At 41.7% G+C, this 57,671-nt stretch carries 41 protein-coding genes, 1 tRNA gene and 2 pseudogenes (2 of these 44 cut by a window edge); 26 read left to right on the forward strand and 18 right to left on the reverse strand.

Translation table 11 applies throughout. The annotated features are described in order from the left end of the window. A protein-coding gene (locus tag K6V21_RS15500) for a sensor histidine kinase (RefSeq protein WP_217713386.1) crosses the window boundary here: on the reverse strand, window positions 1-1,687 show its 5' portion. 125 nt of this gene lie to the left of the window's left edge; the window shows 1,687 of its 1,812 coding nt (coding positions 1-1,687); it begins with the start codon at window positions 1,685-1,687; the stop codon falls past the left edge of the window. 175 nt (window positions 1,688-1,862) lie between these two features. Continuing rightward, entirely contained in the window at window positions 1,863-3,902 is a 2,040-nt protein-coding gene (gene rho / locus K6V21_RS15505) for a transcription termination factor Rho (protein ID WP_224319173.1), read from the reverse strand. A gap of 290 nt (window positions 3,903-4,192) precedes the next feature. Between rho and K6V21_RS15510 the strand changes: the two genes are divergently transcribed. The 5 genes and pseudogenes from K6V21_RS15510 to K6V21_RS15525 all read left to right on the forward strand — a co-directional run bounded on the left by K6V21_RS15510 (window position 4,193) and on the right by K6V21_RS15525 (window position 6,468). Continuing rightward, complete coding sequence (locus K6V21_RS15510; RefSeq protein WP_224319174.1) at window positions 4,193-5,023, forward strand: 4Fe-4S binding protein; 831 nt, start codon at window positions 4,193-4,195, stop codon at window positions 5,021-5,023. An 89-nt stretch (window positions 5,024-5,112) separates the two neighbouring features. Further along, window positions 5,113-5,436 (forward strand): annotated as a pseudogene (locus tag K6V21_RS15515) (response regulator transcription factor); the annotation flags it as partial. Next, window positions 5,420-5,635 carry an ATP-binding protein gene (locus K6V21_RS26760; RefSeq protein ID WP_309493831.1) on the forward strand — a complete coding sequence of 72 codons (216 nt, stop codon included), beginning with the start codon at window positions 5,420-5,422 and terminating at the stop codon, window positions 5,633-5,635. The pseudogene K6V21_RS15515 and the gene K6V21_RS26760, both read left to right, overlap by 17 nt. Before the next feature lie 437 nt (window positions 5,636-6,072). Then, entirely contained in the window at window positions 6,073-6,213 is a 141-nt protein-coding gene (locus K6V21_RS15520; protein WP_217713400.1) for a hypothetical protein, read from the forward strand. Continuing rightward, window positions 6,214-6,468, forward strand: a complete 255-nt coding sequence (locus K6V21_RS15525; RefSeq protein WP_408912610.1) for a phosphatase PAP2 family protein — start codon at window positions 6,214-6,216, stop codon at window positions 6,466-6,468. A gap of 16 nt (window positions 6,469-6,484) precedes the next feature. Here the strand turns inward: K6V21_RS15525 and tilS are convergent, their stop codons facing one another. Further along, window positions 6,485-7,795 carry a tRNA lysidine(34) synthetase TilS gene (gene tilS, locus K6V21_RS15530; RefSeq protein ID WP_224319175.1) on the reverse strand — a complete coding sequence of 437 codons (1,311 nt, stop codon included), beginning with the start codon at window positions 7,793-7,795 and terminating at the stop codon, window positions 6,485-6,487. A 162-nt stretch (window positions 7,796-7,957) separates the two neighbouring features. Between tilS and feoB the strand changes: the two genes are divergently transcribed. The 5 genes from feoB (at window position 7,958) to K6V21_RS15555 (ending at window position 12,481) form a co-directional block, all read left to right on the forward strand. Further along, window positions 7,958-10,429: a ferrous iron transport protein B gene (feoB, locus tag K6V21_RS15535; RefSeq protein WP_217713241.1), complete on the forward strand. Its 2,472-nt coding sequence runs from the start codon at window positions 7,958-7,960 to the stop codon at window positions 10,427-10,429. Then, window positions 10,426-10,641, forward strand: coding sequence for a hypothetical protein (locus tag K6V21_RS15540; protein WP_044270937.1), 216 nt, complete (start codon window positions 10,426-10,428; stop codon window positions 10,639-10,641). Before feoB ends, K6V21_RS15540 begins: the two co-directional genes overlap by 4 nt. Window positions 10,642-10,693: 52 nt before the next feature. Then, window positions 10,694-10,765: transfer RNA gene (locus K6V21_RS15545), tRNA-Cys, on the forward strand. Between the two features lie 124 nt (window positions 10,766-10,889). Continuing rightward, window positions 10,890-11,630, forward strand: coding sequence for a Fic family protein (locus tag K6V21_RS15550; RefSeq protein ID WP_224319176.1), 741 nt, complete (start codon window positions 10,890-10,892; stop codon window positions 11,628-11,630). Window positions 11,631-11,947: 317 nt separating this feature from the next. After that, window positions 11,948-12,481, forward strand: coding sequence for a hypothetical protein (locus K6V21_RS15555; RefSeq protein WP_224319177.1), 534 nt, complete (start codon window positions 11,948-11,950; stop codon window positions 12,479-12,481). A gap of 54 nt (window positions 12,482-12,535) precedes the next feature. Here the strand turns inward: K6V21_RS15555 and K6V21_RS15560 are convergent, their stop codons facing one another. Beyond that, complete coding sequence (locus K6V21_RS15560; protein ID WP_224319178.1) at window positions 12,536-18,328, reverse strand: DUF3320 domain-containing protein; 5,793 nt, start codon at window positions 18,326-18,328, stop codon at window positions 12,536-12,538. 241 nt (window positions 18,329-18,569) lie between these two features. On the opposite strand from K6V21_RS15560, the gene K6V21_RS15565 reads away from it, so the two are divergent. After that, window positions 18,570-20,435: an SLC13 family permease gene (locus tag K6V21_RS15565; protein WP_149925722.1), complete on the forward strand. Its 1,866-nt coding sequence runs from the start codon at window positions 18,570-18,572 to the stop codon at window positions 20,433-20,435. Between the two features lie 21 nt (window positions 20,436-20,456). After that, window positions 20,457-20,996, forward strand: coding sequence for a TlpA family protein disulfide reductase (locus K6V21_RS15570; RefSeq protein ID WP_217713246.1), 540 nt, complete (start codon window positions 20,457-20,459; stop codon window positions 20,994-20,996). A 23-nt stretch (window positions 20,997-21,019) separates the two neighbouring features. Here the strand turns inward: K6V21_RS15570 and K6V21_RS15575 are convergent, their stop codons facing one another. Next, window positions 21,020-21,751: a class I SAM-dependent methyltransferase gene (locus tag K6V21_RS15575; RefSeq protein WP_217713247.1), complete on the reverse strand. Its 732-nt coding sequence runs from the start codon at window positions 21,749-21,751 to the stop codon at window positions 21,020-21,022. Between the two features lie 135 nt (window positions 21,752-21,886). On the opposite strand from K6V21_RS15575, the gene K6V21_RS15580 reads away from it, so the two are divergent. From K6V21_RS15580 to K6V21_RS15590, 3 genes are all read left to right on the forward strand, one after another. Then, window positions 21,887-22,969, forward strand: a complete 1,083-nt coding sequence (locus K6V21_RS15580; protein WP_217713248.1) for a sensor histidine kinase — start codon at window positions 21,887-21,889, stop codon at window positions 22,967-22,969. Then, on the forward strand, window positions 22,966-24,894 hold the full coding sequence (locus K6V21_RS15585; protein WP_217713249.1) for a histidine kinase dimerization/phospho-acceptor domain-containing protein: 1,929 nt from the start codon (window positions 22,966-22,968) through the stop codon (window positions 24,892-24,894). Before K6V21_RS15580 ends, K6V21_RS15585 begins: the two co-directional genes overlap by 4 nt. A gap of 95 nt (window positions 24,895-24,989) precedes the next feature. Further along, window positions 24,990-25,172, forward strand: coding sequence for a hypothetical protein (locus K6V21_RS15590; protein WP_044270930.1), 183 nt, complete (start codon window positions 24,990-24,992; stop codon window positions 25,170-25,172). 92 nt (window positions 25,173-25,264) lie between these two features. On the opposite strand, the gene K6V21_RS15595 is transcribed toward K6V21_RS15590, so the two are convergent. From K6V21_RS15595 to K6V21_RS15615, 5 genes are all read right to left on the reverse strand, one after another. Further along, entirely contained in the window at window positions 25,265-25,642 is a 378-nt protein-coding gene (locus K6V21_RS15595) for a VOC family protein (RefSeq protein WP_224319179.1), read from the reverse strand. Window positions 25,643-25,667: 25 nt separating this feature from the next. Further along, a complete protein-coding gene (locus K6V21_RS15600; protein WP_224319180.1) occupies window positions 25,668-26,798 on the reverse strand; it encodes a DUF4468 domain-containing protein in 1,131 nt (376 codons plus the stop codon). A 12-nt stretch (window positions 26,799-26,810) separates the two neighbouring features. After that, a complete protein-coding gene (locus K6V21_RS15605; RefSeq protein ID WP_224319181.1) occupies window positions 26,811-27,542 on the reverse strand; it encodes an MBL fold metallo-hydrolase in 732 nt (243 codons plus the stop codon). 81 nt (window positions 27,543-27,623) lie between these two features. Continuing rightward, window positions 27,624-28,328: a pirin family protein gene (locus K6V21_RS15610; RefSeq protein WP_007213364.1), complete on the reverse strand. Its 705-nt coding sequence runs from the start codon at window positions 28,326-28,328 to the stop codon at window positions 27,624-27,626. A gap of 185 nt (window positions 28,329-28,513) precedes the next feature. Further along, window positions 28,514-29,512 carry a 2-hydroxyacid dehydrogenase gene (locus tag K6V21_RS15615; RefSeq protein ID WP_217713253.1) on the reverse strand — a complete coding sequence of 333 codons (999 nt, stop codon included), beginning with the start codon at window positions 29,510-29,512 and terminating at the stop codon, window positions 28,514-28,516. 566 nt (window positions 29,513-30,078) lie between these two features. Between K6V21_RS15615 and K6V21_RS15620 the strand changes: the two genes are divergently transcribed. The 3 genes from K6V21_RS15620 (at window position 30,079) to K6V21_RS15630 (ending at window position 32,205) form a co-directional block, all read left to right on the forward strand. Further along, on the forward strand, window positions 30,079-31,410 hold the full coding sequence (locus tag K6V21_RS15620; protein ID WP_224319182.1) for an OmpP1/FadL family transporter: 1,332 nt from the start codon (window positions 30,079-30,081) through the stop codon (window positions 31,408-31,410). A 172-nt stretch (window positions 31,411-31,582) separates the two neighbouring features. Then, a complete protein-coding gene (locus K6V21_RS15625; RefSeq protein WP_224319183.1) occupies window positions 31,583-31,900 on the forward strand; it encodes a hypothetical protein in 318 nt (105 codons plus the stop codon). Beyond that, entirely contained in the window at window positions 31,900-32,205 is a 306-nt protein-coding gene (locus tag K6V21_RS15630) for a type II toxin-antitoxin system RelE/ParE family toxin (RefSeq protein WP_224319184.1), read from the forward strand. Before K6V21_RS15625 ends, K6V21_RS15630 begins: the two co-directional genes overlap by 1 nt. A gap of 107 nt (window positions 32,206-32,312) precedes the next feature. On the opposite strand, the gene K6V21_RS15635 is transcribed toward K6V21_RS15630, so the two are convergent. After that, window positions 32,313-33,593 carry a DcaP family trimeric outer membrane transporter gene (locus K6V21_RS15635; RefSeq protein ID WP_224319185.1) on the reverse strand — a complete coding sequence of 427 codons (1,281 nt, stop codon included), beginning with the start codon at window positions 33,591-33,593 and terminating at the stop codon, window positions 32,313-32,315. Between the two features lie 159 nt (window positions 33,594-33,752). On the opposite strand from K6V21_RS15635, the gene K6V21_RS15640 reads away from it, so the two are divergent. From K6V21_RS15640 to queF, 3 genes are all read left to right on the forward strand, one after another. Then, entirely contained in the window at window positions 33,753-34,433 is a 681-nt protein-coding gene (locus tag K6V21_RS15640; RefSeq protein ID WP_217713263.1) for a queuosine precursor transporter, read from the forward strand. Window positions 34,434-34,519: 86 nt separating this feature from the next. Beyond that, the gene (queC, locus tag K6V21_RS15645; RefSeq protein WP_224319186.1) at window positions 34,520-35,176 is read left to right on the forward strand and encodes a 7-cyano-7-deazaguanine synthase QueC; all 657 of its coding nucleotides are present in this window, start codon (window positions 34,520-34,522) and stop codon (window positions 35,174-35,176) included. 7 nt (window positions 35,177-35,183) lie between these two features. Then, window positions 35,184-35,639 carry a preQ(1) synthase gene (gene queF / locus K6V21_RS15650; protein ID WP_007216146.1) on the forward strand — a complete coding sequence of 152 codons (456 nt, stop codon included), beginning with the start codon at window positions 35,184-35,186 and terminating at the stop codon, window positions 35,637-35,639. 46 nt (window positions 35,640-35,685) lie between these two features. On the opposite strand, the gene K6V21_RS15655 is transcribed toward queF, so the two are convergent. Beyond that, window positions 35,686-35,979 (reverse strand): hypothetical protein, encoded by a 294-nt coding sequence (locus tag K6V21_RS15655; RefSeq protein WP_224319187.1) that lies wholly within the window; start codon window positions 35,977-35,979, stop codon window positions 35,686-35,688. 141 nt (window positions 35,980-36,120) lie between these two features. Between K6V21_RS15655 and K6V21_RS15660 the strand changes: the two genes are divergently transcribed. Continuing rightward, a complete protein-coding gene (locus K6V21_RS15660) occupies window positions 36,121-38,445 on the forward strand; it encodes a PAS domain-containing protein (protein WP_224319188.1) in 2,325 nt (774 codons plus the stop codon). An 18-nt stretch (window positions 38,446-38,463) separates the two neighbouring features. On the opposite strand, the gene K6V21_RS15665 is transcribed toward K6V21_RS15660, so the two are convergent. From K6V21_RS15665 to K6V21_RS15695, 6 genes and pseudogenes are all read right to left on the reverse strand, one after another. Beyond that, window positions 38,464-39,687 (reverse strand): glycoside hydrolase family 88 protein, encoded by a 1,224-nt coding sequence (locus tag K6V21_RS15665; protein WP_224319189.1) that lies wholly within the window; start codon window positions 39,685-39,687, stop codon window positions 38,464-38,466. A 13-nt stretch (window positions 39,688-39,700) separates the two neighbouring features. Continuing rightward, a complete protein-coding gene (locus K6V21_RS15670; protein ID WP_224319190.1) occupies window positions 39,701-41,350 on the reverse strand; it encodes a glycoside hydrolase 43 family protein in 1,650 nt (549 codons plus the stop codon). A 145-nt stretch (window positions 41,351-41,495) separates the two neighbouring features. After that, window positions 41,496-43,439: a glycoside hydrolase family 97 protein gene (locus tag K6V21_RS15675; protein ID WP_224319191.1), complete on the reverse strand. Its 1,944-nt coding sequence runs from the start codon at window positions 43,437-43,439 to the stop codon at window positions 41,496-41,498. Window positions 43,440-43,515: 76 nt separating this feature from the next. Then, window positions 43,516-46,461 (reverse strand): annotated as a pseudogene (locus K6V21_RS26765) (beta-L-arabinofuranosidase domain-containing protein); the annotation flags it as partial. A gap of 379 nt (window positions 46,462-46,840) precedes the next feature. After that, complete coding sequence (locus tag K6V21_RS15690; protein ID WP_224319192.1) at window positions 46,841-48,985, reverse strand: heparinase II/III family protein; 2,145 nt, start codon at window positions 48,983-48,985, stop codon at window positions 46,841-46,843. A 55-nt stretch (window positions 48,986-49,040) separates the two neighbouring features. Continuing rightward, window positions 49,041-50,639, reverse strand: a complete 1,599-nt coding sequence (locus K6V21_RS15695; RefSeq protein ID WP_224319193.1) for an alginate lyase family protein — start codon at window positions 50,637-50,639, stop codon at window positions 49,041-49,043. A gap of 249 nt (window positions 50,640-50,888) precedes the next feature. Between K6V21_RS15695 and K6V21_RS15700 the strand changes: the two genes are divergently transcribed. From K6V21_RS15700 to K6V21_RS15715, 4 genes are all read left to right on the forward strand, one after another. Next, entirely contained in the window at window positions 50,889-53,702 is a 2,814-nt protein-coding gene (locus tag K6V21_RS15700) for a two-component regulator propeller domain-containing protein (protein ID WP_408912890.1), read from the forward strand. A 201-nt stretch (window positions 53,703-53,903) separates the two neighbouring features. Beyond that, window positions 53,904-55,124 carry a glycoside hydrolase family 88 protein gene (locus K6V21_RS15705; RefSeq protein ID WP_224319195.1) on the forward strand — a complete coding sequence of 407 codons (1,221 nt, stop codon included), beginning with the start codon at window positions 53,904-53,906 and terminating at the stop codon, window positions 55,122-55,124. 23 nt (window positions 55,125-55,147) lie between these two features. Continuing rightward, complete coding sequence (locus K6V21_RS15710; RefSeq protein WP_007216158.1) at window positions 55,148-55,693, forward strand: RNA polymerase sigma-70 factor; 546 nt, start codon at window positions 55,148-55,150, stop codon at window positions 55,691-55,693. Between the two features lie 127 nt (window positions 55,694-55,820). Continuing rightward, window positions 55,821-57,671, forward strand: partial view of a SusC/RagA family TonB-linked outer membrane protein gene (locus K6V21_RS15715; RefSeq protein ID WP_224319196.1) — the 5' portion only. The gene runs 1,227 nt beyond the window's last position; 1,851 of the gene's 3,078 nt are visible here — the first part of the coding sequence; it begins with the start codon at window positions 55,821-55,823; its stop codon lies beyond the right edge, outside the window.

Here is a 57,671-nt window from a genome sequence, read left to right on the forward strand (position 1 = left end):
TAGAGAGTCCCAATCCGCTGCCTTGGGCATTTTCATTCAGCTTTTCAAAACGGTTAAATATCTGTCCCTGTTTTTCCGGGGCGATCCCACAACCGGTATCTGTAACCGAAAACACAGTCATTTCTTCTGATTCTTTCTCCAATAATAAGGTTATGCTACCTTCTGTGGTAAATTTGGTTGCATTAATCAACAGATTGATAAGTAACTGCTGGAGGCGTGCTTCATCCGTATAGATTTCCATTTTTTCATGAGACGTTTGGAATAGGACTGCGGCGGATGTTTGCTTTATCTTCTCTACCGTATCCACTACATTGCGACAAATAGCTACTGCATCGCTGTTTCCAAACTGGAATTGCATTTTCCCGATTTCCAAACTGGAAAGGTCAACAACATCGTCTATCAGCTTCAAAAGTAAGTCTGAATTTTGCTGAATGATTTCATTGCATTGTTGTCGGGTTCCGATGTCAATATTAGCATCGGTCAGAATAGATGAGAAACCGGACAAGGCATTTAGTGGAGTACGTATTTCATGACTCATATTCGACAGAAAAAGACTTTTGGTACGAATGGAGTTCTCAGCACTTTGCCGGGCTTTTTCCAATTTATGTTGAGATGCAATCAAGCGTGCATTGATTTTACGAATATAAAGTACGGATACAATAGATATGCCTAGAATGAGGATACAACCTATAATTGAATAAAAAAGCAGGCGGCTTCGCTCACTTTGATTATCCATCTCAAGACGGTCCACCTGATATATGGTTCGCAACAGGTTTATCTGGGTGGAATAATTACGGGCATTGATAGAATCTCGTGCAATATTGATGTCTTGAAAAATGGCACATGCCTCTCTAGGCCTGCTTTGTTTGGTATACAGGTGTGCCAGTGAATTCTTCATTTTCAGATATCTGTTATAGACATTGGCACTGCTGGTATTGATGGTCAGCTCATTATATAATTTGATAGCTAGTTCGTCATCTCCAATTCTTTTGGCATATTCAGCTTGTATATATTTCAAGATAGAACTATGAAAATAAAACGGATAGTATTCATACCATTCTTCTGCTTCCTGAATATATTTCCGGACTTTATCCATATCATTATTATAGAGGTAATAATATGCTTGGAAGATATTTTCTATGAAACGGCTGTGCTGGTAATCATTCATTTGTTTCATCTGATCCAAATGGGCTTTAGCTTCATCCATCCTCCCCATTCTGATGAGGGTTGGAATTAGTTGAATCAAGACTTTTTCCTGTAATTTTTCGGAGTCGGATACTTTATGCAATTTCTGCATGGCTATTTCGTATTCTTCGATAGCCTCATTATTCATGTTGGCATTAAGATAAGTATCTCCTATTGCATAATGGGCTATGGCTATGCCGATATCGTATTTCATTTGAGTGGCCTGTTTCAGCATAACATTCGCTTTTTCCAACGCTTCGTTGATGTGACCGTCTGAAACGAGGGCATATACAGCCATCTGCTGCATAAGGAACATGTATTTATAGTCCTTTCTGCTACGGAATACTTCTACAAGCTCATTTTCCCATTGGGCGATATCGCTTAATCTGACTTCCTGAGAATAACCTAAGTTGTTATCCATCAGGTATTCCATAAGATGTATACGCTCATCTTCCAAATCCTTGCTTGCAGACAGGATATAGGAAGTACCGTAAAATAACATCAACAATAATAGTATGATCGTTTTACTGAGCTTCACCTTATTAACTAATACGTTTACAATGATATGTGATTAATTGCGACAAAAATAACTAAAAAGGACGAGATATCCGAAAATGTCTCGTCCTTTTTGTATATTTAATCCTATTTCTTGTTGATTGTATCCTTTGACTTCAGTTTTAGCTGTTCATACTCATTAGGAATTCGTCGTTGTCTTTGGTTTTTTCCATACGATCTTTTACGAAATCCATAGCTTCTATCGGGTTCATATCAGCCAGATATTTGCGGAGTATCCACATGCGATCCAATGTTTGCTTATCCTGCAACAGATCATCGCGACGAGTGCTGGAAGCAACAATGTTGACTGCAGGGAAAATACGTTTGTTGGACAGGTTGCGGTCAAGTTGCAACTCCATGTTACCTGTACCTTTGAATTCTTCGAAGATAACTTCGTCCATTTTAGAACCGGTATCAATCAATGCAGTAGCCAGGATAGTGAGTGAGCCACCATTTTCAATATTACGGGCGGCACCGAAGAAACGTTTGGGCTTGTGTAGCGCATTGGCGTCCACACCACCTGAAAGAACTTTGCCGGAAGCCGGGGATACCGTGTTGTAAGCACGTGCCAGACGGGTGATAGAATCCAGGAAGATAACGACATCATGGCCACATTCTACAAGTCTCTTTGCTTTCTCCAGTACGATACCTGCAATCTTTACGTGACGTTCGGCCGGTTCATCAAAAGTTGAGGCAATCACTTCGGCATTTACGGTACGAGCCATGTCAGTTACTTCTTCGGGGCGTTCGTCGATAAGCAACATGATCATGTAAACTTCCGGATGATTTGCTGCAATTGCATTGGCTATATCTTTCATCAGGATGGTCTTACCGGTTTTAGGCTGTGCCACGATCAATGCACGCTGACCTTTACCGATAGGAGCAAAGAGATCTACTACACGGGCAGACATGGAGTCGGAGTAGCCACCTTTGCATAATCTGAATTTTTCATCGGGGAATAACGGAGTAAGATGCTCAAATGGTACACGATCACGTACGAAAGCCGGATCACGTCCATTGATTTTTCCTACTTTTACCAATGGGAAATATTTTTCTCCTTCTTTCGGCGGACGAATTACACCTTCCACAACGTCACCTGTTTTCAGTCCGAACAATTTAATTTGGGATTGTGATACGTAAATATCATCCGGTGAAGAAAGATAATTGTAATCGGAAGAACGAAGGAATCCGTAACCATCCTGCATAATTTCCAGTACACCGGTACCGGTCAGGATATCATCGAATTCGTATGCTTTTTCGCGCTCAATTACCGGTCTGCGTTCTTGCACAGGAGCATAGTTATCACCAGCATTTTGTTGTGCGGGACGTTGCTGCTGAACAGGACGCGGGTTGTTGTTACGATTATTATTGTTGTTGTTATTATAAGGAGTATTATTATTGTCGCGAGGACGAAGGCGTGGGCGTTGTGCGGTTGCAGGCGTGGGTTCTGCTACGGGTGCTACAGGAGTCTCGGCTTTGGTAGCTTCGAATTTGCCCAGCAGTTCTGAAGGGAGTTCTATTTTCTCAGTCGGGAGATCTTCGATGGGAATGAAGTCATCTTCGGGTTCTGATAAGATAGGGCTGTCCTCTATTACGACTTTCTTAACTACTTTAGGTACTTCGGTTTCAAAATTCAATTCAGGTTCAGCTTTTTTAGGCTCTTCCTTCTTTGCAACAGGCATAGGTGCGGGTATGGGAGCTTTTTCTTCCGTCTTGGTTTTGCGCGGACGCCCCGGTTTACGTTTCGGAGTAGCGTCTTCGGCTTTTTCGGGAGCGGATGCAGTGGTTGCAACTGCTTCAGGAGCTTTCTCTGCTACCGGTGCTTTTGTTGCCTCTGCTACTGGTTGTACCTTGGCAGCTGCAACTGTGGCTTCAGCTTTTGCCTTAGTGAGGTCGCCATTTTTGTTGGCGGTGAAGACTTTGTCAGTACTCTCTTTTTTTACGGTTACGCGGGTGCGTTTTTGTTGTCTGTCCACTTTACGCTCTTCTTTCAGCTTTTCAGCAGCAACCTTTTTGGTAGCACCTGCGATGGCTTGTTCATCAAGTATCTTGTAAACAAGTTCTTCTTTTTTTAGTGAGTCTGTCTTTTTAATACCCAGTTCTTGGGCAATAGATTGAAGTTCCGACAAATTTTTGTCGTTCAATTGAATGATATTATACATACAGTATATATGTGAATGGTTTAAAATTTCTTTTGTTATTGGACAGATATGTTCACACTGCTGCGGTTGTCGTTACAAGCAACGTGGCAAATATACCTTTTATTAATATAATGATTATGGGATATTTATTATTGAACCGGAAAACTGTTAGCTACCCGCACTTAGGAGTTTACAGAATGTTTCAACGGTGCAAAGGTAATAAATATTTTTGGTTTCATAAACAATTCGTCTTTTTTTTAATTTTAAAACTTTATCTTTGCTTGATAAACCAAGAAAAAGCGCATTTATTTATGGATATAAACGAAGTTCATTTCATCTATTTTTCGCCTACTCGTACTTCTAAACAAGTTGGCGAGGCAATTGTTCGCGGAACGGGACTAACAAATGTTGTTATTACGAATTTAACACTGCATGCTGCTGAGGTAGATATTCCGGAGAATACACTGACTGTTATTGCTGTGCCGGTGTATGGCGGCAAGGTGGCTCCTTTGGCTATGGAGCGTTTGCAGGGTATTCGTGCATCGGGATCTCCGGTTGTGCTGGTAGTAGTTTATGGTAATCGTGCGTATGAAAAGGCTTTGATAGAGTTGGATGCATTTGCTTCTTCCCAAGGTTTCAAGGTTATTTCCGGGGCTACTTTTGTGGGAGAACATTCGTATAGTACGGAACAAAATCCAATAGCCCCAGGGCGTCCGGATGCAGATGATTTGCAATATGCGGAGGAATTTGGTGCGAAGATACGGACGAAAATAAATGCTGCCGCTGATATGGAGCACTTGTATCCGGTGGATGTGAATCGTATTCAGTGCCCGCGCCAGCCTTTTCTACCTTTGTTCAAGTTTCTGCGCCGGGTGATAAAGTTGCGTAAAAGTGGTGTTCCTTTGCCGCGTGTACCGGAAGTGAATGCGGAACTTTGCACGCATTGTGGTGTTTGCGCTGTACATTGTCCTTCGGGAGCTATTCTGAAAGGTGACGAATGTAATACGATTGCCGAAAAGTGCATAAAGTGTTGCGCATGCGTCAAAGGATGTTCGTTCAAGGCGCGGACGTATGATACTCCGTTTGCTTCATTGCTTTCAGACTGCTTTGTGCGGCAGAAAGAGGACCGGATTATTTTATAGTTTTAATTCTACATGCAATAAACTCCTTTCATTCAGAATTTCTACAGAATTCTCCGATACATTTGTGTCTGTATTTAAAATTAGGAACTATGAAATTATTGATAGTAGAGGATGAACGTGAATTGTCCGATAGCATTGTGAGCTTTCTGTGTCGGGAAGATTATCTGTGCGAACAAGCCTTTTCCTTTGCTGAGGCTACCATGAAGGTGGAACTCTACGAATATGATTGTATCTTGCTGGATTTAATGCTTCCCGGAGGAAATTGATTGGATGTGCTGCGAAAAATAAAAAGTACATCGCCTCAGACGGGAGTCATCATCGTGTCGGCAAAGGATTCTTTAGACGATAAAGTGGCGGGACTGAAGATCGGTGCGGACGATTATTTAGCCAAGCCTTTTGCTTTGCGACAACTATTTTACAGTCAGTAATCCGGCGGATGGAGTATCTCTTAATGCCCGTACACTTTTTCATCGTTTCAGTTCTGATGATACAAAGATGTCCGGGAATGGACTTGGACTTTCTATTGTAAAAGCCATTTGCGACTACCATGATTGGAGAGTAGAATACGCTTTCAAAGAGAATCGCCATGTGTTTACAGTGCATTTTAGGTAATTTGTTGGCGAAATTATTTCAAAGCCCTACAGTTATGAAGGCGATGACATTTTAATTATTTGTCAGAATTTATCAATAGTAATATGTCTTTCGTAACTTTTTGATTATAAATGTATTAAACCGTGTCCTATTCAGTATACGACTGAACCCTATTAAGTATACGACTGAATGGCATTCACTATACGACTGAATCAGGTTCAGTATACGACTATTTTAGGAGCATGTATCATTTGTAAACAATATACACCGTTACTCTGTTTTTTTAGTTCATAACCTTTCCTAAATGAATAAATTCCGTCAACGTCTTTTTAATAATCAGTTGACGTATCCTAAGAATTTTTCTCAAAAAGATTGTCTCCCCTTGGTAAAATTCAAAATGTCTTCTAATTTGCCTTTTACTTTTGCCTCAGAATTTTGAGATAAAGGAAAGAAAAGGTATGAAAAGATTTGTTTTAGGCATCGTGGTCATTTGTTGGACTACGATTGTATTCGCTGCAGGAGATGGCAGTAAAGTGACAGGAATATTAAGCGGTAAAACGAATAAAGCACTGGTGGAGTTTGCCACGATAGCTTTGTAATTGGTTTCTCCATGGATAGGCGTTGCCGGGTATGCAGTAGCTGCCGGTACAGGCTTCTTTCGTATGTATAACAATCGTCATTGGCTGACAGATGTGCTTACCGGAGCCGGAATCGGAATATTAAGCACCCAGGCGGCTTATTGGCTTTATCCAACTATTACAAAGACTTTCTTCCGTAAGCGGTATAAGAATATATTTGTTTCTCCTTATTTCTTAAAAGAAGAAAAAGGAGTAAGTTGTCATATCACTTTCTAAAGGATGCTCGTTACAATCAATAAAGAATAAACTTCAGAATAATAACTTTCCGTGTTTGGGCGTCTATTCTGAAACGATTATCAGTACGTTCACCTATCAACCAAATGATATGGGAGCCACTGCAAAGCACCCATTGTTGTTCTTTGCGGGAAAGGGAGAATTTCCGATCAGTAAGGTAATCGCTAATCTTTTTTCGCCCGGTCATACCAAAGGGAACGAATGTGTCGCCTTGTCGGCAGTGTCTGACTGTGAGAGGTTGTTTTAGTTTGTCTGCATCGAAGCAAGCAGTGTTTCGGTCACGGGGAATGATGAAATCATCTGTGACTTCTAATTCTTCCATTGTCAAACGGAAGGGTAGGGCAGGATCATCTGGAGAAAAGACTGTTGAAACATCTTCTGAACAGACCGGTTCTATCAGTAGAAGCTCCCGATCTTTAATCACGCGCCATTCTCCGCTAAGGAATATCTTTCCCGGTTGCCCATTTAGGGAGGTGAAAATATCTTTGATCTGTGCACCGTTAAATCCTAATGGAGATAAGATCTCAAATAATAAAGTTTCCGGTGCAGGTTCTTGGAACAAAGCACTGATTAGGATACCTTGTTCGGTTTGCACTTTCTGCTTACCTTCTTCTATACCTTTCTTATATAAGAGAGCTGCATCATTCAGATGTTCTGCGGTGCGGAGAAGGCTTTCTTTTACAGAAGGATTGATTTCCTGCATAAGGGGCAAGAGGTTGAGGCGTATCTTGTTGCGTGTATATTCGTCTTGCAGGTTGGTGCTGTCCGTTACGTAAGATTGTCCGATTTCTTGTAGGTATTCGGTTATTTCTTTCCGGTCGAGGCATAACAAGGGGCGGACAATGTTTCCGTTTTTGGGACGGATACCCAATAGTCCGTTGATGCCTGTTCCACGAATAAGGTTGAGCAGGAGAGTTTCTACACTATCATCTTTATGATGGGCCACGGCGATAACGTTGGCTCCTTGTTGTAGACGGAGCTGCTCAAACCAGGCATAACGTAATTCCCGTGCTGCCATTTCAATGGATATGTGGCGCTTTTCCGCTTCTTCCGTGGTTTGGAAATGTTGAATGTGTAATGGAACTTTCAATTGTAAGCATAGTTCGCGGACAAACATTTCATCTCGAACCGACTCATCGCCCCGCAGATGGAAATTGCAATGTGCCGCCTCACAGGTGTATCCCATATCAAGAAGTAGACGCAACAAAGCTACTGAGTCCGCTCCGCCGCTCAATGTTATCAGTATTTTGTCTTCTCGTGTGAAAAGCTTCTCCTGATCAATGTATTGCGCTATTTTCTTTATATTCATAATGGTGCAAAGATAATATTAACGAATTGAATTCTTTCTAATTCTTTGGAACAAAGTGGAGAATGGAGAATATTTCTCCTTATTTAAAAACAATCTAAATAATTTGTAGGCTAAATACAAATCATTTATCTTTGCATCCAAATTAAAGAAAGAGAGAAGACTATGCGTTTATCCGAATTAAAAACTGGAGAAAAAGGTGTAATCGTTAAAGTACTGGGGCATGGCGGTTTCCGCAAACGAATTGTAGAAATGGGCTTTATTAAAGGCAAGACTGTAGAGGTTTTGCTGAATGCCCCGCTGAAAGATCCAATAAAATACAAAGTAATGGGGTATGAAATCTCTTTGCGCCGACAGGAGGCAGGGATGATTGAAATACTCAGCGAACATGAGGCGAAAGAGCAAGTGACAAAACCGAATTATCATCCGGGAATGAGTGAAGATATTTATCCGGGGGAAGAAGAACTGAAACGTATCGCTCTCGGTAAACGTCGTACCATTAATGTTGCATTAGTGGGTAATCCAAACTGTGGGAAAACTTCTCTGTTTAATATTGCTTCCGGTTCACACGAACACGTTGGTAACTACAGCGGGGTTACAGTGGATGCCAAGGAAGGCTACTTTAATTTTCAAGGTTATCATTTCCGCATAGTCGATTTGCCCGGTACATATTCGCTATCAGCATATAGTCCTGAAGAAATGTATGTCCGTCATCATATTATTGATGAAACACCGGACATTGTTATCAATGTGGTAGATTCGTCCAATCTGGAGCGTAATCTGTACCTCACTACCCAGTTGATTGACATGAACGTGCGTATGGTGATGGCTCTCAATATGTACGATGAACTGGAAGCCAGCGGCAACACGCTGGATTACATGAAACTGAGTGAACTCTTTGGTGTTCCTATGGTTCCTACCGTTTCGCGTACGGGCAAAGGCATCGAAGATCTTTTTCACGTTGTTATCAGTATTTACGAAGGTGCCGACTTCCTCGATCAGAAAGGCAAGGTACGTGCAGAAGTGTTGAATGACCTGCGTGAATGGCATCGGGAGTATGTGCCCGGCTATACCGGTGGGGCTCATAAAGAAGAAGAAGTACGTCATCATGGATTCTATCGTCATATTCACATAAACCACGGTCCTGAACTGGAACGCAGCATTGAAGAGGTGAAGCGGGTGATTAGTGAGAATGAGGGTATCCGTCATAAGTATTCTACCCGCTTTCTTGCCATCAAGCTTCTGGAGAATGATACGGATTTGGAAACGCTGATTAAAACTTTACCCAACGGCAAAGAAATCATAGATGTCCGTGATCAGGAAAGCCGCCGTATCCGAGACGTGCTGAATGAGGATTGCGATCAGGCTATCACCGATGCAAAATATGGTTTTATATCCGGTGCACTGAAAGAAACCTTTGTGGATAATCATTTAGATAAAGAACATACTACACGCGTGATAGATTCCATTGTAACACATCGTGTGTGGGGATTCCCCATTTTCTTCCTGTTCATGTATCTCATGTTCGAAGGGACGTTCGTGCTCGGCGAATACCCGATGATGGGTATCGAATGGCTGGTAGAAACCCTCGGCAACTTTATACATGCCAATATGGCGGACGGACCGTTGAAAGATCTATTGGTAGATGGTATTGTAGGTGGTGTTGGTGGTGTGATTGTCTTCCTGCCGAACATTCTTATTCTTTATTTTTGTATATCGTTGATGGAAGACTCCGGTTATATGGCGCGTGCTGCATTTATCATGGACAAGATTATGCATAAGATGGGGTTGCATGGTAAATCCTTCATTCCTCTGATTATGGGTTTCGGATGTAATGTACCTGCTATTATGGCTTCGCGCACTATTGAGAACCGTAAAAGCCGACTTATTACCATGCTCGTCAATCCGTTGATGTCATGTAGTGCCCGCCTGCCTATTTATTTGTTGCTGGTAGGTGCATTTTTCCCGAACAATGGTAGTTTGATACTGTTATTAATATATTCAATAGGTATCCTGTTGGCGGTATTGCTGGCGCGTTTATTCAGCCGTTTCCTGGTGAAGGGGGATGATACTCCGTTCGTAATGGAGCTTCCGCCTTACCGTTTACCGACAGCAAAAGCCATTTTCCGTCACACGTGGGAGAAGGGTGCACAATACCTTCGTAAAATGGGAGGTATTATCATGATAGCTTCCATCGTAATATGGGCATTGGGATATTATCCTGACCATGATGCGTATGAAACGGTTGCCGAACAGCAGGAGAATTCCTACATCGGACAGATAGGAAAGGCTATGGAGCCGGTGATTGAACCTTTGGGTTTTGACTGGAAACTTGGTATCGGTATACTTTCAGGTGTGGGCGCTAAGGAATTAGTGGTAAGTACACTAGGCGTGCTTTATACGAATGATGCTGAAGCAGATGCCGTAAGTCTTGCCGAACGTATTCCGATTACGCCATTGGTAGCTTTCTGCTATATGGTGTTTGTATTGATCTATTTCCCATGTATAGCTACGATTGTAGCAATCAAGCAAGAATCCGGTAGCTGGAAATGGGCATTATTTACGGCAGTGTATACCACGTTGCTTGCGTGGGTAATGGCATTTGCCATTTATAGAATAGGAGGATTATTTGTATGATGAATTGGCAACAATGGGTAGTTGCAATCCTGTTACTGTTGTGTATTGTTCGGATCGGATGGGGAATTTATGCATTTTTTCGCCGGACAAAAGAAAATGGTAATCCATGTGCAAATTGCGTAACCGGTTGTGACTTAAAGCGATTGATGGATGAGAAGCGTGCAGAGTGTAGTGTGACAAAAAAAGAAAAGAAGAAAAATTGCTGCGGATAGTTGGAGTTTTCAAAAAATGTACTACCTTTGCAACCGCAAATGAGAAAAGATTGGTTCCTTGGATGAGTGGCTTAGTCAGCGGTCTGCAAAACCGTGTACGGCGGTTCGAATCCGCCAGGAACCTCAAGCAAAGCTCCGAAGCTACTGATAATAAAGGGCTTCGGAGTTTTGCTTTTATGGAGGTACGCAAATAGGGGCGCAGGTTCTGGTAAAATGTACCTTTAGACAAATTAGAAAACTCTAAAGCCATGAAACCAATATTCAACGATGAACAACAGAAAAGGGCTTCTTTTATTTTAGAAAGTCCTTTGGCTAAGTTATCAGAACTTTACTCTAATGAGATAAAGGACTTGGCGGTGGTTTGGTGTTACTATTCCGGAAAAATAGAAGGCAATACTTATACTTACGTTGAAACGGAAGCACTATTAAAAGATGGCATAACTTCCGAAAAGAAGTATGAAGATGCCAAGATGCTTAAAAATCTCTACAATACTTTCATTTCTGAACTGGAATATATCAATAAAGGAAGGAATCAAGAAGTCATAGACGAGCGTACTCTTTTCAGAATACATCAATCTATTGCGACGGGATTGGTATCTAATGAAGAAGCAGGTTCGTTAAGAACACGTGCCGTTCGTATCAGCGGAACGGAGTATATTCCACCTAAGAATCAGCAAGAAATAAAAGGTAAACTTAACGAGATTCTTTTTCAGCAAGAAAAGTATACTAATCCGTTAGAAAAAGCCGTCTATTTACATTGTAATATTGCTCGTCTGCAACCTTTCATTGACGGAAATAAACGAACTGCAAGAATGATAGAAAGCATTGCATTAATGAACGCTGACATTATTCCAGTATATTCTGCGAAAGACTCAGATATTCTGAACTACAGGAAAGGATTGATAGCGTTTTATGAAACGGAGGATTATGGTAGATATACTGACTATTTTCTGAATAGGCAGATAGAGAGGATTAAAGAAATAGGATAATGCACCAACCGTTTCATGTTTCTGGAAGTAATCTATTCTGTGTATAGTATTATATGCTGAATTCTATCATTTACCTTTGATTAGCAAGCTTTTTACGGTCAAAACTATAAAGTGTCCGTTCAGAAAGGAGAAGATTCGTAAAAGGCATGAAAATCGTGCGAGTGTAGACCGCATGTAGTCCGAGCCTCCTAAAACGATACGATTGTAGCACATGAAAAGTATTAATTTTAGGTTTTTCCCTATCAATAATTATAGAATTCACCAGTTAGTTATCATTTTCCCATATTACTTTTGTTACAAACCAAAAGAAATACGCCATGAAAAAGATTCTATTTATCCTATTTACAGTTCAGTTTGTTTTAGCTCCCCATATAATGAAGAGCTATAGTGTTAATTCTATCGAGGATAGTTACGAATATTCGATAGTCAATCAGGGAAAGAAAACAGTCAAAAAAGACATTTGGGATAATACGATTATTGAAGATGATAATGGTAATAAGATTACGATTAAAAAAGATATTTTGGGAAATACTATTATTGAAGATGATAATGGTAATAAGATTACGATTAAAAAAGATATTTTGGGAAATACTATTATCGAAGACAATAACGGCCACAAGAAAACGATTAAAAAAGATATCTTTGGCAATACTATTATCGAGGATAATAATGGTTATAGAAAAACGATCAAAGAAGATATTTTGGGCAATACTATTATTGAGGATAATAATGGCAATAAGAAAACAATCAAAAAAGATATCTTCGGCAATACCATTATTGAAGACAGTAAAGGGCACAGGCAGATTATCAAAAAGGATATATTCGGAAATTCCACTATCGAAGACTATTAGGTAGACATTCTTTTTCATCCTGTTTTCCCTTTCGGAAAAAAGTATCCATGAACCCTAATTGTTCATGGATACCATTCCGTTCGCGTGGCTGAATATTCCTTTATCAATCAGCAATTGTATAGTATGTTCCGTTACCATATCTAAATTGTTTCCTTTCCTACTGAAACCAAGAAGTTGGGAAGTCAGCCGTTTCAGATCTTCTGTCGGCATGGATATCTGTTGTTCTATGGCATAGCGGGCGGCACTCATTACTTCCAGGATCGGAATATCTAGAATGTCGCGTTTGGAGTTGATGCGGTAAAAGTCGCAGTCTTTAGCTTTCTCTTTATCCTCCCAGTAAATTATAGTATCTCCTGATAAGGGGTCTTTATATGCATCTTCAAGAAGACTGTCGATAAATACCTGTAGACGGGTGGTAACTCTTGTTAGATTCCAAATTCGTAATATCCTTTTATATAGCAGAGTATTTGTAATAGGTTGTTCAATCTTGACTATTTGTTGAAGTTGTTTTTTAACCTGATAGGAGGAAGCCATTACGGTATCGATATCTGTACTGTAGCCTATATTGGGCAAGTCAGCGAATGTATACTCTCTTTCTCGATTGTTCACTAACTCTACAACAGGTTCATTCTCTATACTGAATGTTTTCAGAACATTATTCTCTGTCGGAAGAGGAGGTTGTTTTTCTACTTTTGTGTTTTTTAAATCTTCCAGCTTTTTAATAATGCGCTCCACGACGTTCTCCTTATGTTCAAACCAGTCGACGGACCATACACGCATTACATTCCAGTGGAGCATCTGCAAAACATTCGGTTGTACTATTTCACGGTCCCTTGTAGTCTTGGTTTCATAATAGTTTCTGCCGTCACACAATATTCCCAGAATATATGTATCCGGTTGCAACGGATTGACAATCGCTAAATCCACCTTAAAGTTTGACCGCCCTACCAGAGTGTCCACTTTATAACCACGCTGAGTGAGTTCCTGTGCAATTAAAGTAATAAGATTACTTTGTTGCAGGTTCTGTAGTTGGATGGCCGGAATAGGTGAGGTACCGCGTTCTGCAAATTCAAGGAACCTCTTTAGGCCTTCCACACCTTTGGACTTTGTACGTTTCAAATCTATTTGTTCGGAGCGTAAGGTTGAGAAGATAATCATCTCATAACGTGCACGCGATACGGCTACATTCAGACGACGCTCGCCACCTTGATTATTCAATGGTCCGAAATTCATAGATACATTGCCATTCCTGTCCGGACCGTATCCTATAGAGAAAAGAATAATATCCCGTTCATCACCTTGTACATTCTCCAGATTCTTGATGAAAATAGGTTCATTACTTTGGAAAGCTTTTTCTTCCAATTCAGGATATTTGTTCAGCTCCTCAATGAGCATATCTTCTATCAGATTTTGCTGTACCTGGCTGAAAGATACGACACCTATACTTTTTTTGGGAACTTCAGATGTACGTAGCCGGTTCAGTATTTCTTTCACAATGGCTTCCGCTTCGGCATGATTGCTGCGTGTACGTCCTTTATCATACGTACCATCTACTTGAACTAAACGTACTTTTGAAATCCTGTCATCCACAGAAGGAAAAGTATATAGCTTTCCATTGTAATACTGAGAATTACTGAAAGCAATCAGACTTTCGTGTTTGCTCCGATAGTGCCAAGTCAGATAACGGAATGGAATGGATAACGAGATGCAATCATCCAGAATGCTCTCCATATCGTCAAATTCAGCTTCTTCCTCGTCTACTTGTGAAGAGGAGAAGAAACTTGTCGGAGGCATTTGCTTGGGATCACCTACTACGACTAATGCGTTGCCGCGGGCTATTGCACCGACTGCCTCGCTGGTAGGCATCTGTGATGCTTCGTCGAAAATAACAAGATCGAACTTCTCTGCATCCAGATCGATATACTGAGCCACTGATATCGGACTCATCAACATGCATGGACATAGCTTGGGCAACAGAGTTGGTATCTGGTCTATAATTCTCCGGATAGATGTGCCGCGTCCTCCATTTGAAATGTTCCTTTTTAGAATTCCTATTTCGGAACTGGAGGCGGCTTCCATTGTCAGTGATGGTATTTTGGCTGCTAATCTACAGTATAGTTCTTTTTTACTCAACTCCTGAAAATCTATAGTCAACTGTTTGTATTTACTGATCATTTCCTCAAATAGCAACCCGTTGAAAAGACGTAAAGTTTCGTCTGCATCAACGGTTTTTAGAGCTAATTGGTGATAAACGCCCTTCATATACGCATCAGAAGCTTCCGATCCGCTTTTATGCTTATCTGTTATATAGTTGATAACTACGGTTAAATGCAGAGATTCCAATTCTCTCTTACGGATGCACCATTGTCCCCAATCTTTAATCTTATTGAAGTGAGTTAACCAGGTATTCAGTAGAACCGGTAGTTTCATTTCAAGATTATTATCCGGCAGTTGTATGTAGCATGAACCTTTTATTTCATTGAGAACCGTATTCAACTCGTTGGATGTATCGATTAATTGCCTGAATATATTTTCATTAGACTGCTGGAATGCGTTCCAGTCAATACTGATTTTATTTGCAAATTGATTCAGAACTTCCGCAAATGGCTGTTGAACGATTGCTGCGTATTCCGATAAAGTGTTGTAAATTATCGGAAGATTCTTAAGTATAGAATCAATATCATCCCATTTCTCTTTGCTCTTTCTTCCTAAGAAGCCGAAAGAAGATGATAATTCGGAAGATTGTTCCTGAATGATTTTATTATTCTTTTGATAAGCATTTAGCTTTTCTAACAGGCTTGGTATTTGTACCGCTTGCAAACTCGTATTGTAAAGTTTGAGTTTTTTCAAATAAGAACGTTTGGCAAAGAATTTGGGTAAGAACCATTTCAATTCGATAGCTTTCCACTCTTGCTGAAGGGCAAATGCATTTTCTTCTAGAATTTGGGGTGCGTAGTCTTTGCCTAGTTCGGTTTGTAACTGATCTCGTTTACGACCGGACAGGACAACGTTTTTCCATTCTTCTATCAAGTCGGTATTACCACCCATTTCCAATAACGTTTTATTCAGATATGGGATGGATAGAAGCTGGGTACACATCTTGCCCATCCAATTGATCACATCCCAATTATCAGGTATCGAGATTCCCAGACTATTTGAAAGCAACTTTCTGTTAGCGGTAATCGAAGTGAATAAATTTATAAAGCGCCTGATTCCGGCCTGTAGTTTCTGAGAGCTTTCTATGGAAGTATCGTATGGTTCCAGTCCCTTTAACGGGTGGTCTTGCGGATGCCCTGTTATCTGAAAAACTGTATCCAGTTCTTGGATCTTTTCGTAAAAGTCTGTCAGTTGATTCTTGGTGATGGAGGGCAACAGAGAAAAGTCGATAGACAATTCATCTCCCTGTATTGATAAATAGTTTGTAATGCAATCGTAGAGAGAGAAACCGGAAACATGGGGGTGATGCAATGCTTCCATATAATCGATTAATTTCTTTCTACGCTCAAATAATTGCATTGAAGTGCTTTCAAACTCGACTGGAGACTGAATGTGAATGACTTCTATAGCTTTCTGAAGCTGAGCTAGAAAATGGGATTTAGTGACTTTATTGGAATGTAGTTCCAGACAGAACGGATCTAATCCTATCTTGGTCAGACGGTTTTGTACAACAGAAAGTGCCGCCATTTTTTCTGCTACAAACAGCACACGCTTTCCTTTGTACAGGGCATTGGCTATCATATTAGTAATGGTCTGCGATTTGCCGGTTCCCGGAGGGCCATGCAATATGAAGCTCTTTCCTTCTCCTGATTCAATGACGGCTTCCAGCTGCGAAGAATCAACATCAACAGGAATGGCAAAATGGATAGGTTCAAGATTTCTATCTATTTCTCTGGCGTCAATCTCCGGAGTCGTATCCTGCCATTGAATACGATTTTCCATCAGACTGGCTATAATGGCATTTTCTTTCAATTTGTCTGCATTGGTATGAATATCGTTCCACATGACAAACTTGTTGAATGAGAATAGCCCCAACATGGATTCTTCCACTACATCCCAACCTTTCATATTGCGGATGCAGGTGCGAATTGTAGCGAATATCTTTTTCACGTCTACGCCGCTGTCGTCTTTCGGCAACGGATTCAGCCCAGAAAGATTAACGCTAAACTGTTGTTTCAATAGTTCGACGAGCGTTATATTCAATATAATTTCTTCATCTCTGGTGCGAATGATATATCCACTTGAGCCTCCACGACGCACAATATCTACCGGTAATAGCAAGATAGGAGCAAAGCGTGGTTTTACACTCTTAGGAGACTCGTACCACTTCAAGATTCCTAAAACGAGGAATAGTGAATTGGCACCATTTTCTTCAATGGCGGTTCGCGATGTACGGTATACAAATTTGAGTGAATTCTGTAGTTCGCTTTCTGTCAGATAAGAACGGAGTTTTTTGTTTCTCAGCTCGCTGATTACTAATTCTTCCAAATTCTCTTTCCATAAAGAAGAATCATAGAGCCCTGTCTCACCCGGTTCTATTTTACTTTTAGCAGGACTGGATAATATCTGGTAGTTTTCTCCGGCTTGCAGATGATCTTCCAGATGATCAATTTCGAAAGATATGAATGGTATAACTCTTCTGCCAAGCCGGATGTTGATCAGATTATTGCGTAAAGAAAAGTCCAGTAGTTTTCTTTCCCAAATAATCTGCTTGGTTATTTCATCCTTGCTGTCCTCCAGCTTTATTTCATACCGGTCCAGTTGGTGTATTCTTTGGGTTACATTCTCATGTTCTATTCCACTGTTTTCTATTTGCCATTCACCGTTATGGTTTATGCGTTGTGGCAATGGACGGATTTTATCCAGTCTGCACCTATATACATCAATAAACAGCTCGAATCTGTTTTCTTCTTTGAGTTCTCTCTGAGCCATTGCAGCAGCTTCTTCAAATGAAATATTTTGAGAAGATGCCAGTGCGGTTGTCTCTACTAATACAATGTCGCTGATACCATTTGCACTCCCTTTGAGTAGAAAGGAAGCATCATCGCCTACGGTTTGATGATAAATATCTTCTGTAAGCCATGCACCTACCAATATATGTCCTTTCAACAAGACTAAAAGAGGATGAATGCCATTGGCTTCCAGACAGGAAGCATAGAGTAAAGTCAGGTCTATACATGTACCTAGTTTGCTGGTGAGTACATTATCTACCAAGCGGATACGCTGCCCCGAAGTTTCAAAGCTAGCTGGAACCGTAGAATATATTAAAGACTCAGACCGGAGAGCTTCATAAATAGCAGCTACCTGTGCACGTACTCGGTTGGGGTCCTGTGTCTGATACTCGTCTAAGGCAGAGTTTCCGGTCCACTTTTCGAGGAATTGTGAGGCTTTTACGCTTATTCTTGAAAGTATGGGATGATTGGGAGTAACAAATGTAGCTAAGAGTTCGGGCATAATCCTGGAACCAGTCCACTGATCGTATGCCATCAGTTTGATGGGAAATGTTTGCTGATGGGCTATCTCACCGGAAATCATAATAACCAGATGAAAGATAGTATCGATGCCTTCTGTCAATTCGATTAATTTTTCACTTTCAGGTGATATTTCCAGGTTGTTGATTTGAATGTTCTGTCCGTGCGGAATAACTTCGAGAATACTCTCTGAGTGCTTAATAAGTTCTCCATCTATCGAAACTTTGATATTGTTCCAATCGACTTCATCACTGTTCATTAGTTCGCAGAAATTGCATGAAGGCACATGGTTGTGTATCATTGCATAATTGATGCATGGCAGGTATTCCAGGTGGATTGTTCCATTGAAGGTGCCTGTAATTGTGTTGTCGTTTCCCATTGTTGTTATAGAATTTAACTGATAAAAGAGGTGATCCCATAATATCATTCCCGGATTCAAAGTTATAAATATTATGCTAATAATCTATACTTTATTTATAATTTAGTGAGATATTTGTCGCCTATTTAGTTCAAAAAGGATTCACCCTATTGTTCATTGTGCTGATTTTTGTGATATTTGCAACGCTTTAGAACAAAAATCACTGTTGAATTGTTTAATAACTGACAAATTTTATATCTATATGTATATTACTCTCATTGTTTTATTCCTTTCTGCGATATTCTTTATGAGTGGCAAAGTGCGTTCGGATTTGGTGGCGCTTTGTGCTTTGGTGTTACTAATTATATTCGGTATTCTAACTCCGGAGGAAGCATTGACCGGTTTCTCCAATTCCGTCGTGATCATGATGATAGGATTGTTCGTTGTGGGCGGTGCCATTTTTCAGACGGGTTTGGCGAAAATGATCAGTAGTCGTATCCTAAAATTAGCCGGTGATAGCGAATTAAAGCTTTTTATTCTTATTGTACTGGTGACTGCCTTCATCGGCGCTTTTGTCAGCAATACCGGAACGGTAGCTTTGATGCTTCCTATTGTTGTCAGTATGGCTATGGGAACACAGATTAATGTCAGTCGTCTGCTGATGCCGCTTGCATTTGCCAGTAGTATGGGAGGTATGATGACACTTATCGGTACACCACCGAACCTTGTAATTCAGGAAGCACTGACTTCTGCTGGATATGCGCCCCTTACTTTTTTCTCATTTACTCCTGTCGGACTGGTTTGTGTAGCTGTCGGATTGGTGATACTGATTCCATTGAGCAAAATTTTCCTGACTAAGAAAGGCGATAAGGATCGTAAGGGCAAAAAGAATAAATCACTGAAAGAGCTGGCAGGAGAGTACCAACTGTTCCAAAACTTGTGTCGGGTACGAGTGGAGAGTAGATCCCCTTTAACTGGAAAGACCATACAGGAACTGGGTATTCCACAACGTTATAATGTGGGTATAATGGAGGTTCGCCGTCAGTCATCTTCTTCGCGCCGTCATTTCTTTAAGACGATGAGTCAGGAAATGGCCGCTGCTGATACCATTATTCAGGAGAATGATATTCTGTATGTACTGGGCGATTTTACGAATGTGGAGCGCTTTGCAGAAGAAAATACATTGAAGTTACTGGATACGCATGATGCAGAAGGCACCGTAGAATCAAAGAGTGATGAACTTGAATTCACAGAAATCGGTATTGCTGAAATTGTATTGATGCCTGCTTCTAACCTGGTCAATAAGCCGGTAAAGGATTCTGGTTTCAGAGAGAAATATGGGGTGAATATTCTGGGTATCCAACGCAAACGTCAGTATATCCTAAAGAATCTGAAGGATGAAAAGATGCATTCGGGAGATGTGCTGTTGGTGCAAGGAACATGGGAGAATATAGCGCGTTTGAGTGAAGATCCCTCTGATTGGGTAGTACTCGGACAACCGCTTGCTGAGGCTGCCAAAGTAACCCTGAATCATAAAGCACCTGTTGCTGCCATTATCATGTTGGGAATGGTGGTAATGATGATGTTCGATTTCATCCCTGTCGCTCCGGTAACGGCAGTAATGATTGCAGGTTTGCTGATGGTGCTTACCGGCTGTTTCCGAAATGTGGAAGCGGCATATAAAACTATTAACTGGGAAAGTATTGTTCTGATTGCCGCTATGTTGCCTATGTCGTTGGCGCTGGAAAAGACCGGAGCTTCCGAATTGGTGTCCCAATCGCTGGTAAACGGGCTAGGTAGTTACGGACCTTATGTGTTATTAGCTGGTATTTATTTCACCACTTCGCTGATGACTATGTTTATTAGTAATACGGCTACGGCAGTACTTCTTGCACCGATTGCGCTTCAGTCTGCCATACAGTTGGATTTGAGTCCGTATCCATTCCTATTTGCCGTAACCGTGGCAGCCAGTATGTGTTTTGCTTCTCCGTTCTCAACTCCGCCCAATGCATTGGTGATGCCTGCAGGACGTTATACATTCATGGATTATGTTAAAGTAGGTTTGCCTTTACAGATAATTATGGGAATTGTGATGATCTTTGTGCTCCCGTTATTGTTCCCGTTTTAAAATAACTAAAGTATAAGATCGATGAAAGTAGTAAAGAGTTTGATTTTTATCCTGTTTGCCCTTTGCAGTTTATCGGGCAAAGCACAGGAAGTAGCTGCCGATAGCACCGGCTACATTGTAAGAGTAGGGGAGATGGCTCCCAACTTTACCATTACCCTGACAGACGGTAAGAAAGTTACCCTTTCCGAACTTCGTGGAAAGGCAGTGATGTTACAGTTCACTGCCAGTTGGTGTGGGGTATGCCGCAAAGAGATGCCTTTCATAGAAAAAGATATCTGGCTGAAACACAAAGATAATTCAGCATTTGCTCTTATTGGTATAGACCGTGATGAGCCGTTGGACAAAGTGATTGCATTCGGCAAATCAACCGGTGTTACTTATCCTTTGGGATTAGATCCCGGTGCAGATATCTTTGCCAAATATGCGCTTCGTAATGCCGGCATTACCCGCAATGTACTGATTGATAAAGACGGGCGCATTGTGATGCTGACCCGCTTGTACAATGAGGAGGAATTTGCCGCATTAACGAAGAAGATAGATGAAATGCTGGCAAAGAAATAATAAACAGAAAGTCCGGGTTGACCTTATTTCAAGGTCAACTTGGCTAAATAATCGTAATGCTTTCCCTCTTTTACCAACTCCGCTTGGAAACCATTTTCGGCTGCATAAAGACTGAGTGTCTGGAAATCAATGTAAAGCCAGTCGAATGACTCTCCCAGAATATCCTTATATTGCATCTGGAAGTCTATTTCTCCATAATAGTCACCTGCCAGATCGATCACAAAACTTCCGTCTTCTTCCTCAAACAGATAGCGCAGATCACTGGAGTCCATAAAGATGCAGCCGCTGGGTTGTAGCAGTTGCTTCATTCTTTTGAAGAAGGCAGGCAGGTTCTCCAACTGACCGATGATTCCAGAACCGTTCATCAACATTAATATAGTGTCGTATGTCTCTTGGAAATGTTCATCGAACAGATTGAGTAATGTGGCATGCCGTACACCGCGTTGTTGCATCACTTCTACTGAAAGTGGTGAAATATCAATGGCATGTACATCCTTGCCTGCTTCCTGCAAGGCAAGACTATGACAACCGCTTCCGGCTCCCACATCCAGAATCTTTCCCGTAGCCAGTTGCAGGGCGGTACGTTCCAGAAGAGGCATCTGCTTTTCCGTACGAAAAAGTTCCTTTACCGGAATTTCATCCTCATCGAACTGTGAGGAGAAAACCCGTAGCCGTTCGGCCTTGTGTCGTTTATAATAATCGGCAATAGCAGCACCCATCGGGTCCTTATCAGCAGAAAGCAGCGTAGTGTTCATTCTATTCAATCTTTAAAAGTTGTCCGCAAAGATACGAAAAATGCAGTCTATTAGTAGAAAAAAGCTATCTTTGTAGCGTAGGTGTAGCGAAGGCTGTATACTTACTTCTTATGGAAACCATGTAATTTCAGGCAAATGAAAAAAAAACTTTTGGGTTTGATGCTGCTATCAGGACTATTCGCTTTCAGCGTTGCGGCTTCTGATGGCGTCTCACTAAGACAAAAGGCGCAGCAGGCAGTAGAGGCGGGAAACTATGAAGAAGCTTATCAGACTTATCAAGAGTTGAGCAGCCAGTGTGATTCTATCTATCAGCAGATTTACGGTGAAGAAATAGAAGACTTGCGTGCCACTTACCGGATAGACGAGCTTGAATTACAGAATAAAGAATATGCTAACCGTCTGCTTTCTTACTTCATCGGAATCGTCCTGTTTTTAAGTGCTGCTTTTTTAGTCTGTTTCTTCTTTTTCAGGCGACAGAATAAACTGCTTACCATTTCCCGGAAGAAGTTGGAAGAAGCTAAGATTCTGGCAGAAGAGTCGGTGAAGAATAAAAGCCTTTTCCTTTCCAATATGAGTCATGAAGTCAGAACTCCGCTGAATGCACTTGCCGGCTTTTCAAGCATTCTGAGCATGGATGGCATTGATGATGACACCATACGGGAGTGTGATGACATTATACGGCTGAACTCTGATTTACTGCTGAAACTGATTAATGATGTGGTGGATATTTCTTGTATAGACCTTGAGCACATGCAGTTTCATCTTGCTTCCTGCGATGCCGTAGCCTTATGTAAATATGTAGTGCAGACGATGGAAAAGATAAAGCATACACAAGCGGATATCCTGTTCCGTTCAGATTTGGATTCTCTTATGATAGATACTGATTCCTCCCGTTTACAACAAGTTCTGATCAACCTGATTGTCAATGCTTCTAAGTTTACGAAGCAGGGACAAATCACCTTGAGCCTGGAACAGAAGGGAGATGAGGCCCATTTTGCAGTAACTGATACCGGTTGCGGCATTGCTCCCGAACTCCATTCCCGCTTATTTGGAAGATTTGAGAAGCTGGATGAAAAAGCGCAGGGAACCGGATTAGGACTATCTATCTGCCGACTTATCATCAAGCGTCTGGGAGGTGATATTTGTATAGACCCTTCGTATGCAGACGGGGCACGGTTTGTTTTTACCCATCCGTTGGGAGAAAGGAGTGAGGCATGAAACGACTTTATATCTTATTGATATTGTTAGGCTCAGTGCTGCACGTTTCTGCCGGATTGACTCCTCAGGAACAAATCTTGCGTGATAGTATTTTCAAAGTATATCATAGCATGCCGGTGGATACGGTACGTGTGGAATATCTGAAAGATATGTATCAGCAAAATATCAGGGCGGACTGGTCTATCGAGCTCGCTGACTCTGCTCTACAAGCAGCAAAAGCTCTTCGTAACGGACGGCTTGAGTTGATTCTTTGCCATGAAATGTTCCGATATTCGCAATATCGAGGAGACTTGCCGGAAATGGAACGACAATTGGCGCTTATGAAAGAGTGCAGTCATCGTTTGAAATCCTACGAATATTATTTTTCTTCCTGGGAAGCAGTGCTTGATATTCAATGTTCCAGAGGAAATATTGAATATGCTGTTTTGCAAGCTAAGCAGATGAAGGCGGATGCTGAAAAGTTGGGATATGAAAAAGGAATATACACTTCTTATATTGCTTTAGGCTCCGCTTATGGATACTCAGAACAGTATGCAGAAGGTGCAGAGGCTTATAAGGAAGCATTGAAGTGCCCGATGATAAGTACACGTGAGAAATTAGATACTTATTGGGGATTGAGCGGTTGTTATATTGGCCTGATAGATGTAGAGAATGCGGTGAATATTTTGAATCAGGAGAAAGAAATACTGGAACAATTAGCAGGAGCAAAGCCAGCTAATTATCCTTTATATCGGGACCGGTTGTTGGATAATGAACTGCGTTTCTGCCAGATCTATGCGAAAGTGAGAGAAATCCCTAAGCTAAAGTCCCATCTTTTGATGGCGAAGAAGCACTATACTGAAGACGTATTCCTGCCTTATTATTTTCAGTACCATCTCTCTTGGGCCGATTATTATCATCTGGTTCAAGACTGGGATGCTTGTTTTACAGAACTGGACTTGGTATTGGAACGTAGTAAAGGTCTGCAACCCTGGTATGAACGGAATGTCCGGAAGACAAAAGCACAATACCTGTGGGATGCCGGAAGGAAAGAAGCGGCTTTGGATACCTATGAAGAGATTGTTCAGATAGGTGACTCCCTTATACACTATTTCCGGGCACAACAGGAAGAGACTGTTCAGAGTAACTACCGGATAAAAAAGGAGTTACTGAAACAGGCGGAGACTCAGAATAAGGTAAGATGGTTGACTTTTGCTTCGGTTACGATACTCCTTATTATAATACTGACGTTTACCATCCGTACCTTGTATATTCGCTCTCTTCTGAAGAAAGCCGAAGCTGAGACACGTGCGGCAAGTGAACTGGCCCGGAAGGCTAACCACATGAAGGACGTCTTTTTAAAGAATATAGTCAATGATATAAAGGTGCCTCTGGACAGTGTTGTCCGGCTCTCTAAGCTATTGTCGGTTGAAAGAAGTACGCTTACGCCCGAACAAAGGACTGAGTATTCATCCAGCATTACGGTGAATGCGGAAAAGTTGATAACGTTGGTAAATAATGTGCTTGACCTGTCTCGCCTGGAGTCAGGAATGATGCGTTTCGATATACAATCGTATGATGTGGTCCAACTTTGTCGTGACGCGATTTATATGGCAGGCATGCAGGAGGGAAATCTTGCTAACGTTATTTTTGAGCACGATGTGGAGTCGTTGATGTTCCGCATTGATAGCAGCAGATTCCACAAATTAATGACTTCCCTCTTTACCGCGAAAGATACCGTTACAATTCATTGTAAACTTACCGGAACGAATCACGAGCGGGAGATTGAACTGGCAGTCACCGGAAGTCCTTTGTCTATATCTTCCTCCGACAGATTGCAGCAGATACAGCATGATATCAATCGTTTGTTTGTAGGAATCTCTCATGGTAGTTATACGGTTGAAAGTGAAGAAGCCCGTATCACCGTTTGCTTCCCGTTAGCATAGAAAATTCTGATTGTAATATTCCGAATGTCAGGAAAGTGGTAGAAAATGGTTATCTTTGCATCGGCTTATAAATGTAATAGTAATAGAAACCGAATATGAGTATAGAAGATGCAATAATGGGCGGTATCGTCTTTAAAGGAAAGAAAGACAAACCCAAGGAAGATGGAAAGGTGAAAACTAAAGCCAAGAAGAAATCGTATATTACCGGGAAACATGGTTCCGGTGCTGCCAAGATGAAGGCGGATATACGGAAGAAAAGGGCAGGTCGTCATAAATAGAAAGTTATAGGGTAATAAGGTGATAGGGGAATGTACGCTCATCGCTTTATCACCCTATCACTTTATCACCCTATCGCCCTATCATTTTTACTCTATTTTGCCGGAAGCACCTCTATCCAGTAATCATCCGGATCATGGATGAAGTACAATCCCATAGCTGTATTTTCAAAGCATACCCAACCCATTTCTTTATGGTATTGGTGAATAGCTTCATAATCACCGGCAACACGGAAGCATAAATGGCTTTCGTTCTCTCCAAGTTCATAAGCTTGCGGATGATCTTTCAGATAAGTCAGTTCCAAGAGGAAACCTGTGCTGTTATCTGTCAGGTAAACCAATGTGAAGGAGCCGTTTGAGGCTTCTTTACGATGATGTTCTTTCAATCCCAATGCTTTGTCATAGAAAGCAATACTACGTTCCAAGTTGGTAACGTTGATATTAAAATGATCGAATTTAGCTTTTATTTCCACGTAATTAGTGATTAGTTGTTAGTGATTATTTTACGAATGCCTTCAGGATTTCACCCACATACATGCGTGGTTGACCTTCCATCGGAGCTTGTGAAGGCATCTTCTTACATTCCAAAACAACTGACGGTTCGTTTTGGTTTGCCGGATAGAAACGAACAGTGTAAGTTTCTGCCGTCTCCATCTGTTCGTAAGGCTGGTCGGGAGAAAGGAAGCTGAAAATAACAGGCTTGCCTGATGATTTGCCCAATGAACCACCTGCGTTTGCTGTCATCATGGTCATGTTGAAAGCATCCGAGCCGATTACAAGCACTAACTTGCCCGCACCCATTTGGATGGCATTTGCCGGCAATTGATCCGGAGCTACTTCTTTGTAGCCGGGCACTGTACCTGACGTTGCAGGAGTAGCCGGGGTGAGCGGAGTGGCAGGGATTACTGTGACTTTGCTGGTTTCAGCCGGAGTCTTCACTTCAACTTCTGCTTTTGGGGCAATTACTATCGGACCAGAGTTTACAACACTCTTTTCCTCTTTCTTTGCTTCCTTCTGCTCAGCTGCTTCGGCTGCTTTCTTAACAGTGCTTGCACTGAGGGCTTCGGCTGCTCCAAGGGCCAGGTCGTCTACAAAGTCTACTGTTTTTCTACGCCATTTGGCAAGTCCGCGCACCAATTTGGTTTTGGCTTTATTCAGTGCGTACTTGTCCACAATCCATTCTTCTGCCGTATATTTCTCTTTGCCTTCGCGATAGTTGAAACGGATTTTCTCTACTTCCATCGTACACTTCTCAGGTGCGCAGACCACTGAAATCTGATAGAGTATCTTTGTGCGGTCCAGAGAAAGCGCACTCGAACTGAACACGATCCATTCGTCTCCCGTACCTACGATTTGTCCTTCTTCCGGATTGGTGTAGACTACGCGACTGGTGTTTTCATTCTTTTTCAGCCGTGCTTCCATCCAATTCTGCATGCGTTTGAAGATTTCTTCCTGCGACATGCCGGGAATGCTGAATTCTTTGGTGAATACCACTTTTCCATCTACTTCGGGTACTGCACCTGCCAGATACTTGCTGTCGTCATCTTTATCTTTATTGGCGTCTGCAAACGCTGTGGCCGGCAGACAGATGCATAACAGCATAAAAAGAAACTGTGTCAAATTTTTCATAATGCGTATGTTTTATTGAGTAATATCGAAACTTTCGCCCCTGCGGGTGATGGAAAGGAAACGGCAACCTTTGCTTTCGGCAAACTCCCGGAAAGCATTTCCGCCCTTGTATTCCTCGCTGAAGTGCATAGGTACAAAGATAGCGGTTTTTATCCGTTCCACGAATTGTTCCGCACCTCTCATATAATCTTTTCCGATGCGGTTGTCCACTGGAAACATGGCTACGTCTACCGAAGGGGCGGTCTGCTGGAGGCACTTCACCTCGGCAAGGAAGTCACCTTCCGCTTTCCGGATTTCCTGTGGGGTGGACTCTTCACTCCAATGCCAGTTATTCAAGTCTCCAGCATGGAACAGCCGGATGCCTTGCAGGTCGATCAGAAAAGAGATGCCCACGTCCGTGGAACCGAATGCTTCGATACGGATATTCGGGTCTTCGTACACATCACCTTTATTTATATAGGTGGCATCCTCACGTGTGGCGCGACGATGTTTCAGGATGTCCTTGGAGAAGATGTAGTGAATATCCGGGCGTCCGGCTTTCCATAAAAGAACTTCGCGATTAAAGTGGTCGGGGTGAAAATGGGAAGAGAGCACATATAGTTCTCCGGGTCTTCCCAACAGATAGTCATGAACGATACCTTTATTATATTCCGTTTCAGAGGAATCTTTGTAGTAATCGATAATGACTGTCACTCCGTCCGCTTCAATCGCGAAGCCGCTATGGTAAATGTAATCAAGTTTCATGCAAGGGTCAATTTATAGCGCAATATTACGAAAAACGCTACATAAACCTTGGCTTTTAGCTGTTATTTTTATCTAAAAGACTTACATGGGCACTTCCATCAGCAGGATATGCGAGTCTTTCAGTGTTTCCAGCTCAAAGCTGTGAGTGTCATATACACCCATGCCGTCACGGCGTGAGAGTACAGTGTCGTCCACCTTCACTTCACCTTCGATCACGAAGATGTACACCCCTGCATGCGACTGGTGCATGTGGTAGCCGATCTTTTTGCCTGCTTCTATCTCTCCGATGGAGAACCATGCCTGTTGCAGCATCTTGGCAGGAGCGTCACCGTCCGGTGAAACAATCAACGTCAGTTCGTTCTTGCGCAGCAACGGGCGGATGTCATAATCCTGATAGGCAGGTGGTGTATTCAGCTTCTCCGGCATTACCCAGATTTGCAGGAACTCTACCGGTTCGGTGTCACTGCCGTTCATTTCACTGTGATAAATACCGGTACCGGCACTCATGGTCTGTATGTCACCCGGAGTGATGGAGCGGCTGTTCTTCTGACTGTCGCCATGTTTCAGCTTTCCTTTCAGAGGGATGGAGATAATTTCCATGTTTTTATGCGGGTGGGTGCCGAAGCCTTTACCTGGTTCTACACGGTCGTCGTTCAGTACACGCAGGGCGCCGAAGTTCATACGACGCGGGTTATAATAGGTGTCGAAGCTGAATGTATGGTGACTGTCGAGCCAATCATATAGAGCACGTCCACGGCTTTCCGCTTTGTCTATTACTTTTTTCATAATTAATTCCTTTCTTTTAAATGGTTGATATGTTTAGATAACAAACTGGTTTTGAAAAAGTTTAGTAGAAAAGCTACAAGCTACACAGCTACAAGCTACAAGTAGCTGCGCTATGAGGCTATCATACCGCAAGGCACTTGTAGCTTGTAGCTGTGTAGCTTGTAGCTGTGTAGCTCGTAGCTCCCTTATATTACTTTATTTTCCAGGGCTTTCCCACTTGTAAACTCTCTGATATTCTGCAATGTAGTCGAAGCAATGTTTTCTAATGCTTCCCGGGTGAAAAACGCCTGGTGTGAGGTTACAATGACATTATTGAACGAAAGCAGGCGTGCCAGTACGTCGTCATCAATGATGTGGTCCGATTGGTCTTCGTAGAAGTATTCGCTTTCTTCTTCATACACATCCAGTCCGGCGGAACCGATTTTCTTATTTTTCAAGCCTTCTATCAGGGCATTGGTGTGTATCAGTTGTCCGCGCCCTGTATTTATAATCATTACGCCGTCCTTCATTTTGCTGATGGAGTAGTCGTTGATGAGATATTTGGTCTGTTCGGTGAGGGGGCAGTGTAGGGAAATGATGTCCGAACTGTGATAAAGTTCGTCCAGCGTGGTATATACTACCTGATGTTCGCGGGCAAAGTTATAGTCGGGATATAAGTCATAAGCCAGAATGTTCATTCCGAAGCCGCGCAGAATCATGATGAGCTTCTTTGCAATCTTTCCGGTGCCGATGATGCCGACTGTTTTTCCGTACATGTCGAAGCCGAGCAATCCATGCAGGGAGAAGTTACCGTCACGGGTGCGCCAAGTGGCACGGGGAATTTTGCGGTTCAGCGAAAGCATGAGGGCAACGGTATATTCAGCTACGGCGTAAGGCGAATAGGCGGGGACACGTACCACCGTGATGCCACATTCGGCTGCTGCTTTTAGGTCTACATTGTTGTACCCGGCACAACGCAATGCCAGCAATTTTACGCCATTATCGGCCATCATACGCAGCACGTCCGCGTCTGCAGTGTCATTTACGAATATGCAGACGGCATCCACACCCTGTGTCAGTATCACGTTGTGTTTGTTCAGGTGCCCTTTATAATAGCGGAGTTCAAAATCGTACTCTTTATTTTTCTCATTGAACGAAGCCTCGTCATAGGGCTTGGTGCCGAAAAAAGCAATTGTATATGCCATGATTTCTGAAGTTTTTAGAATTTAGTATATATAGTATAAATAACACGTGTGTGAATGATAAGGTTCAGAAGTTGCATGGGTTTACGGGTAGCCTTCTCTGTCAATTGCACACTTGCGGCAGACTAATTCTGCTCTTGCAAGAAACTAATTTCCGCGCCGCAAGAAACTAATATTTTCCTTGCATCTAATTATTCATACATCAATTATATTTGTTTCTTACAATAATTATATTAATTTCTTACAACAGATATTGTAAGAAACTTAAATAGTTATAGTATGAATAATTAGATGCAAGGAAAATATTAGTTTCTTGCGGTGCAGAGATTAGTTTCTTGCATGTTTAAGATTAGTTGGTTGTGAGATTATGGTTCGTTGTTCATGATTACGAGATTCTCTCCTTACGGTTCTGTTATACATCCTCCATGATCTTTTCTTTATCCGTTTCATTAGAAACAGTTTCTTTTTTCAATTAATTTTTGTCTGCAATGCATCTTTCTGCACAAAATGCTTTCTGATGTGCAATATTATTGTACCTTTGCGCCCGCTAACAATTAAAAAATATTTAGATGAGAAAAATTAGCTTGATTAGCTTTATGATGCTAATCGTTTCAACTTCAACTTTTGCAGGAGGACTGCTGACGAATACAAATCAGCATGCTGCTTTTCTTCGTATGCTATCCCGTGGTGCTACAACTGAAATAGATGGTGCTTTGTCCAATCCGGCAGGTCTGGCATTTTTGCCGAATGACGGTTTTCATATGTCTTTGAGTATTCAGAGTGCTTTCCAAACAAGAAATATCGATGCTTCGTGCGAAGGTTTGGGGCTGAATAAGTATTATGAGGGTAAGGCATCTGCTCCTGTCATTCCCAGTTTGTTTGCCGCTTATAAGATGGGTGACTGGACACTTTCCGGCTTTTTCGGCATTACTGGCGGCGGTGGAAAAGCCTCGTTTGATGATGGCCTTCCCATGTTCGATGCTATGGTGATAGGTGGATTGGGAGCCCAAAACATTCCGAGCAATGTCTATTCGCTGAAAAGCTACATGGATGGCAAGCAGTATATCTACTCTGTACAGTTGGGCTTGACTTATAAGGCAACGGACTGGCTTTCTGTCTTTGCGGGTGGTCGTATGAACTACTTTACTGGTGGTTATCAGGGTGCATTAAATGCCAGTGCCGCCACTAATTTGCCTTTGCCTACCGGAGGAACGATACCTACCGGCACGGAACTTATCGGCATCGACTTGGATTGCAGTCAGACCGGATGGGGATTTACTCCGGTTATCGGCTTGGATGCCAAGTTGGGCAAGCTGAACATTGGCGCAAAGTATGAGTTCATGACTAACCTGAACATTGAGAATTCCACTAAAGAGAACTCGCTTCGTATGATTGGTGCCGCTGAAAGTGAATTGGCGGATTACAAGCATGGTGTGAATACTCCGAATGATATCCCTTCCATGCTTTCTATAGCTGCCGCTTATGAGTTCCTTCCGGTATTGCGCGCATCTGTGGAATACCACTTCTTTGATGACAAGAGTGCAGGAATGGCCAATGGTAAACAGAAGTTTCTGACAAAGGGAACAAACGAGTATCTGGCAGGTATTGAGTGGGATGTAACCAAGCATTTGACTTTGAGTTGTGGAGGTCAGATTACAGACTATGGATTGTCTGACGACTATCAGACTGATACCAGTTTCTCATGTGATTCTTATACTCTGGGTTTTGGTGCCAAGCTGAATTTAACAGCAAGAGCCGCCCTGAACGTTGGCTACATGTGGACTACCTACGATGATTATACTAAAAAATCTCAGAACTATAATAATACCGGATTGAGCGGTACAAATGTCTATAGCCGTACAAATAAGGTGTTTGGCGCTAGCATTAACTACAGATTCTGATTTCATAATTACTTATTATATAGCAGAAGCCGTCTTGGGTATATTATACTTGAGGCGGCTTTGTCGTATTTCTCGGATATTCCTTTTCAAGAAAACTTTTAAGAGAAACGGGGAGCTTTTACGGATAATATTATGTACTTTTGTTGATGCAATATCAAAGAAAGGAGTGATTATGAAGAAATATTCTGATTCCGAAGAACAAAAGCAAACGGTGAATGAGCCTGCTGCGGCTTACGGGCTCGACTTAAACAGCCTAAAAGTGGAAACTGTGCAGTCTGTAATGCAGATTGAAAACCCGAGAATCGTACAGGAAATACGGGATTATGCCTTGCGTCTGATGCAGGAAGAGGAAGAATATGATTACCGGAACGCCCCTTGCCAGTTTACGGTGGAGGAGTTGAAGGAAGAGTTGAGGAAGTCACGGGAAGAATCTCGTTTAGGACTGGGCATAAGTAATGAGGAAATGATGCGACGTAAATTTCTGCATTAATGAAGTTGAAATGGTTACCTATAGCAACCGGCCATGCTGATAATTGCTATGAATTTCTGGCACAAAAAGATAAAAAAGCTGCTCTTGGTATTTATAGGAAAATGACTGAGGGGGCAGCTTTTTTAGCTAAGAACCCTTACGCTGGTCCTTTAGAATCATCTTTAGAAGACCAAGTAGAGGTTTATCGTTCACTCGTAGTTCACAAGTATTATAAGCTAATCTATAGGGTGCTCGAAGAGACTCAAACAGTGGAAATTGCCGCAGTATGGGATGTTCGTCGCAATCCCAAAACGCTGAGTGTCTAAAGAGAAAAGAAAGACAAAAGATATGGTGCAAATCTCTTAGTTACATACTATCAGATGATTTGCACCATTTTTTATTTCCTATGCTATTTTTAATCTATACGTTATTTTTAGAAAGAATATTGTACCAACAAATTCATTCGGTTGGCATGGTGTGTTGAATTGCTGAAATCTGTACGCCAGCCACGGAGGTATTCGGCTCCTACCTGCATGTTTGGAGTGACATTCCAGAATACATTGGCTACGAGATACTGTCCGTAGCGATAACTGCTTGGTTGATCGTTGGGATAACCATTCTCAGAGTATAATCTGGACATACTGTATGTGCCGGATACGAATATTTTCGGACAGATATTATACTGTGCCCCGGCAAACCAGCCCAGCATAGGCAATGCCTGCATCTTGCCTTCTTTTTCTGGATTGGGAACGATGTCCACATTCAGATTGCTTATATCATTCAAATATTGTCCGATACCTTTTCCGTAAGTAGCTTGCCCGAAGATTTCCCATTTCTTACTGAGATTGAACGAAGTAGATGCCTGTACACCCCATCCGGTAACATCGGATGCATGATTGCTGAGCGTGCTGGTATACGTCATGCTGCGCACGATACCACCCACACGAAGATGGCTGTTAGCTCCCCAGCCGTATTGGGCGTAAGCGGTGAAGTCCGGCATACGTTGTTGGGCTACGCTGAGTTCGTCATTCGTGGCGCCATCTACGCTTGGCACTTCGATAGATGCATGGAAACGCAAGTTTTTCAAGCCTTTGTAAGTGTAGGCAAGTTGAGTGGCACGGTAAAAAGTTGCACCATTGGGGCCTTGGAAGTCGATAGTGGACGGCAATGCAGCCAAATCCATGAACCCACCATAAGTATAACCCACCGTTACATTACGGAACGACATATAAGCATTTCGCAACTGGAATACCTTATCGCCGCCACGGAAGTTACCGGCAGTATATACAACGAAATCGCCCAGCAATTTAGTATGCCCTACCAGTTTCAGGAAGATGGTGGAAGTACTTGCATCCATTTGGAACTGGTTCTTTACTTTGCTGGCATTCGGAATGTAGGCAGGGATGAAGTCCATGTTGTCCACGATGCCGCCAAAGTCATATTCGGCAGTGGCACGCACATATCCGCCGATACCAAGGGCGAATTTCCCTTTTTTATCCATCAACAGGAAGCGGGGGGCTTTAGGATCGTGGATGTACCTGAATTGCGATTCGTTCATGATACGGACGATCTCGTCGCCTGCCTTGTCGATGGTAACCATGACGATGCCGTTAGATGCCTCGTCGTCAATAATCACTTTTTCTTGTGCTTTAGCCACGGACGGAATAAGACCGATGCCGCACAACAGAAACATTACTTTTAAGATTGTCTTCATTATTAAGTTAGGTTTTGGTGAATGCCCTTTGAACAACTTAAATTAGAAATGGTTTTGCGGTCAATGGAAGAAAACGTATCTTTGCAGCCGATTTAACGATCTTATGATGCCGTGAATAGCGGTCGTGTATTCTAGAACACCACGTAAAAAACAGGATTTATGAAGCAAAAAGTATCTGTACCCTTTATGCTGCTGGGTATTCTATTTAATGTTTGTCTGATTGCAGCTAATCTTCTTGAAACTAAAGTTATCCAGGTTTTCGGTATTACCGTTACCGCAGGGTTACTGGTTTTCCCTATTTCTTATATTATCAATGATTGCATTGCTGAAGTGTGGGGCTTTCGTAAAGCACGTCTCATTATCTGGAGTGGTTTTGCTATGAATTTCTTTGTGGTGATGCTTGGATTGATAGCCGTAGCATTACCGGCTGCGCCATTTTGGGAGGGGGAGGCTCACTTCAACTTTGTTTTCGGAATGGCGCCTCGTATTGTGGTGGCGAGTCTGACAGCTTTTCTGGTTGGTTCGTTCCTCAACGCTTATGTCATGAGTCGTATGAAAGTGGCAAGTGGCGGACGGCATTTCTCGGCTCGTGCCATCTGGTCGACTGTAGTGGGGGAGACGGCAGACTCTCTGATATTCTTTCCTGTTGCTTTCGGAGGAATTATTGCCTGGCCTGAATTACTGGTGATGATGTGTATTCAGATTGTATTGAAATCCCTGTATGAAGTGCTGATTCTTCCGGTCACTATCCGTGTTGTGGCGGCTATTAAACGTATTGACGGTAGTGATGTGTACGATCAGGATATTTCTTATAATATATTGAAAATCAAAGATATTTGAAGTAATGATAAATACTGCATGATGAATGTTTGTGCAGCATGAATTGTGCTGTTGCATTCATCATTTGCAATTAATAATGAATGGTTGTGAATAAAGAAGTTGCATTAGTAGTGTTCAGTGGTGGACAAGATTCTACCACTTGCCTGTTTTGGGCAAAGCGTGAATTTAAGAGAGTGGTCGCTTTGAGTTTCCTGTACGGACAGAAGCATGAGAAAGAGGTGGAACTGGCACGGGAAATAGCCGGTAAAGCTGGTGTGGAGTTTGAAGCAATGGATGTATCTTTTATCGGTAAGTTGGGGCACAACTCACTGACGGATACAACGATGGTTATGGATCAGGAAAAGCCAGCCGGTAGTTATCCCAATACATTTGTGCCGGGACGTAATCTCTTCTTTCTAAGCATTGCTGCTGTATATGCCCGTGAACACGGTATCAATCATATCGTGACAGGAGTGTCGCAGACTGATTTCAGCGGATACCCTGATTGTCGGGACACCTTTATCAAGTCGCTTAATGTTACATTGAATCTGGCTATGGACGAGCAATTCGTAATTCATACTCCATTGATGTGGATCGATAAAGCGGAAACCTGGGGATTAGCGGATGAATTGGGAGTGCTCGATCTGATACGGAACGAAACGTTGACTTGTTATAACGGGATTCAGGGTGATGGCTGCGGGCATTGTCCGGCATGTAAGTTACGTCGTGAGGGATTAGAGAAATATTTAATTAGTAAAGGGTAATATAATTATGACCGAATTAAAAGATCAATTGTCCCTTTTGGGGAGAAAAACAGAATATAAGCAGGATTATGCTCCTGAAGTGTTGGAAGCTTTTGATAATAAGCATCCCGAGAATGATTATTGGGTACGTTTTAATTGTCCGGAATTTACCAGCCTATGTCCTATAACCGGGCAGCCGGACTTTGCGGAAATCCGTATTAGTTATATTCCTGATATAAAGATGGTGGAAAGTAAAAGCTTGAAACTTTATCTGTTTAGTTTCCGTAATCATGGCGCTTTTCATGAAGACTGTGTGAACATTATAATGAAGGATCTTATTCACCTGATGAATCCTAAATATATTGAGGTAACAGGACTTTTTACTCCGCGTGGTGGCATATCCATTTATCCTTATGCTAACTATGGACGCCCGGGTACGAAGTATGAGGGCATAGCTGAACAACGATTAATGAATAGAGAATAAAAAGAGATAGGGGTGATTTTCGGAACACCCCTTATTTATATAAATATCACTTCTTGATTATTACCAGTTCGGTAGCTTTCAGGATTTCCCCGCCTTCAATCTTTTCTTTGATACATGTTACTTCTACACTGTCCTCCAGTAATACTCCGGGAACTTTATCCGGATTGGCATCCATAGTGCTGATGTTTATTGTATCACCTTTTCCCGTAATCAAGGTGATATTATTCATTGTAGCATCATAAACTATTCCATTGAGTAGTTGAGGACGATTCTCTTGTTTACAAGAACTGATACTTCCCGCAAAGAAAGCAAGAACGGAGAGATAAATTAACTTTTTCATATATAATAGCTTTTCGTGATAATTATTGAATGCAAATATAAAACTATTTCTAAGAAAATATTGATAATCACAAGGAAAGTCTTTCTTTTCATGAACTAAATGCTGCTTTTCTGTGTTTTAATACGATCAAGTTATGCAATCATGAGAATACTACATATTAGATATCTTTTACTTATTTTCCTTTTATCTTGCTCTGCTCTGGCGTCTGCCGATGATAAGAAAGAGAATTCTGGTACCGATTTGCTGATTATCAGTAGTTATGTATCGGGTGCTCCATGGAGTCAGACTATCATTTCACACATCATGCAGAAAGAATATGACCGGAAGGATGTGAGTATGAATGTGGAGTACATGAATATCCTGACGATAGAAACTCCTGAGATACTGAACCAATATAAAGAAAATCTTTTTTCAACTTATGGTAACAATCCGCCTAAAGCAGTGTTGATGTTGGGAAATGCTCCTTTGATATTACGTGATGATATGCGTAGACACTGGGGAGATATACCTTTGATAGTATGTGCTGAAAGTAGATATATAGGGCCGGATTCTACCTATATGTACAATCAGATTATTCCATATAAAGATCGTATCTACTTGAAAGATCTGCGTAATGAGTATAATATGACTTTTCTTGCTGCACGTGCTTTTATACCGGAAAGTGTCCAGTTGCTGCGTCGTATGATTCCGAATCTGAAGAGTTTACTGTTAATAGGTGATCAGACTGACCGTGACATTGATTATGACCAGCAACTCTCAGAGTTGATTAACACTGAATATACAGATATTAATTATAAGTTTTTATCGGCAGGTGCTTGGAGTCCGGACCAGTTGTTGGATACATTGCGACAAGTGGTTCCGGAGGAAACAGGTATTCTATTTGCTTCATGGTTCCACAAACGAATGTTTGCGGGTAATATGCTTATGATGGCAAACTCTTATAAGGTGATTGCCAATTCTACATTGCCTTGTCCGTTTTTTGCATTATCTTCTTCTATTTCAAGTATTGAAGAAGATGGGACTATAATAGGAGGGTGTGTATATGATATGAACCTGTACTGTGAGGAAATTGTGAAGATGATTAATGCTGTAGCTGATGGCAAGCAAGCGCGGGATATTCCATATTATAATCCGAAGCCCATGGTTCTTTTTAACTATCCTTACATGGTGGATTTTGGCTTGTCTCCTAAAAACTGTCCTCCGGGAACGGTTTATTTGAATGCTCCTCCTACCTTCCTCGAAAAGTACCAGTCTGCCTTGGTAGTAGGCAGTATTGTTTTATTGTTAGTTGTTCTCTTTTTCCAACTTCGGCGAAATAAGATTCTGGAGCGACTTCAGTTGGTTGAACAGAATCAGCGCTTCACTCACTCTAAAATGGCTATGGCATTGGAGGTTGTTGATTTACTACCCTGGCAATGGGATTTACGGACGGATGAAATCACATATAGTTCTTACAAACCGATAGAACAGGGTAAAAAAGAAGTTTCGGAAATGACCTATACGACCGATATTAGCGACTATCTAACTTTTGTTTGTGAAGAAGACAGAGAACGTATCCGACAAATATTTAAAGATGTACGCGCTAATAAAGTTGCTAGAATTAAAGAAGAATATCGTGTCCATCGTCCGGGTAAAACGTACGATTCGGAAGACTGGATGGAAGCACGTGCTTTTGTTGAACAATATGATGAAAAGGGGAACCCTTTGATCGTGGTGGGGTCATCATTGTTTATTACGGAGCGTAAGGCGGCAGAGCGTGAGCTGATTGCTGCCAAAGAGCGTGCGGAGGAGTCCAACCGCCTGAAATCTGCCTTTCTTGCTAACATCAGTCATGAAATCCGCACTCCGTTGAATGCAATTATTGGCTTCTCCAGTATATTGGCTATGACTGAAGATGAAGAAGAGAAAAAGGAGTATGTCAGCATCATAGAGAAGAATAATGGAATCTTGCTGCAACTTATCAATGATGTTCTGGACTTATCCAAGATTGAGGCCGGAGTTCTTGATTTGTATTATTCGGAATTTGGATTAAATGGAGTGCTAGCAACCTTGAAGGGAGTTGTTGAGTCTCGTTTGCAGGATGGGGTTGATCTGATTTTTGAGCCGGGGATGCCGGATGATTATGTTGTTTATTCAGAGAAAAACAGACTTCAACAATTGGTTTTGAACTTCCTGACTAATGCCTGTAAATTTACATCGACCGGCAGCATCCGCTATGGCTATGAAGTGCGTGAAAAAGACATCTATTATTATGTAACTGATACGGGAACTGGTATTCCGGAAGATAAACTCCATCTTATATTCGAACGTTTCATCAAGTTGGATAGCTTTAAGCAGGGCACCGGTTTAGGTTTGCCTATTTGCCAGCTCATTATTCAGAATATGGGAGGCGAAATCGGAGTGAATTCTAAATTGGGAGAAGGTTCTACATTTTGGTTTACGCTTCCCCTCAAACCAAAACAGTAAGAGGGGATAGCGTTGCTTCTATATGACAGCTTTATTTTCAATTAAGTTCTTCAATCGAACCAAGGCTTCGATATAATAATAGTCTGCATAAATGATGGCGGCATCTATTTCTGAATTATTCGGCAAGTGTCCGGTGGAGTGGAGGAGGAATGCCGGCTTGCTTTTGCCGCATTGATACTTATCCGAACTCAGGCTTGCCAACATTTTTATAGCTGCATTCTTATATTCATCCCCTTTTTTGCCGGGCAGGTAAGTGGAGAGTTCCAGTAAAGCCGATGCGGTTACACTTGCAGCGGAGGCATCACGTGGGACATTCGGGATATTGGGGTCATCAAAATCCCAGTAAGGCACATAGTCTTCCGGCAATCTTTCCAAATATACATCTGTTACTTTCTGTACAAAATCCAGATATCGTGGATCTAATGTTTCCCTGTAGACTACTGTATATCCATAGATAGCCCACGCCTGTCCGCGTGCCCACATGGTATTGTCTGCATATCCCTGATGTGTAACTCCTTTTATGAAGTCGCCCGTCAAAGTATCATAAACCGCTACGTGATAGGAAGTGTAGTCGGGACGGAACTGATATTTCATAGTCTTATCGGCGTGCGACACGGCTATATCTGCCAGATATGGGTTTCCTCCGTTCTTGGCGGCCCAGAAAAGCATTTCCAGGTTTATCATATTATCCATGATCGTATTGTGTCCACCGAACATTTCTATATTGCGTGGCCATGAAAGTATGGTGCCTACACGAGGTCTGAACAAGGTTGCCAGTGAATCAGCTGTATCCAGAATCACTTGTTTGTATTCCGGATTATGTGTCAACCGATATCCATTACCGTAGCTGCAAAAGATCAGAAAACCCAGGTCATGGTCGTATGCCGGAATTTGTGACAGGAACTTCAACGGTTCGGTGAATTTCTCTGCTTCTTCCTTTATGGTTGCTTTACCGGTATATTCATAATCATACCATAAAACCCCTGGCCAGAAACCACTGCACCATTCATCCTTTGTTGCTTTTCGGCAATGCCAGGTGTTGAGGCTGTCCATGATATTACGCGGCATCATCGAGTAATCGATAGTACCTTCTGCCGCTTTTAGTTCTGTTAAAGTGCGTTGTACCTGGGCGTCACAGTAATCCAGCGCCTCATATACATCTACATCCATTCCTTTCTCGGGCATGTTGCAAGCTGTAAACATGCACAAGCATGCACCGAACAGTAGTTCTTTTGTTTTCATATAATCAGTCTTTTTATTTATCTATGCGAAACCAGTCGGCATCTACCCATCCCCGTTCCTTACCATAAGGAGTGGTACTGAATAGCCCTACTTTGGCACCTATCCATTTTCCCTGACGGGCTGTGAAAGGCATACCTATTGCTTTATATTTCTTACCATCCAGACTGTAATAGAAGTGGCAGATACCGCCTTTCTCTATTTTTACCTGTAGATAGATATCTCTTTCGTAGTTGGGAAACAAACCTGCTTCGTACTTTCTGCTGGCAGGTAATTCTGCCAGGCGATTGACTGTTTCGGGTGTCTTTTGCTCTGCATCCTTGCAGGTCACTTGTTTCAATATAAATTTATCACCTTCTTTCTCTACTCCCAGATAGCAATAGTCCCAGCCCATCACAATCAATCCGGATTGCTGTCCGTCCATTTTGGCGGAAACTTTTAGTTTGGTAGTTGCTGTGAACTCTTCTGCCATGAACTTCTGCAATAAAAGGTTAGGGACTTCCCAGAAATTCACAAAGTTCTCGGAGAGAATATGTCCGTAAATACGGATGAATCCCAAGTCGGAAGTATATCCGAATGTATCCTGATAATTGGCATGCCATTCCCATTGCATTCCCAATTGACGGGTATTGAACTCGTCACTGTCCGCAGGTGTTTCTACCGGGTAATTCTTGCCTACATTGGGCTTTTTATAACGGGTTACTGGTTCGCCACAACCATTGCCGTCCTTATCTTCTCCAATTACAGGCCAGTCGTTTACCCACTTCATCGGGTTCAGGTGAACGACACGCCCATACATGGCTTTATCCTGAAAGTGAACGAACCAGGATTCCCCTGTCTGCGTATCAACCCATGCGCCTTGGTGGGGACCATTGATGTCGGTAGAGCCTTGCGCCATGACAATCTTCTTCTCATAAGGACCGTATATATTCCGCGAACGCAATACTAACTGCCATCCAGTTGCTACTCCGCCTGCCGGGGCAAAAATATAGTAGTAGCCATTCCGCTTATAGAGTTTGGGACCTTCAATTGTATGGTTGATTCCATCATTACCATCAAAGACCAGTACCGGATCACTGATCACTTTTGTTCCTTCTGCATTCATCTCACAAATTGTGATAACACTGTTCAGTGCGGCACGACTTCCTGCCCATGCGTGTACCAGATAAACTTTTCCATCTTCATCCCATAGTGGAGCAGGGTCTATCATGCCACGACCGGCTTTTACCAATATCGGTTTCTCCCATTCTCCGGCCGGGTCTTTGGTCTTTACCATGAAGATGCCATGATCCGGATCTCCCCAATAGATATAAAACTCTCCATTATGATGGCGGATGGATGGTGCCCAAACACCTTTTCCATGCTGGGGAGCATTGAAGAACTCGATGGGTTCTATCTGTTTCAGCGCATAGCCTGCGTATTTCCAGTTTACCAGATCTTTGGAGTGGAGAATGGGTAAACCGGGAGCACATCCGAAGCTGGAAGCCGTCATATAAAAATCTTCACCTACTGCGCAGACATCCGGATCGGAGTAATCGGCATGCAGCACCGGATTGATGTATGTGCCATCCTTCTGGTCAGATACCCAGGCTTTGGATACATATTGGGCTTCCGCCTGCCAGCAGGCAGCGCATAGCAATGTCGTAAGCAGAAATATCTTTTTCATCTTTTTATTTACCTTTTAAAATATCCTGAAAACAAAGATTTTACCTAAACAAACTCTTACCTTTATCTACTGAAAATAACCTTAATGTATTATTTGCCTATTAATACGAGCGAATCTGTTTATTCACTCAATGGAATATCATATTTTATAATCTTTCTCCTTTGTACTTTTTATATTTCTTCATTTCCTGCCTGTCTATAGGTATCAATCTTATGGCAGCTCCACCACTGGGCTTCAGTTGGAACTTCATGGTCTGTGAAGCATTGACAAGCAGATAAGTACATTTCACCTGTGTACTTGTTTTTATCTTTTCTCCCCCATCCGTATAGATGCAGGCGAGGTAATTCTTTTCTTTATCGAGGAACGTGAGAGGTATTTCTTCTTCAGAACCTTCATTGTTGGTCATGGCTGCAACAAACCATTCCTGACCTTTTCGGCGTGCCATTGTTATGTTTTTGCCGGGAGCGCCATTCAATACTTTCGTATCGTCGAATACAGTTTGCAAGTTCTCAAACCATTCCATTTCCGGTTCTCCGTGATAGAACGATGGTTTGTCATACCAGAAGATAGTTTGCAGAGGGCTGTAGAACACGAGTGATGCTGCCAGTTGGTGAGCATGAGTCGTTTTCAGCCGTTTGTCGAAATAACAGATCGTATAGTCGGCTGCACCGTTTATCATACGAGTGAAGGGGAGCGTGACATTATGAGTTGCATCGGGAAATTCTTCGTTTCCACAAATGCCTTCCTGAGTTAATAAATTCGGATAAGTACGGCTGAAGCCTGAAGGGCGATATTCATCATGGATATTCATCAGCAGATGATTCTCTGCCGCCAAGCGAACCATGTCGTGCATCCAAGTTGCCCAGCGATGGCTGGCGTATTGTACGAAACCGGATTTCATTCCGACAATTCCCCATTCGCGGAGCAATGGGAAAAGTTCACGCATTTGCTTCATGAGTGCATGCTGGTTTACGTACACCCAGATACCAACTCCTTTTTCCTTACCATAAGCTATAACACGGGGCATATCCAGTTTGGCAACCACTTTTGTGGCATCCCCGTCATGTGAAGTACAGGGCATATACCATTGCCAGTCGAAAAGCATATACGGGATATTATGTGCTGCACAGAAGTCGATGGTTGCAATAGCTCCTTCGGTTGTGATAGTTGTTTCGCGCATAATCTTGCCTGGTTTTACCCATGCGGCGGCATCGGCAATTTCACATGGCGGATTCAGATTCTGGATGATATCATTGTGTTCCAGCAATTCACCCGGTTTGTCGGCTGCCATGACTATCTTCCAGGGAGTGGCATAATAAGTCACTACATCCACGGGGCTATACATTACAGAAGTCAGTGTATTCTTCTTGTCGGTGGAGGCAAGGTATTTGGTCAGACACCAGTCGTCTACATCAGCATCTGCCAATGCCGCCCATTTACCATTCGGGAGTTCCAGCGTAAGGGCACGTTCTACCGGATGTTTGATATCATCAATGTTCAGGTACTCAAAGAAAGCCTGTGCCCATTGTTCGGTCCATGCTTTTGTACCTGCCGGTAAGGTGTATTCTGTGAGATCACCTACTACTTTATGAAAGATAGCCTTTGGGTGTTCCGGGAAGAAATAGCGGAAAGCTACTCCTTCATTATAGGCACGCACCTCAATGTTGAGCCGGTAGCCGGAGTTATCTTTCTTGGAGAGATAAAGGGTGCCAGCCCGGTAATGATCGCGTACACTGCTACGTTCACCGTAAAGTGGCTGCCAGGTGATGTCTGTTTCGGGTTGGTAGGTCACAGAGTCCACTTCCAGATTGTCCATCCAGCAGGCAGGCTGTTTCAGGTTTCGTGCTCCCAGAGCCATTTCCCATATCCGGTTGTCCAGTTCCAGTCCGGCACGTGATTCATTGACTACAGGTTGTGATTTGTAATCTACCCGGTAACAAAGTTCGTTTACCGCAGGTGAAACCTGCTTCTGGTAAAATGCTATTTCATGTGTTCCGTCAGGAGATGTCAGCTTCAGTTCCTTGCCATTGTCTGCAAAGAGGGAAGGAGTGAGAACTAACATAATAATTGCTGAGCCGATAGTCTTCATATCTTCGTATTTATTGTTTTTATATAAATACGATTTGGAATATGAGGATACTCAATGTATTCTATCTTTTTAGGGAAATAATGTTCGAGACAGTTTGTGAAATGACAGGACTTCCAAAAAATGACGAGAAGCCATCTTCCTTTTGTGAACTTCCCTGTACATGGGCTATGAAGAATCCATATACCCGGTCCTGTTTATTGATCCATGGATAGGCGCCGGCCCAACCCGGTGAACTGATCTGATAGGCTTCTCCTGTTGCTTTATCAATAAGTTCCCGCCATTCTCCCAAACCATATATGCCAGTATGATGTTTTTTCAGCGCACGTTCCACATATTCACCCGGGTGAACTTCTGCATTTCCCACTTGGTCTGCTTGCATTTCATGTATGGTTTCGGGTTTCAGTATTTGCTTTTCTTCAAATACGCCATTGTGGTAGATCATATCAAGAAAACGCATGTAGTCGTGCAAAGTGGTACAGAGACCTCCACCCAACATGGGAGCGTGTCCGCCATCTGTATTCACGGGCGTGAAGTGGGAGTTTTTCATTCTTAAAGGTCGGGCTATTAATTCCTGAAATAATTCCTCGAATTCTTTATTCATAGCTTTTTCTGCCATCCGGCCGGCTATCTGCATGGCAAGTCCACCATATTCAAAGCGGGTACCGGGAGTGAAAACCGTGTCAAGCGGAAGAATCTCCATGACTGCCGAATCCAGATGATTGTAATTGTCTACGCGTGGTTCCGGCAGATAAGGGCGGACGCCCGATGTGTGCGAAAGCAACTGACGTAAAGTAATCATTCCTTTTATGTCGTTTTTAAATTCAGGAATCCATTTCTTTACACTATCATTCCAGTCCAGTTCGGTGCAGTCTACCACTGCTCCGATTACTGCGGCGGCTACCCATTTTCCGGCAGAGGCTACATAGACTTTGGTGTCAGGGGTAAAGTTTTTGTAGTTTTTCTGAAAGATAACGCTATCGTCTCTGACTACACAGATTGAGGCTCCCGGATAGTATCCTTTATTCATCCATGAGGTGACAATGGAGTCAAGTGGCGTAAAATCATAAGCCGCCTGCCGGTTATCGGCAGGACGGCATGATGTGAATGACAGATCCCAGTATACAACGTAACGTTGGTGATGTAAGTCATACAGTGGCTTTAAAACATTGCCCTGTGATGTTTTAAATATCAGTTCCTCGCCTGTACGCTGTAAACTGTGTCCGGGGTGTTTCCGGTCTATTTGTAAGGTGGTATTCAGTTCAGCCGGGATATGATAGTTGTAAGTATAATAGTCATTGTATAATGCCGGATCAGAGAATGGTGCCGGAGATTGCATACCTTCTGTTCCCGCTTCACCTGCCAATACCAGCGGTCCGTATAGCAGGGCTCCCTTTTGTGGATTGTCCGGCGTTGTTTCCAGTTGCAGGCTCATCGGATAATTGGCTTCAATGCGATCACCGTCTTTCCATTGGCGGGTTACGGCAATGTATGATCCCGGTTTCTGTTTTACCGATACTTTTTTCCCGTTGACGTTTACTTTCACATTTTTACTCCATGATGGATAGCGCAGATAAATCGTAGTGGTGACAGGTTTGTCCGTTTGGATGGTCAATGCAGTGTTCTCTTTTGCAGGGAAAGCTGTTTCCTGGCACAGAGTTATTCCTTTCGCTCTCCAGTTTACTTCTGACGGGATAAAGAGGTTTACGTAGATTCCCTGGTCATTGTGATAATAGATAGCTTCTCCATATTTAGCATGGTTTTCGAAGCCGCTGCCTACACAACACCAAAAGGAATTCTCTCGGGTACTATAAACTTTGTGAGAGCCGGAGAGCAAAGGCAAGAAATAGGATACCATTCCCGTTTCAGGATCTTGTTGCCCAAGGATATGATTATAGAGTGCACGTTCGTAGTAATCGGCAACCTTGGCATCTCCTGTCCAGCAAAACAGGTGGCGACTGAGTTTCAGCATATTGTACGTACAACAAGTCTCACCGGTATATCCGGTCAGATGTTTGGATAATTGTTGTGGATCGAAATAATGCTCTTTATCACTGCTGCATCCCGGTGCAAAGGTATGATGGTCTATCATGGTATGCCAGAAAAAATCAGTCAGTTTCCGACTGTCATTATCCTGCGTCAGCTCGTAGTTACGTGCTTCGGCAAGAACTTTTGGGATAAAGGTATTCGTGTGCTTGGTTCCTAAATCATCGCGTTGTTCTTTCAGCGGATCGATAACATCATTGTGATAGAAAAATTCAGCAAGCCATTGATAACGCTCGTCGCCGGTGATGGCATAAAGATTATAGAAAGATTCGTTCACACCACCGAATTCATTCCGTATCATCCTTTTCCGGGTGGGTTCATCCAGCGGTTTAAGTTTATTATAAGCCCAGTCACCCATGCGGGTAACTACTTCCAATGCCTGTTTGTTATCTGTATAGAGATATTGGTCGATCAATCCGGAGAAGAGCTTGTGTAATGTATACCAGGGTGCCCATACACTTGTCCCACGTATGTTCCGATTGATCAATTCTTCCGGATATGCACTGAGATACCCGTTTCCCAAAGCTGCCTGTACTTCTGCCAGACCTGTAACAAGACTGTCACCTTTCAGCTTGAATATTTCGCTTCCGGTAGATGCGTACATGAGCGCATAGGCTGATAGTAAATGCCCTGTTGTATGTCCGCGCAGTTCGCAGTCTAGTGATTCCCAGCCGCCCAGTTTCTTTACGGTCATATACCCACCTTCACGTCCGGCAAATACTCCGGCGTTGTTGCGGAAACTGTGTAGCAAACGATTGGTTGCTATGGAAGTCATCCAAACAGAATCACGCATCATATTGTCGCGAAAGCGGCTTGGTAATAAACGCACGTCTTTTAAGTCAAAACTCTCTACCTGTATCGGCGCTGTTGTCACTTTTTTCATTTTTCCGGCATGCTGTCCGGGATAAATGGATTGAGCGGAAAGATCGGTTGATAGAACTGCACAGATTGTCATTAGGATCAAACTCTTATTTCTCATAACTTTTTTATTAATTCTTTCTTTATATATACGAAGTAGAGGGATATATTACTCAAAAACCCGTTAGAGGAATTTAAAACTGTATAGCGAGCTATTTTCCTATTACGACTGAAGGCATTTCCCACTACGACTGAAGGCACTTCCCACTACGACTGAACTCGTGTTTCACTACAACTGATCTTAGTGAAACATCAAGTGTATTGTCACACAGGTAGTTATGCTTTTTGATGCACTCCTATATAGCTCACATCAGGAAAGAAAGGAATGAAGTTACGAGCTACAGGCTACAAGTGCCTTTCGGAACATAGCGCAGCTACTTGTAGCTTGTAGCCTGTAGCTCGTAACTGATTCATATCCCTATAGAAATGAACTAGTCTTGTCAGCGGATTACTTTATATTTTTTAGTGTAAGAATCGAAAATGGATTCATTAGCATTGCGCACATAACTCCCATATCCGATGAACCATTCCGATATGTTTTTGGAAACTGCGGGGTCAGTTCCTTTCTTATAAGAAAAAGCAAGTAAATATGCGTCTGTATCCCAACCGTTCACATTTGTGCAGGAATTCCGGTGCATAATATGCCCATCTGCCCGTGTGTTTAAATAAACATCAGTTATTTTGTCACCTTTAGCAATACGGACACCTTGCAGATCATCTCCTTTCAGGCGGGTTACCTGAGGAATATTTTTACTTGCAGGAGAATCTTTCAAGATGATTGCCGTTATAAACTTGACACTTTGTGCCTTTATCGGATAGGTTATCGAATAATACGTTTCCATTTCGTCGGTCTTCTTAGCTTTGGGACCCTGGTGAGCTTTCAGTTTCAGATTATAAGGGAAATCATGTTCGAAGTCGCTTTCTGTCAGATAGTCCGGCCATAAAGGGCGTATATCCACAGCAGCCTGTTGGTTGACGACACTCAAATCAATACCATTTTTCCTGCTTACTCCATCCGGGTGAAAAAGCAGACTGAATGTACCGTCTTCATGCGAACAGACATCATCAATAACCAGTATTACATCATCTATCCACAAAAAACTACGGTGGTTTTTAGAAAAGTAGCGGGAAGTAGGCCCGGTCACGTTGGCCAGGATGTATTTGATATTTCCTTCGTCTGTAAGATGATGCAAAGAACCATCGAGCATCGAACCTTTGTACTGTTGCTCTTGAGGCTGGGCCTGTCCATTAAACAACAGTACATTATGGGCCTGGCTGTGGAAGAAATATTCACGATACCACGGATTGGGATACCAACAGTTTCCGCCATCCTTAATTACTTGCTGTCCATTATGAAAAAGGATAAATGAACCTGCGTCTGCATGAGAGTGATTCCATGTATGTCCGCATTTCACTCCTAACAGGGTTGTGTTTTTCTCCCAAGAAGTACGCATCACACTCCAACCCATTCTTTCATATACCGTAGATAGCGACAGGGAAGGTTGCGGTGGAGCCGCAGATAAATCGGGAGTGTACAATAACCCCATGGGTGTATCGGTCGGCATACTTTCTTTGGCCTGGTTTTTCCGTACCTGTGTGAGATACCATAACATATCGGTTTTCTGAAAACCTAATGTCCAAAGTAATTTCAAGACTCCTTCACCATTGGCAGCAATGTTGCTGTCGCCAAAATAAAGGGAAGGAAGATAATCACTGTCGGCAGGATAACAGGTATACATAAAATAATCTGCTGCACGTTCAAATAGCTTCCTTTCTGGCCATTCTGCCCGGGGATTGAAATTCTGCATGGCAAGGCGGAAGGTCAGGTATTGGGTGAGCCCGTAATTGGCGTAACTCACACTTTCGTAATAAGCTCCATTATCGAAGTTAGCCGGTTTGTTTTGTAAGATATCTCCTTGGAAATTAGCCCAATCCGTTGTTGCCCTACTTACCATATCAATCCATTCGGCAGCCTCGGGAATTTCATTGCTGACGGCCATGGCAGCGATTCCGGTCATGGCAATACAGGATGCCCAATAGTTGTGCCCCATGGAATTGATTGCATGGAAACGTGTTGCCGGTGATAGCCAATCGTGCAGCGTCGGACGGATTCCTATTTTGTAAATGGCTTGTGCCAGTTCTTTCCGTTCTTCATCTGAGAGTTCGTTATAGATAGCATCGAAACCGATAGCCATTTGATGATTGGCATGGGCGGTGCTTAGCAATGAAGTCCAGGCAGGTTCCCGATTCAGCATATCCTTTGCTTCGAGGGTTTCTTTTCCACCTGTCTGCCGGATTGATTCTTTGATCTTATCCGCATATCTTTTTTCGCCTGTCACCTGGTATGTCAATGCCAGATATTCCAACTTGCGGTAAGGATTGTTTTCTTTCAAGGCTTCCCTGGCTACTTGTTCTACCTGGGTATAATTGGCTTTGACTTCTTTATCCGATTTGAGTTGTTCTTTCAGTGTTGCTATCCGATCGGGGGTAAAGAACAGATAGGGGTGTTGTTGCTGCGCCCGGATTGAGAAAACCAGGGAACAAAACAGAATGAGCGTCAGTACATGTTTTCTTTTATTTCTCATAATTTCTTTGTTAATTCTTTTTTTAGTATATATACGAAGGAGAGAAATATATTACTCAAATATCTTCCAGCTTTTCAAATGAGCGAATCCATTCCACAATTACCGGTTCATTGCCGATATTCCCAAAATTGAGAATAAGAGTAATGTTTGCTGGCCTTTCTGTGAAGTGCGTTCCATTATTTGACAGATAGTCTGTAATCTTGAATACATAGATGTCTTTTCCTATCTTTTTAGCCTTATCCGAATCTAACTTCCAAAATTCCGGAGCACTGGCAACGCTATAGCTTAATTGTAACCAGTCTTTATTTGCGGATGCTGGAATCTTGGGTGCCTTTACGGCAATATACGGATAGTTTCCTGCCTGGTAGGAAATCCTTTTCTTTTGCATATTTACTCCGGATGATACAAATGACATTAGATTATCTACCTGTTTATAAGAGCAATTGGCGAAAGCCCATCCTTCCAGTTGGGAAAGATCCTCATTTATTTGTCCGGGGACTTTCCTTTCATTTAAGTCCTTTCCCAAATAGAACAGCAGGCTGCCGAAGCCCGGGTTATCACAAGTAAATCCCGGTCCTTCAGGACGTATCATGCCTAATACAATTTGGGTATATGGCATTTCTAACCCTTTGCGTTCAACATAGTGATTGTAGGCAATTTCAAATAATGAGCGGAAACGTCCCATCCCTTCTTCCCCTAACGTAGTCCAGTTTGAATATTTTCCGGTTATATCTTTCCAGGTAAAGAAAGGTACTTCATAGCCCAGATTAGATTTGGCCAGGTATTCATAACCTTTCATAAGGCGATTATCCAAAGCGCCATACAGGTCTCTGCCTTGTGTCCAGGCTATTTCGGCAATTTCCGAGAGGCATCCTAACCCTAACATGGCATGTTGCTGGTCACGTCCACTTTCCTGTATCTGGCCGGATTCTGCTACGTAGTTGGGAAGAGTTCCATTGTCATGGCCTTTCAGAAAAAACTCTATAGCGTCTTCATACAACTTTTTATCGTTCAGAAATACTCCGAATGCCATTTGTGCCTTAGTTACCGCAATTCCCCAGTTACCGTTGGTGTAAGGTTTGGTATTGTAGAAAGTAGTAAGTATCGGCTGGAATACATTTCGGAACATATTTTCTACTTTGGGTGTATCTTTTGCATCCCATCCGTTAGTATGTTTATCTGCTGTATATGTATATCTCATGATTTCTGCTGCGTTTACCAGCATAAATCCTTGAAGGCCGGCACAAAGCGGATCGTCCGGACCTTCTATTTTCTTTAGGGTACTTGCATACGCTCTGATAATCTCCATTGCTTTGTCTGCATGAGGCTCTTTTCCTGTGACTATCCAAAGAATGGCATTGTAGTAAGCTGCATTAAAATCTCGTTCACAAGGGTCTTTGGTATAACCATATCTGCCGGCACGACTGATAGTTTCGAAAGATCCTTTTATGCAATAATCAGCTTTTCCTTCAGGCATTCCTCTCATGATGTTGAATGAACCGTAAGCTGGTTGGATCTCATTTCTGACAAGTTCCCGGATTCTTTTTAATGAAGACTCAGAATGAAGTAAGCCCGGATGAGTAAACTCTTGACTGTTTATATTCAGCATATAAAAGAGAAGAATAAATAACGGAATAAATTTCTTTTTCATCATATTCTTAAAATAATAAGGTTAATACATATTAGATAGAAGTCAATATGTATATAGCGTATTTACGTACCGATTTACCTAAAGCGGCATCGCACTTTTTAGTTTAATTATAAAAAACAATTCTACGTATAATGCATCATGAGATTAAACTAAGTTTTAGTGAGCAAAACTATACATTCTATCAAATAAATCATTAAGTTTGTCGGACTTCTTAGTAATAATAAGGGGAAAATGATTGATTTTTATGAATGTATGAAAGACACATATTACTATATAGGGAGAGTTATTCAATTCGCCATTCATTATTTGTTTATGGCGATAATGTTGTTGTTGCCATTATCTCTGTATTCAATCCAACAGTCTCCTGTTTTTCGTTCTGTAACTGTATCTGAAGGTTTATCCCATAATACGATAAATGCTATATATAAGGATACCCGTGGTTTCGTATGGTTAGGAACACAGATGGGATTGGATCGTTTTGATGGGGTAAATGTGACGACTTATCCTCAATTTTCCGGGAGAACTGTTTTTTCGATAGCAGAGACTGATTCTGTAAATTTATGGGTGGGTACAGATATAGGATTGATAAAGTTTAATCGTAAGACAGAGACGGTTGAACCGATTGCTTTAGATGGCAAATCTTTGTCTGTAAAAGTGGTTTTCGTGAGTAAGAAGGGGAAATTACTACTTGGTAGTTCACGTGGATTATTTCTGTATGAAAGTGGTGTATTCAGAAAGATTCTGCTGGACTCCAATGCCTTGTCTGCTGTGAATGGCCTAATGGATATTGTAGATGGAGAGGATGATAGTGTTTGGATTGCTTCAAATGGAGGATTGATCCATTATAATATGGAAACTGGAAGATCACGAGTGTTTGAGAATAATATTAGAGGAGGATTAAATTACTATAACTGTCTGGCTTTAATGGGCAATACTATTTATTTAGGTACGGCAAACCAGGGCATGCTGAAGTTTGATATTGGGCAGGAAGTTTTCTCCATATATCCGCAAATAGGTAATGGATGTATTAAGGATTTGGTACCTGTAGGTAATGATACATTGTATGTAGGAATCAATGGAAGTGGTGTCAAAATTATAAAAGCATCTTCCGGACAAGAAATAACGTCAATAGAACATTCTATACAGGAAGATGCCATTTGTTCGAATGCTGTTTATTCATTACTGAAAGATAAAAATATCCTTTATATCGGTACTTACATGGGTGGAATGAGTTATACGCCTACGCGTGGGAATACCTTTTCCATCTATGCTTTTAAGGATAAATTTGATTCCCATAATCTGAATGTGCGTGGGTTCTGGATTGGTAAACAAGGGCGAAAAGTAATAGGTACCCGTGACGGACTTTATTATATTTCCGAAGAAGAGAATATAGTGAAACATTACACTATAAAATCTTCGATATTACGTTCGGATATTATTTTGTCGGTTAAACCTTTGGGAGAAGATTATTTGATAGGAACTTATGGTGGTGGCATGTATTTGCTGCATGCAGAGACGGGTAAACTGTCTTTTTTTAAACCGGATGATTGCTTCAGGCAAAATTCATTTACCGGATGTGAAAGAGATAAAGAAGGCAAGTACTGGATAGGGAGTTCTTATGGGGTGTATGTTTATAATGAATTGACCGGACAGTATGTAAATTACAATAATAGAAATTCGTCTCTTGCCATAAATTCAATATTTACTTTAAAAGCTGATTCAAAGGATAGGATCTGGATAGGAGCGAATGGAGCTGTTTTTTTGTATGATATGTCAACCGGTACTTTCAAGTCGGATGTATTTCCTGAACATATAGAACCGTTTACAAAAAGCATACGGTATATTTATGAGGATAATCATAAAAATCTATGGTTTTGTGACGATAAAGAGGGAGTTGTTAAAGTTGATGAGCATTTTACTAAATTTGAGCATCTGACAGTTGATGATTTCCTTCCCAATAATTCGGTCATGAGTATTATTGAAGATCCGCATGATGGAGGACTGTGGTTTAGTACACAACGTGGTTTACTGTATATCAAAGATAATCATCACAAGATTTTCTCTCTTTATGATGGCATTCCCGGATACATATTTAATAACCCTGTACAGATTACAGATGATGGCTCTATTTGGTGGGGCAATGAAAGGGGATTAGTAAAATATACTTCTCAGCCTAAACATGAAAGAAAGGTGATTCCATTACCTCCTGCCATTACATCAGTAGCTGTTGCTGGTAGAATCCTTCAGACGGGAGATGAATTGTTGCCTTTTTCTTCTTCATTTATGGAGAAGATCTCTTTGCCTGCAGATAAGAATAATATTGCATTTACGTTTTCTGCCTTGAATTATGCTGTTGTGAATACGGATATCTATGAATATTTTTTGGAAGGGTATGATAAGGAATGGTTGACTTTGATGAAAGGCAATCAAGTAGCCTATACGAATCTTCCAGTTGGCAACTATGTTTTTAAAGTAAGGGCGGCGTCTAATCCGGGTGCGGTTATGGCGGTTAAGGTGGAAGTTGTACGGGGACTTTCTTTCACCTTATGGATGGTGGTACTTTGTTTTTTAACATGTTTGGTACTGCTCTATAGCTATTACGCTTTGCTGGGTAAATATAGAAAAATGAAAGAGGGTATGCGTGAGAATACAGTACAAGTCGAAGGAGTACAGAAGGAGAAGTATCAGAAATCCAGGGTGGATGAAGAAGTGGTATCACGGATAAAACAAAGGTTAACAGAATGTATGAATAAGGATAAGATGTATCTGAATCCGGATTTGAAGTTGCAGGATGTAGCGAATACTATTGGCTGCAATACGGGAGATTTGTCACAGGTTCTAAATTTATATTTGAATATAAACTTTACCGATTATATCAACCAATATCGTGTGGAAGAATTTATTATCCGCGTGCAGGATAAATCAGCTTCCAAATATACTTTGGCGTTTCTTTCTGAGCAGTGTGGATTTAGCTCCCGGACATCTTTTTTCCGTTCATTTAAGAAATTGAAGGGTAAATCACCTGCAGAGTATATTAAGGAGAAAGATATCATTTTAGAAATATAACTTCCTGAAAAGAGTACCAAAATAATTTGGTACTCTTTCTTTTTATATAATTAAAATATTGAAATATAGCTATTTATTGAGAAACTCGTTTCAGCCTTTAGGTTGGTACCTATTACACTTCTCAGAATGTCTGAAAAGAATTTCAACTTACTAATTTTGTTGTCGTTGAAATCAATTTGTTCATTTAAAAAGTGCTATATCATGAAACACAAAACCATTCTTTTGCTTGCTTCTTTATTTGTAGTGGGAATTGCTTGTAAGCAATTCAACCGGGAATTTTCAGTAAATACCAATATTGATTATTGTGAGACCCAGGCTTTACGTACATTGGCCATTGTTCCTTCTGGCTCAGAAGGAGGTATTCCTAACTCGATCGATGGAGATGATGTTAATTGGCATTTCACCAGTCCCGGTTCATGGACTTCAGGTTTCTGGCCTGGTATTCTTTGGTATTTATATGAGAATACAAAGGATAATATGTGGAAAGTTGCAGCTGAAAACTATACTCAAAAGATTCTTCCTGTAACTCACAGAAAAGCAAGGAGCCATGATATGGGATTCATTACGATGTGTAGTTTGGGCAATGGATATCGTTTGACGGGTAATACGGAATATAAAGAAGGATTATTACGTGCTGCTGATTCTCTTTCTGTTCTGTTTAATTCCGAAGTTGGTACTTTTCTGTCATGGCCGGGTATGGTGAGAAAGGAAAATTGGCCTCATAATACTATTATTGATAATATGATGAATCTTGAGCTGCTATTCTGGGCTGCCCGAAACGGGGGAGAACGCCGTCTATATGATATGGCGTGTGAGCATGCCGATACTACAATGAAATATCAGTTTCGCAAAGATTATTCATGCTATCATGTTGCCGTATATGACACGATTACCGGACATTTTATAAAAGGTGTGACTCATCAAGGACTGAGCGATAACTCCATGTGGGCACGTGGGCAAGCATGGGCTATTTATGGTTATACTATGGTATATCGTGAAACGGGAGAAGTGCGCTTTCTGAACTTTGCCCGAAAAGTAGCAGATGCTTATTTATCCCGTTTACCGGAGGATTTAATTCCTTATTGGGATTTTGATGCTCCCGATTTGTCTTCTGGAGAACCTAAAGATGCTTCCGCAGCGGCTATTACAGCTTCTGCTTTACTGGAACTTTCTACTTATGTAACCGAGCGTGACTCTTCACATTATTACTATGACCAGGCAGAAAAGATGCTTGAAGTGTTATCATCTTCTGCTTATAAGGCAGGAGATACAAAATATGCTTTTCTGTTACATTCGGTAGGTCATATGCCTCGTGGTGGAGAAGTTGATGCATCCATTATTTATGCAGACTATTATTATCTTGAAGCATTAATCCGTTTTAAGAGATTACAAGAGAAACGTTCTATACTGGCTAATTTATAAATATTTCCTTAATCTTATCTATTATGAATACACAATTGATGATTGCCGGATATTGTCCGGTTGGAAATTATTCTTTCGAGATAATTTATAAAAAGTATCACACTTTTTTCGTGCACTATGCTGAAAAAACAATGGGAGAGGAATTGTATGCTGAAGATGTTGTACAAGATGTATTTATCAATTTGCTACAGCAGACTAATTATTTTGTATCGGAAGGTGCAGTATTGAAATACATCTACAAAGCGCTTTATAACCGCTGTATTGATTTTATACGTCATAAGCAAATAGAACAGCATTATGAAGAAGTCTCTGGAAATGACTTTATATCTGCATTGAATAGAGATGGGCACAATACTCTTTTGACAAAAGAATTTTTTGTAATAGTAGAAAATCGTATAAAAGGGTTACCTCCTAAATGCAAACAGATATTTGTAATGAAGTATAAGAATGAGTATTCTAATCCGGAAATCAGCGAAAAGTTAGGATTATCGATACGAACAGTAGAGAATCAAATATATATTGCCCGCAACGTGTTACGAGAATATGTGGATTCTTATCTATGTTCCTAAAAAAATAGCGAAAATTATCTTTTGTTTGAGTGAATGAAAGTTTATTCCCGTTTAATCTATGTTCATTGAAGATATATTGACTAAATAATTAAATGTGATTTTTTATGTTAAACTTAAAATGCATGCTATGAATAAGAAAGACAAATTCTTTATGCTTTTAGCATTGTCCTGTTTGCCATTAAGTGAAATGGCTGCGGAACAAGCGGATGGTATGGCTGCATCTCCTATAACTCAGGAGGTATTGCAGAATTCGGTTAAAATTACCGGAAAGGTAGTGGATGTTCAAGGAGAACCGGTTATTGGTGCTACAGTAATGGAAAAAGGTACCACCAATGGTATCATTACAGATGTTGACGGTAGCTTTACATTAAATGTTTCTCCCAACCGGAAATTACAGGTTTCGTATGTCGGTTATCAGACTCAGGAAATTACAATTGGCTCCAATCGTACGTTGAGAATAACTTTGAAAGAGGACTCTGAATTGCTGGATGAAGTTGTGGTAGTAGGGTATGGTACGATGAAGAAATCAGATTTGACAGGTGCGGTATCCTCCGTTTCTACTCAGGACTTAATGAGAAGTGGTAGAACGGATGCGGTAGGGGCTATGCAGGGAGCTTTACCGGGTGTACAAATCCAGCGTTCGAATAATAAACCGGGTGGTGAATATAATATTCTGATCCGTGGCTTGAATACAATTAGCGGGAGCACGTCTCCTTTAATAGTGGTAGATGGCGTACCAGGTGCATCTTTATCTAATCTGAATCCAGATGATATCGAAAAAATAGATATTCTAAAAGATGCGTCGTCTACAGCAATCTATGGTTCCCGTGCCACTAATGGTGTGGTAATGGTTACTACCAAAAGAGGAAAGATAGGTAAAGTGAAAATTGACTATAGCGGTTATGCCGGATATAGGAAATATACCAATATGCCCGATATGATGTCCGGTGAAGAATATGTGCAGTTGGCGCGAGAGGCGAAGAGAGCTGGAAATAATAATGAATATGTGGATGATAGTCAAATTTTTACAGCCTCAGAATTGAAGGCCATTCAGGATGGTAACTATTTTGATTGGGTGGATGCGGTTTCCACGCCGGCCTTTATGACGAATCATACCATATCGGCTACCGGAGGTAATGAAATGGCTACTTACGCCTTGTCTGCCGGATATTATTTTGAAAATGGTATGCTGGAGCCTCAGGAATATTCCCGTTATAATCTTCGGGCAGTGGTAGATGTAGAGCCTAGTAAATACATGAAATTTGGTATTAATATGTATGGAACCCATTCTGTACGTGATACCGGTAATTCGGACCTGTTGCAGGACGCTTTCCGTTTACGTCCTACTTATCATCCGACTGACTTGGTGACAGGGGAGGAAATGTGGGCTTATTCCAATGGCCAATATAATGCGTTGACTACCATGAAGAATGAACTGAATAAAACAAAGAAATACAATCTGTTAAGCAATATTTACTTAGAAGTCACTCCTGTGAAGGGATTGACATTGAAAACTACTTTCTCTCCGGATATAAATCTGGAGGAGATCGGTCAGTACAGAGGTAAATATACGAAGGCTAATAAGGGACAAAATAAGGCAACCAGTAATTATGCGAAAAACAGTTATGTGGATTGGGTTTGGGATAATCTTGTGAATTATAATTTTCAGTTGAAAGATCATCGTGTTGATTTGACCGGAGTATTTTCGATGCAGCAGTCACAGGATGAGAAGTTGAAAGGAATTGGCAATGGATTGTCATATAATTCTTTGTGGTACAATTTGGCTGGGGGATCGGCAAGCAATACTTCTTCTTCAGGTTTTACCAAAACAAATTTGATGTCCTATCTGGCACGTGCCAATTATGTGTACAAGGACAAGTATTTTCTGACTGCAAGTATCCGTTTGGATGGTTCGTCAAAATTGGCGGAAGGTAATAAATGGGGAAGTTTTCCATCGGCTGCCGTGGCATGGAGAGTG

Origin of the sequence: Bacteroides cellulosilyticus (assembly GCF_020091405.1) — a bacterium.
GTDB lineage: Bacteria > Bacteroidota > Bacteroidia > Bacteroidales > Bacteroidaceae > Bacteroides.

What these genes read in the sequence shown, in the direction of transcription:
- K6V21_RS15550 (WP_224319176.1), top strand. Translation starts at nt 10,890, where the DNA reads ATGAAACCAATATTCAACGATGAACAACAGAAAAGGGCTTCTTTTATT.
- K6V21_RS15510 (WP_224319174.1), top strand. Translation starts at nt 4,193, where the DNA reads ATGGATATAAACGAAGTTCATTTCATCTATTTTTCGCCTACTCGTACT.
- K6V21_RS15540 (WP_044270937.1), top strand. Translation starts at nt 10,426, where the DNA reads ATGATGAATTGGCAACAATGGGTAGTTGCAATCCTGTTACTGTTGTGT.
- K6V21_RS15710 (WP_007216158.1), top strand. Translation starts at nt 55,148, where the DNA reads ATGAATACACAATTGATGATTGCCGGATATTGTCCGGTTGGAAATTAT.
- feoB (WP_217713241.1), top strand. Translation starts at nt 7,958, where the DNA reads ATGCGTTTATCCGAATTAAAAACTGGAGAAAAAGGTGTAATCGTTAAA.
- K6V21_RS15630 (WP_224319184.1), top strand. Translation starts at nt 31,900, where the DNA reads ATGAAGTTGAAATGGTTACCTATAGCAACCGGCCATGCTGATAATTGC.
- K6V21_RS15575 (WP_217713247.1), bottom strand. Translation starts at nt 21,751, where the DNA reads ATGAACACTACGCTGCTTTCTGCTGATAAGGACCCGATGGGTGCTGCT.
- queF (WP_007216146.1), top strand. Translation starts at nt 35,184, where the DNA reads ATGACCGAATTAAAAGATCAATTGTCCCTTTTGGGGAGAAAAACAGAA.
- K6V21_RS15635 (WP_224319185.1), bottom strand. Translation starts at nt 33,593, where the DNA reads ATGAAGACAATCTTAAAAGTAATGTTTCTGTTGTGCGGCATCGGTCTT.
- rho (WP_224319173.1), bottom strand. Translation starts at nt 3,902, where the DNA reads ATGTATAATATCATTCAATTGAACGACAAAAATTTGTCGGAACTTCAA.
- K6V21_RS15600 (WP_224319180.1), bottom strand. Translation starts at nt 26,798, where the DNA reads ATGAAAAATTTGACACAGTTTCTTTTTATGCTGTTATGCATCTGTCTG.
- K6V21_RS15675 (WP_224319191.1), bottom strand. Translation starts at nt 43,439, where the DNA reads ATGAAGACTATCGGCTCAGCAATTATTATGTTAGTTCTCACTCCTTCC.
- K6V21_RS15590 (WP_044270930.1), top strand. Translation starts at nt 24,990, where the DNA reads ATGAGTATAGAAGATGCAATAATGGGCGGTATCGTCTTTAAAGGAAAG.
- K6V21_RS15560 (WP_224319178.1), bottom strand. Translation starts at nt 18,328, where the DNA reads ATGGGAAACGACAACACAATTACAGGCACCTTCAATGGAACAATCCAC.
- K6V21_RS15705 (WP_224319195.1), top strand. Translation starts at nt 53,904, where the DNA reads ATGAAACACAAAACCATTCTTTTGCTTGCTTCTTTATTTGTAGTGGGA.
- K6V21_RS15520 (WP_217713400.1), top strand. Translation starts at nt 6,073, where the DNA reads ATGAAAAGATTTGTTTTAGGCATCGTGGTCATTTGTTGGACTACGATT.
- K6V21_RS15610 (WP_007213364.1), bottom strand. Translation starts at nt 28,328, where the DNA reads ATGAAAAAAGTAATAGACAAAGCGGAAAGCCGTGGACGTGCTCTATAT.
- K6V21_RS15695 (WP_224319193.1), bottom strand. Translation starts at nt 50,639, where the DNA reads ATGATGAAAAAGAAATTTATTCCGTTATTTATTCTTCTCTTTTATATG.
- K6V21_RS15625 (WP_224319183.1), top strand. Translation starts at nt 31,583, where the DNA reads ATGAAGAAATATTCTGATTCCGAAGAACAAAAGCAAACGGTGAATGAG.
- K6V21_RS15620 (WP_224319182.1), top strand. Translation starts at nt 30,079, where the DNA reads ATGAGAAAAATTAGCTTGATTAGCTTTATGATGCTAATCGTTTCAACT.
- K6V21_RS15700 (WP_408912890.1), top strand. Translation starts at nt 50,889, where the DNA reads ATGAAAGACACATATTACTATATAGGGAGAGTTATTCAATTCGCCATT.
- K6V21_RS15660 (WP_224319188.1), top strand. Translation starts at nt 36,121, where the DNA reads ATGAGAATACTACATATTAGATATCTTTTACTTATTTTCCTTTTATCT.
- K6V21_RS15580 (WP_217713248.1), top strand. Translation starts at nt 21,887, where the DNA reads ATGAAAAAAAAACTTTTGGGTTTGATGCTGCTATCAGGACTATTCGCT.
- K6V21_RS15585 (WP_217713249.1), top strand. Translation starts at nt 22,966, where the DNA reads ATGAAACGACTTTATATCTTATTGATATTGTTAGGCTCAGTGCTGCAC.
- K6V21_RS15655 (WP_224319187.1), bottom strand. Translation starts at nt 35,979, where the DNA reads ATGAAAAAGTTAATTTATCTCTCCGTTCTTGCTTTCTTTGCGGGAAGT.
- K6V21_RS15565 (WP_149925722.1), top strand. Translation starts at nt 18,570, where the DNA reads ATGTATATTACTCTCATTGTTTTATTCCTTTCTGCGATATTCTTTATG.
- K6V21_RS15640 (WP_217713263.1), top strand. Translation starts at nt 33,753, where the DNA reads ATGAAGCAAAAAGTATCTGTACCCTTTATGCTGCTGGGTATTCTATTT.
- K6V21_RS15690 (WP_224319192.1), bottom strand. Translation starts at nt 48,985, where the DNA reads ATGAGAAATAAAAGAAAACATGTACTGACGCTCATTCTGTTTTGTTCC.
- K6V21_RS15570 (WP_217713246.1), top strand. Translation starts at nt 20,457, where the DNA reads ATGAAAGTAGTAAAGAGTTTGATTTTTATCCTGTTTGCCCTTTGCAGT.
- K6V21_RS15670 (WP_224319190.1), bottom strand. Translation starts at nt 41,350, where the DNA reads ATGAAAAAGATATTTCTGCTTACGACATTGCTATGCGCTGCCTGCTGG.
- K6V21_RS15665 (WP_224319189.1), bottom strand. Translation starts at nt 39,687, where the DNA reads ATGAAAACAAAAGAACTACTGTTCGGTGCATGCTTGTGCATGTTTACA.
- K6V21_RS15555 (WP_224319177.1), top strand. Translation starts at nt 11,948, where the DNA reads ATGAAAAAGATTCTATTTATCCTATTTACAGTTCAGTTTGTTTTAGCT.
- tilS (WP_224319175.1), bottom strand. Translation starts at nt 7,795, where the DNA reads ATGAATATAAAGAAAATAGCGCAATACATTGATCAGGAGAAGCTTTTC.
- K6V21_RS15605 (WP_224319181.1), bottom strand. Translation starts at nt 27,542, where the DNA reads ATGAAACTTGATTACATTTACCATAGCGGCTTCGCGATTGAAGCGGAC.
- K6V21_RS15615 (WP_217713253.1), bottom strand. Translation starts at nt 29,512, where the DNA reads ATGGCATATACAATTGCTTTTTTCGGCACCAAGCCCTATGACGAGGCT.